The organism is Apibacter sp. B3919, assembly GCF_026537405.1.
Taxonomy (GTDB): Bacteria; Bacteroidota; Bacteroidia; order Flavobacteriales; family Weeksellaceae; genus Apibacter.
The window spans coordinates 1-57,671 of record NZ_JAFNMG010000001.1 but is presented as its reverse complement, the minus strand read 5'-3'; the positions used below and the strand labels follow the sequence as shown (position 1 = coordinate 57,671).

At 30.0% G+C, this 57,671-nt stretch carries 50 protein-coding genes (1 of these 50 running past the window's edge); 18 read left to right on the top strand and 32 right to left on the bottom strand.

Translation table 11 applies throughout. The features are described 5' to 3' along the window. From J3U20_RS00250 to J3U20_RS00185, 14 genes are all read right to left on the bottom strand, one after another. A protein-coding gene (locus tag J3U20_RS00250; RefSeq protein ID WP_221410896.1) for a glycosyltransferase family 4 protein crosses the window boundary here: on the bottom strand, positions 1–916 show its 5' portion. Its footprint begins 179 nt before the window's first position; 916 of the gene's 1,095 nt are visible here — the first part of the coding sequence; it begins with the start codon at positions 914–916; its stop codon lies beyond the left edge, outside the window. Further along, the gene (locus J3U20_RS00245; RefSeq protein WP_160543164.1) at positions 897–1,742 is read right to left on the bottom strand and encodes an O-antigen ligase family protein; all 846 of its coding nucleotides are present in this window, start codon (positions 1,740–1,742) and stop codon (positions 897–899) included. The genes J3U20_RS00250 and J3U20_RS00245 overlap by 20 nt, the downstream gene beginning before the upstream one ends. Before the next feature lie 389 nt (positions 1,743–2,131). Further along, on the bottom strand, positions 2,132–3,316 hold the full coding sequence (locus tag J3U20_RS00240; RefSeq protein WP_160543165.1) for a glycosyltransferase family 4 protein: 1,185 nt from the start codon (positions 3,314–3,316) through the stop codon (positions 2,132–2,134). After that, on the bottom strand, positions 3,294–4,178 hold the full coding sequence (locus J3U20_RS00235; RefSeq protein WP_160543166.1) for a beta-1,6-N-acetylglucosaminyltransferase: 885 nt from the start codon (positions 4,176–4,178) through the stop codon (positions 3,294–3,296). Before J3U20_RS00235 ends, J3U20_RS00240 begins: the two co-directional genes overlap by 23 nt. A gap of 2 nt (positions 4,179–4,180) precedes the next feature. Beyond that, a complete protein-coding gene (locus tag J3U20_RS00230; RefSeq protein WP_160543167.1) occupies positions 4,181–5,074 on the bottom strand; it encodes a glycosyltransferase family 2 protein in 894 nt (297 codons plus the stop codon). Continuing rightward, positions 5,071–6,066 (bottom strand): glycosyltransferase family 2 protein, encoded by a 996-nt coding sequence (locus J3U20_RS00225; protein WP_160543168.1) that lies wholly within the window; start codon positions 6,064–6,066, stop codon positions 5,071–5,073. Before J3U20_RS00225 ends, J3U20_RS00230 begins: the two co-directional genes overlap by 4 nt. Further along, positions 6,063–7,001 carry a glycosyltransferase family 2 protein gene (locus J3U20_RS00220; protein WP_160543169.1) on the bottom strand — a complete coding sequence of 313 codons (939 nt, stop codon included), beginning with the start codon at positions 6,999–7,001 and terminating at the stop codon, positions 6,063–6,065. The genes J3U20_RS00225 and J3U20_RS00220 overlap by 4 nt, the downstream gene beginning before the upstream one ends. Then, positions 6,988–7,722, bottom strand: a complete 735-nt coding sequence (locus J3U20_RS00215; RefSeq protein WP_160543170.1) for a glycosyltransferase family 32 protein — start codon at positions 7,720–7,722, stop codon at positions 6,988–6,990. Before J3U20_RS00215 ends, J3U20_RS00220 begins: the two co-directional genes overlap by 14 nt. A 311-nt stretch (positions 7,723–8,033) precedes the next feature. Then, a complete protein-coding gene (locus J3U20_RS00210) occupies positions 8,034–9,575 on the bottom strand; it encodes a lipopolysaccharide biosynthesis protein (RefSeq protein ID WP_160543171.1) in 1,542 nt (513 codons plus the stop codon). A 55-nt stretch (positions 9,576–9,630) separates the two neighbouring features. Then, a complete protein-coding gene (locus tag J3U20_RS00205) occupies positions 9,631–12,033 on the bottom strand; it encodes a GumC family protein (protein ID WP_160543172.1) in 2,403 nt (800 codons plus the stop codon). A 13-nt stretch (positions 12,034–12,046) separates the two neighbouring features. After that, on the bottom strand, positions 12,047–12,832 hold the full coding sequence (locus J3U20_RS00200) for a polysaccharide biosynthesis/export family protein (RefSeq protein ID WP_160543173.1): 786 nt from the start codon (positions 12,830–12,832) through the stop codon (positions 12,047–12,049). A 481-nt stretch (positions 12,833–13,313) separates the two neighbouring features. Further along, a complete protein-coding gene (locus J3U20_RS00195; RefSeq protein WP_324124760.1) occupies positions 13,314–14,210 on the bottom strand; it encodes an exopolyphosphatase in 897 nt (298 codons plus the stop codon). Beyond that, positions 14,210–16,267 carry a polyphosphate kinase 1 gene (gene ppk1 / locus J3U20_RS00190; RefSeq protein ID WP_160543175.1) on the bottom strand — a complete coding sequence of 686 codons (2,058 nt, stop codon included), beginning with the start codon at positions 16,265–16,267 and terminating at the stop codon, positions 14,210–14,212. The genes J3U20_RS00195 and ppk1 overlap by 1 nt, the downstream gene beginning before the upstream one ends. A 105-nt stretch (positions 16,268–16,372) precedes the next feature. Then, a complete protein-coding gene (locus J3U20_RS00185; protein WP_160543176.1) occupies positions 16,373–18,517 on the bottom strand; it encodes a carboxy terminal-processing peptidase in 2,145 nt (714 codons plus the stop codon). A gap of 108 nt (positions 18,518–18,625) precedes the next feature. Here J3U20_RS00185 and surE point away from each other — a divergent pair, with 108 nt between their 5' ends. Further along, entirely contained in the window at positions 18,626–19,402 is a 777-nt protein-coding gene (gene surE, locus J3U20_RS00180) for a 5'/3'-nucleotidase SurE (protein ID WP_160543177.1), read from the top strand. Positions 19,403–19,567: 165 nt separating this feature from the next. Here surE and J3U20_RS00175 read toward each other — a convergent pair whose 3' ends face one another. Then, entirely contained in the window at positions 19,568–19,990 is a 423-nt protein-coding gene (locus tag J3U20_RS00175) for a DUF4359 domain-containing protein (RefSeq protein WP_160543178.1), read from the bottom strand. A 154-nt stretch (positions 19,991–20,144) separates the two neighbouring features. On the opposite strand from J3U20_RS00175, the gene J3U20_RS00170 reads away from it, so the two are divergent. Together J3U20_RS00170 and J3U20_RS00165 are read left to right on the top strand one after the other, a co-directional pair. Beyond that, positions 20,145–21,320, top strand: a complete 1,176-nt coding sequence (locus J3U20_RS00170; RefSeq protein WP_160543179.1) for a MalY/PatB family protein — start codon at positions 20,145–20,147, stop codon at positions 21,318–21,320. A 179-nt stretch (positions 21,321–21,499) separates the two neighbouring features. Continuing rightward, positions 21,500–23,035 carry an anaerobic C4-dicarboxylate transporter gene (locus J3U20_RS00165; RefSeq protein ID WP_160543180.1) on the top strand — a complete coding sequence of 512 codons (1,536 nt, stop codon included), beginning with the start codon at positions 21,500–21,502 and terminating at the stop codon, positions 23,033–23,035. A 9-nt stretch (positions 23,036–23,044) separates the two neighbouring features. On the opposite strand, the gene J3U20_RS00160 is transcribed toward J3U20_RS00165, so the two are convergent. Together J3U20_RS00160 and J3U20_RS00155 are read right to left on the bottom strand one after the other, a co-directional pair. After that, positions 23,045–24,037 carry an ABC transporter ATP-binding protein gene (locus J3U20_RS00160; protein WP_160543181.1) on the bottom strand — a complete coding sequence of 331 codons (993 nt, stop codon included), beginning with the start codon at positions 24,035–24,037 and terminating at the stop codon, positions 23,045–23,047. A 4-nt stretch (positions 24,038–24,041) separates the two neighbouring features. Continuing rightward, positions 24,042–25,094 carry a FecCD family ABC transporter permease gene (locus J3U20_RS00155; protein ID WP_221411253.1) on the bottom strand — a complete coding sequence of 351 codons (1,053 nt, stop codon included), beginning with the start codon at positions 25,092–25,094 and terminating at the stop codon, positions 24,042–24,044. Between the two features lie 30 nt (positions 25,095–25,124). Here J3U20_RS00155 and J3U20_RS00150 point away from each other — a divergent pair, with 30 nt between their 5' ends. From J3U20_RS00150 to J3U20_RS00120, 7 genes are all read left to right on the top strand, one after another. After that, complete coding sequence (locus J3U20_RS00150) at positions 25,125–26,513, top strand: FAD-binding oxidoreductase (RefSeq protein ID WP_160543183.1); 1,389 nt, start codon at positions 25,125–25,127, stop codon at positions 26,511–26,513. Between the two features lie 68 nt (positions 26,514–26,581). Beyond that, complete coding sequence (locus J3U20_RS00145) at positions 26,582–27,082, top strand: RNA polymerase sigma factor (RefSeq protein ID WP_160543184.1); 501 nt, start codon at positions 26,582–26,584, stop codon at positions 27,080–27,082. Further along, complete coding sequence (locus tag J3U20_RS00140; RefSeq protein ID WP_160543185.1) at positions 27,072–27,764, top strand: hypothetical protein; 693 nt, start codon at positions 27,072–27,074, stop codon at positions 27,762–27,764. The genes J3U20_RS00145 and J3U20_RS00140 overlap by 11 nt, the downstream gene beginning before the upstream one ends. A gap of 130 nt (positions 27,765–27,894) precedes the next feature. Next, positions 27,895–29,733 carry a DNA topoisomerase IV subunit B gene (locus J3U20_RS00135; protein WP_160543186.1) on the top strand — a complete coding sequence of 613 codons (1,839 nt, stop codon included), beginning with the start codon at positions 27,895–27,897 and terminating at the stop codon, positions 29,731–29,733. A 49-nt stretch (positions 29,734–29,782) separates the two neighbouring features. Next, on the top strand, positions 29,783–30,268 hold the full coding sequence (locus J3U20_RS00130; RefSeq protein ID WP_160543187.1) for a hypothetical protein: 486 nt from the start codon (positions 29,783–29,785) through the stop codon (positions 30,266–30,268). 39 nt (positions 30,269–30,307) lie between these two features. Then, positions 30,308–32,905: a DNA gyrase/topoisomerase IV subunit A gene (locus J3U20_RS00125; RefSeq protein ID WP_160543188.1), complete on the top strand. Its 2,598-nt coding sequence runs from the start codon at positions 30,308–30,310 to the stop codon at positions 32,903–32,905. A gap of 168 nt (positions 32,906–33,073) precedes the next feature. Beyond that, the gene (locus J3U20_RS00120) at positions 33,074–33,676 is read left to right on the top strand and encodes a superoxide dismutase (protein ID WP_160543189.1); all 603 of its coding nucleotides are present in this window, start codon (positions 33,074–33,076) and stop codon (positions 33,674–33,676) included. A 46-nt stretch (positions 33,677–33,722) separates the two neighbouring features. On the opposite strand, the gene J3U20_RS00115 is transcribed toward J3U20_RS00120, so the two are convergent. After that, the gene (locus tag J3U20_RS00115; protein WP_160543190.1) at positions 33,723–33,962 is read right to left on the bottom strand and encodes a GlsB/YeaQ/YmgE family stress response membrane protein; all 240 of its coding nucleotides are present in this window, start codon (positions 33,960–33,962) and stop codon (positions 33,723–33,725) included. Between the two features lie 11 nt (positions 33,963–33,973). After that, positions 33,974–34,591: a nicotinamide riboside transporter PnuC gene (gene pnuC, locus J3U20_RS00110; protein WP_160543191.1), complete on the bottom strand. Its 618-nt coding sequence runs from the start codon at positions 34,589–34,591 to the stop codon at positions 33,974–33,976. Between the two features lie 293 nt (positions 34,592–34,884). Between pnuC and J3U20_RS00105 the strand changes: the two genes are divergently transcribed. Beyond that, on the top strand, positions 34,885–35,883 hold the full coding sequence (locus tag J3U20_RS00105; protein ID WP_160543192.1) for a tyrosine-protein phosphatase: 999 nt from the start codon (positions 34,885–34,887) through the stop codon (positions 35,881–35,883). Positions 35,884–36,021: 138 nt separating this feature from the next. On the opposite strand, the gene J3U20_RS00100 is transcribed toward J3U20_RS00105, so the two are convergent. Continuing rightward, positions 36,022–38,007 carry a heavy metal translocating P-type ATPase gene (locus tag J3U20_RS00100; RefSeq protein WP_160543193.1) on the bottom strand — a complete coding sequence of 662 codons (1,986 nt, stop codon included), beginning with the start codon at positions 38,005–38,007 and terminating at the stop codon, positions 36,022–36,024. A gap of 163 nt (positions 38,008–38,170) precedes the next feature. Between J3U20_RS00100 and J3U20_RS00095 the strand changes: the two genes are divergently transcribed. Beyond that, entirely contained in the window at positions 38,171–38,608 is a 438-nt protein-coding gene (locus tag J3U20_RS00095; RefSeq protein WP_160543194.1) for a hotdog fold thioesterase, read from the top strand. After that, on the top strand, positions 38,608–39,615 hold the full coding sequence (locus J3U20_RS00090) for a chorismate-binding protein (protein WP_160543195.1): 1,008 nt from the start codon (positions 38,608–38,610) through the stop codon (positions 39,613–39,615). The genes J3U20_RS00095 and J3U20_RS00090 overlap by 1 nt, the downstream gene beginning before the upstream one ends. Before the next feature lie 14 nt (positions 39,616–39,629). Here the strand turns inward: J3U20_RS00090 and J3U20_RS00085 are convergent, their stop codons facing one another. Continuing rightward, a complete protein-coding gene (locus J3U20_RS00085; RefSeq protein WP_160543196.1) occupies positions 39,630–40,886 on the bottom strand; it encodes a DUF763 domain-containing protein in 1,257 nt (418 codons plus the stop codon). 86 nt (positions 40,887–40,972) lie between these two features. Further along, positions 40,973–41,638 (bottom strand): metal-dependent transcriptional regulator, encoded by a 666-nt coding sequence (locus J3U20_RS00080; RefSeq protein WP_105297856.1) that lies wholly within the window; start codon positions 41,636–41,638, stop codon positions 40,973–40,975. Positions 41,639–41,763: 125 nt separating this feature from the next. On the opposite strand from J3U20_RS00080, the gene J3U20_RS00075 reads away from it, so the two are divergent. From J3U20_RS00075 to J3U20_RS00065, 3 genes are all read left to right on the top strand, one after another. Beyond that, positions 41,764–43,803: a TonB-dependent receptor plug domain-containing protein gene (locus tag J3U20_RS00075; RefSeq protein ID WP_160543197.1), complete on the top strand. Its 2,040-nt coding sequence runs from the start codon at positions 41,764–41,766 to the stop codon at positions 43,801–43,803. 120 nt (positions 43,804–43,923) lie between these two features. Then, positions 43,924–44,523 (top strand): WbqC family protein, encoded by a 600-nt coding sequence (locus tag J3U20_RS00070; protein WP_160543198.1) that lies wholly within the window; start codon positions 43,924–43,926, stop codon positions 44,521–44,523. Positions 44,524–44,537: 14 nt separating this feature from the next. Beyond that, entirely contained in the window at positions 44,538–46,232 is a 1,695-nt protein-coding gene (locus J3U20_RS00065) for a S8 family peptidase (protein WP_160543199.1), read from the top strand. Positions 46,233–46,303: 71 nt separating this feature from the next. Here the strand turns inward: J3U20_RS00065 and J3U20_RS00060 are convergent, their stop codons facing one another. Continuing rightward, complete coding sequence (locus tag J3U20_RS00060) at positions 46,304–46,696, bottom strand: SRPBCC family protein (protein ID WP_160543200.1); 393 nt, start codon at positions 46,694–46,696, stop codon at positions 46,304–46,306. A gap of 29 nt (positions 46,697–46,725) precedes the next feature. On the opposite strand from J3U20_RS00060, the gene J3U20_RS00055 reads away from it, so the two are divergent. Further along, positions 46,726–47,340 carry an NUDIX hydrolase gene (locus J3U20_RS00055; protein WP_160543201.1) on the top strand — a complete coding sequence of 205 codons (615 nt, stop codon included), beginning with the start codon at positions 46,726–46,728 and terminating at the stop codon, positions 47,338–47,340. Positions 47,341–47,411: 71 nt separating this feature from the next. Here J3U20_RS00055 and J3U20_RS00050 read toward each other — a convergent pair whose 3' ends face one another. From J3U20_RS00050 to greA, 4 genes are all read right to left on the bottom strand, one after another. After that, positions 47,412–50,315: a DUF5686 family protein gene (locus tag J3U20_RS00050; protein ID WP_160543202.1), complete on the bottom strand. Its 2,904-nt coding sequence runs from the start codon at positions 50,313–50,315 to the stop codon at positions 47,412–47,414. A gap of 109 nt (positions 50,316–50,424) precedes the next feature. Further along, positions 50,425–51,084, bottom strand: coding sequence for an ATP-dependent Clp endopeptidase proteolytic subunit ClpP (gene clpP, locus J3U20_RS00045; protein ID WP_105297863.1), 660 nt, complete (start codon positions 51,082–51,084; stop codon positions 50,425–50,427). 67 nt (positions 51,085–51,151) lie between these two features. Next, positions 51,152–51,541, bottom strand: a complete 390-nt coding sequence (locus J3U20_RS00040; RefSeq protein WP_105297864.1) for an HIT family protein — start codon at positions 51,539–51,541, stop codon at positions 51,152–51,154. Between the two features lie 19 nt (positions 51,542–51,560). Next, on the bottom strand, positions 51,561–52,031 hold the full coding sequence (greA, locus tag J3U20_RS00035) for a transcription elongation factor GreA (RefSeq protein WP_105297865.1): 471 nt from the start codon (positions 52,029–52,031) through the stop codon (positions 51,561–51,563). Between the two features lie 102 nt (positions 52,032–52,133). Between greA and J3U20_RS00030 the strand changes: the two genes are divergently transcribed. Further along, positions 52,134–52,574 carry a hypothetical protein gene (locus tag J3U20_RS00030; RefSeq protein ID WP_160543203.1) on the top strand — a complete coding sequence of 147 codons (441 nt, stop codon included), beginning with the start codon at positions 52,134–52,136 and terminating at the stop codon, positions 52,572–52,574. Positions 52,575–53,040: 466 nt separating this feature from the next. Here J3U20_RS00030 and J3U20_RS00025 read toward each other — a convergent pair whose 3' ends face one another. The 5 genes from J3U20_RS00025 to J3U20_RS00005 all read right to left on the bottom strand — a co-directional run. Continuing rightward, the gene (locus J3U20_RS00025) at positions 53,041–53,634 is read right to left on the bottom strand and encodes a hypothetical protein (protein ID WP_160543204.1); all 594 of its coding nucleotides are present in this window, start codon (positions 53,632–53,634) and stop codon (positions 53,041–53,043) included. Positions 53,635–53,788: 154 nt separating this feature from the next. Then, positions 53,789–53,923 carry a hypothetical protein gene (locus tag J3U20_RS00020; protein WP_255450173.1) on the bottom strand — a complete coding sequence of 45 codons (135 nt, stop codon included), beginning with the start codon at positions 53,921–53,923 and terminating at the stop codon, positions 53,789–53,791. Between the two features lie 573 nt (positions 53,924–54,496). Beyond that, complete coding sequence (locus J3U20_RS00015; protein WP_160543205.1) at positions 54,497–55,351, bottom strand: hypothetical protein; 855 nt, start codon at positions 55,349–55,351, stop codon at positions 54,497–54,499. Next, positions 55,348–56,817 carry a polymorphic toxin-type HINT domain-containing protein gene (locus J3U20_RS00010; protein WP_160543206.1) on the bottom strand — a complete coding sequence of 490 codons (1,470 nt, stop codon included), beginning with the start codon at positions 56,815–56,817 and terminating at the stop codon, positions 55,348–55,350. The genes J3U20_RS00015 and J3U20_RS00010 overlap by 4 nt, the downstream gene beginning before the upstream one ends. 15 nt (positions 56,818–56,832) lie before the next feature. After that, on the bottom strand, positions 56,833–57,671 hold an 839-nt coding region (locus J3U20_RS00005; RefSeq protein ID WP_267433708.1), incomplete at its 5' end, for a phage baseplate assembly protein V.

The following is a 57,671-nucleotide window of genomic DNA, read 5'->3' as shown; positions in this document are numbered from 1 at the left end:
CTCCGCAAATTTCTTTGACAGGTGGAATATTGGATGCTAATACCGGACAATTCGCTCTCATTGCTTCTAAGAGAGGTAAACCAAATCCTTCATATTTAGATGGAAAAATAAAAGCTAAAGCTTCAGAATATAATTTATTTAATTCTATATCCGAAACAAAGCCTGTAAAAACAACAAATTCATTTAAAACAGGATTATTATCTAGTATTTTTTTTAATCGATCTTGACTTCCGTTTATAAATCCGTCTCGTTTTCCGACTATTTTAAATAATGGCTTATTAGTAATTTCAGAATGTTTTTTTAAAAAAAGAGCATATGCCTCAAGGGCATTTTCCAAATTTTTATGAGGCTTTATATTTCCTACATATAAAATATAAGGATTAGGATTTATACTCACATTCTTATTATATTCATCTGATTTCTTATCTGAAATACCATTATATATTACTTCAATTTTATCTTTATATATTGAATGAGTATACTGCAATAGCTCTTTCTTAGAAAAATTAGATACTGTGATGATTTTATCTGATATTTTTAATGCTTTATTAATTATTGCTTTAGCATATATTTTTTGTACTAGTGTCAGCTTATCATAATAAGCTAAATGATAGGCATCATGAACGGTTGTAATTCTTTTTTCGGAATTTATGGGCAATATGGGGATATTAAAATGTGGAGACCAAAATATTTTTGATCGAGGAATAATTCTTCTATAACTCAATTGTTCTTGTATGGAATAAATTGGAGCATCAAATGGGATGATTTCAGCATCATATTGTTTAAGCTCTTTTTTTCTACCTAATAGCACAACATTATCTCTTAGTTCATCAATTATATAGGGTATTAACGTAGAAATATATCTACCTATTCCTGACATTGAAATCATTCGGCAATCAATGACTATTTTTTTCATTCTTTAATTCTGATTGATTTTTAATACCTAAATAAAAACACAAACCTAAACCAAACCATATATATTGAAAGTACAACTGAACTCCAAAAATTTGAGCAAGAAAAAAAAGTACAATCCCGTGTCTAATAATTTTACTATTGTATTTCCTCCATAAATAGATAAAGGGTATTAATAAAATTAATAATCCTACAAAACCAGACTCAATAACCGTATTAAAGACCCCACCAAGCCCCGATAAATCCCATCCTACAACCCGCGGCAGGCCTTGTAAATAGTTAAGATTATTTCTTACTAAAGAATAATTTCCCATACCTACTCCTAATATTGGATTATCTTTAATAATATTGGGTGCAATGTGCATAGCTGCAATCCTTCCCATTACTAACGAGGGATCATCATCTCCACGTAAAGAAATATAATATTTTATATTATTATATTCTGTCCAATAAGATAAAATTCTTTGATTAAAATTATAATAATAGTTTATAAATAAGTAAAATATGCTTCCCATCATTAATAAAATAAATATGTTATAGATTTTTAATTTACCTTCAATTAGTAAATAAATAACATAAAAAAATAACATAAATATTATGGCAGCTTTTGACTCTGAGAAAATAATTAAAATAAGAAATAAAATTGTATATCTATCGAACTTTTCAAAAACTAAGTATCGTAAAATTAGATAATAACCAATAAATAATCCAAAAGGCCCCCCTTCAACATAACCTCCTCTCAATCTATGTCCGGAATATATAAATGGTGATTCTATCCCTACCCAACTTAATAAAAATATTAATGCAAAAAAGAATGATATTACTATCATTAATTTATCAATATATGTAAATATTTTTATATCTGAATTTTTTATGCTCGAACTAAAAAATTTAAAAACATAAAATGAAAAGCATACACAACCCGTATATTGCAGATATCTGGATATACTCAAAATTACCGGCTTTTTTAAAAAATTTATATTTGGAGGCAAATAAAATTTAATGTATAACGCAGATATTAAAGAAAAAAGAAATAAAAGAAAAAAAACTAATATTAATTGAAAATAAAATTTTGGTAATTTAGTGTGGGTAATTAAAATAATAAACACAAAAACACAATATAAAGACAATACATCACCAAATTTTATATCTAAAATTTTATAATCTGTTAATTGCATTGCTGCAACTATAAGTATCGATACTATATATTTATACAACTTCATAAATTTACAATAATAGATTCATATTTATCTAACATTTTATCTACATTTAAAAAAGTTTCAACACTATTTCTACCTTGTTGTGATAATTTTTTAAATAATTTTTTATCATTATATAATTTTAAAATTGCTTTCCCCAAAGAGTCTTCCTGTTCTGGATCTATTAATAAACCATTTACCATATCTATTATTATTTCCGGTATACCTCCACGCAATGAAGCTATTACGGGTATGTTATTTGCAGAGGCTTCATAAGCTACTCCCGGTAGGTTGTCTTCACATATTGAAGGTAGACAAATTATATGTACATTTTTGTAAAATTCCGATGAGTCAGTATATCCTAAGAATTCAATTTTATCATTGGAAAGTTGCTTAAGATATTTTTCGTAATTCAATTCTCCTTTTCCTGCAATTAATAATTTTGCATTAATATTTAATTTGTTAAATTGAGTAATTAACCATTCTATACCTTTTGATTGAGTTAAAGATCCTATATATCCTATTTTAAAAATATCCTTTCCCTCCCATATTTTTACTTTATCTACATAGTTAATATTTTGGGCATTATAAATTATGTGTTTTCTAACCGTAGTAAAATAATTATAATTGGACATTTTTTGTATTACGAATTTACTAACCCCAACTAAAACATCAACCTTTTCTGATTTATACTTATGAATTCTTCTTAATGTCCTACAAATAGTGCATTGCTTTTTACAAGTATGCTCTTTTCTAAACATAGTACTATTTGCACATAATAAATACAAATCATGTAATACTTGAATTACTTTTACATTTCTTTTTTTTATTTCGTCCCAAATCGATATTGAAAACCCGGCTAGATTATGGCATATAATAAGATCCGGATTTTCCATATCTATAATGACATTAATATATTTTTTCATTTCTATATTATACGAATCTCTCAAATGCCAAAGAAGTTTAATCAATTTATTATTGGATTTGTTATTTCCATAATGCCAATAAAAATTTTTTATACCAGCTCTATATATTTTAATTCCATTTATATATTCTTTAATTAAATTTTCATTTTTTCCGGTTGTCAATACAGCTACATCATATCCTCTTTTTTTTAAACCTTCAACCTGTTGTTGAAAAATTATTTCTGCACCACCACCAATATATGGGTAATATAAAGTATTAATTAATAAAATTTTTTTCATATTTTATTATTTCATTTAGTTTATTAATTAAAACTTGCGAATTCTCATTAAACTTTCTAGCAAATATTTTATTCGAAGTAATCAATTTATTATAATCGCTCATATCTAAAAAAGCAGGTCTGCTACCTCCCCTATAGGTCCAATCTATATATCTTAAATTATCATTAATAATATTTTTTAAATAGGGTGAATTGACTAAAATTGTTTGAAAATATATTTCATCCGGTATAAGGGTATAGTTTAATCTATTTATTAGAAAAGTATTATTTTCGCTCTCATGAATAACATAAAGTAAAACTTCTCTTGTTAAACTCCACCACATACTACCTCCATATAATTGAGGTAAATGTTCTTCATAAGATCTCTTTATTTTCAATGTTTTTTGAAGGTGAATTAACAGTTTTAATAATTTTCCGCGTCCAAATTTCCGTGCATTGAAGAAATCATTAAAATGATAATAATGTATACGATCAAGTCCCCCATTTCCATCCCAAACTTTTTTAGGCAATTTTTCGAACACTAAATAGTTTTTATTTTCTTTAGCTAAATCATAAAAATAACTTAATGGTTTAATTGGAAAATCTTGTTCACTGATCAAATGAAAATATTTATTACTATCATTCTCTAATGCTTTTTTAACTAAAAATAAGGCAACATTCATAATGGAAATCCCTCCCCAATTCACTACATATTTTCTGTAAATATTTAGTGATTTATTTTTGATGGTATAAAGTCGTGATAAATCGGCTTTACTTTTTTTATCTATATGTATATAAAATTCAAAGCAATCATCAAAATAATGTATTATTCTAATTATATTATTAATATCTTGATAACCTAATATTAATATTGCTTGTTTCATAGTTAGTTTTTAAAATTAAATTTTTTTAAAAATCTTTTTATTAATGATTTGCTAATACTAAAAATAATTTTATTATTATTTTTTTTTGCTTGAGTTATTGCATTGAAAAATTTATTAAATCCGTAATTCATTGAAATAACTATGTCTTCTCCTAATGGTATTTTATATTTGTTTTGTTGTATATTATGTAAATAATTATTAATTCTAATTTTAGCATTGAATCTTTCATCAAATCTTGTTTCACTGGTAATTGTATAGGTCAGACTATTTGGGCTATAGGTAACACAATAAATAGGATATTTATCTACAGCAATTTTTTTGGCGTTTATTCCCGATTCTAAAACAAATAAAGCATCATTACCTACTTTAACTTCTTCAAATAATAAATTCTTTTGTTTTATATATTTATGATTAAACATCTTACTCCAAGGTGTCCAATTCTTAAAAATTAAATCTTCAAAAGTTTTATACTTTTCTTTATTAAAATTATTTATTACTTTAACTATGTTTTTATTTCTATTTGCCTTTGCACCTGAATTATTATCTATACTTGTTGCTGAAAAGTAAATTATTTCATAATCTGAGTTCACATATTTTTCAATGACATTGTAAAATCCATCATTAAAATAATCATCTGCATCAGCAAATAACAGCCATTTACCTTTTGCATGAGATAATCCGATATTTCTTGCATATCCGGCTCCTTTACCTTCTTTAGTAAAATATACTTCTGTATTTTTTTTATTTAATCCCGGAAAATTATTTATTTCAACAGCATCGCTATTATCGTCAACAATAATAATTTGTATATCATTTTTATCCGGAATAGAATCTAAACATCTTTGTAGATATTTAATGGAGTTTTTATGTGGAATTATTATAGTATAGTTAATCATTTATCGTTAAAACTAAATAAGTTGCAGAATTTTATTAATTTAAATAACAATTTATCTATGTTTACCAGTAACATACGATTATTTACTATTGGTTTATAAAATAAAATATATCTTACCTTATATAAAATATTTACATTTTCACATAAGCTTTTGGCATTATATTCCGAAAATTTCAACTTAGCATATTCAATTAATTCTTGATCATTCTTTTGGTATGATTGACGCCAAATATCTAATAGATATTGTAAAACAAATAACCTAAGCTGTTTTGAGAAAGGATCTAAATTTATCAATCGATCCATTGAATATATTCTATCTTTTAAATTTTTGATGCTGCCTCCGGTCATAGTTGAATTATTTCTATATCTTCTGTGATATCCATAGTAGTCTACATAAGTTATTTTGTTAGTAGATATGATACATCTTAACCAGAATTCAACATCCTCACCATAGATACCTTCAGGAAAATCAATATTATTGTTTTGAATAAAATTTTTAGAATATAATTTTGACCAGGGAGAAATCCAAGGAGCTAAATATTTAATTTGATTCCCTATCTTTATTTCCTTCTTTAGATCTTCTTCATTTATTTTGAAATATTTAGAGGATACAATTTTACCTGATTGGTGTATAAAAGAAACAGCATTAAATATACAAATGTGATTCTTAGAAATTGAATTTACTAAAATTTCTATAGTTTGAGCTTCAATAAAGTCATCTGAATCTAAAAAATAGATATATTCTCCTAAAGAATTATTGATACCGATATTTCTTGCTTTACCTTGTCCACTGTTACTAATTGAAAAAACCTTTATCCTATTATCTTTCTTTTTATATTTGTCTATTATGTCTACACTGCGATCGGTAGATCCATCATTAATAATTATAATTTCAACGTTAGAATACGTTTGTTTAATTACTGAATTCAAACATTCATCCAAATACTCTTCTACATTATAAACCGGAATAATAATTGATACTAATGAATTCATTTTTTTAATTTTAATAAATTAGTACAGTAGAATATAGCAACCTTTAATTTATCTTTTAAACTAAAATGAATCCATGATTTTTTTATCTCCGATTGTATGGATGGAGTAAGTTTTTCATAAGGTATTAGTTGATAAATATTGTTTAATCTTCTATATCGAAGTTTTAACGTATCATTATATAGCTTTTGCAGATTATTTTTTTTGCTAAATTGTAATCTTAAATTATTTGAGTCTAGAATATCAATAAATTTTTCTAAATAATTATTATTGCTCATTATACTCCCTTCCCTTTGAAGGTAATAGTACATTTTTAAATCAACTTTAGCTATTTTTTGTGATAAAAAAAATATTTCATGACATATAAATTCATCTTCATGAAATCTTCCTATCGGAAATCTTAAAGAATTCCATATTTCTTTTTTGTAAAGTTTATTCCATACTATTACATTTTCAACGAAATTTGATTTGTTATAAAAATCATCAAAAATTTTATTATTTTGAAAAATATCTATAGTATAATTATTTAAATCAATTTTTTTTAATTCATCATAATTATAAAAGCGTTGAAAGCTACAAAATGATAAATCACTATTTGATTCTGCTAATATTTTGAACAATATTTCATAATATTCTAATGCTATAAAATCATCACTATCCAAAAAACCTATAAAATCACCTTTCGAAATATCTAAACCTGCATTTCTTGCGCTGGATAACCCACCATTTTTTTTATGAATTACTTTGATTCTTTCATCCTGCTGAGCATAATTATCACAGATTTCACCACTCGCATCTGTTGATCCATCATTTACCAATAGTATTTCTAAATTTTTATATGTTTGATTTATCACACTGGTAATACACCTATCAAGATAATTCTCAACATTATAAACAGGAATTATTACAGATATAAGATTCTGATTAATTCTTGACATAAAAAATTTTTTTGATTAACTTTTTTATCTTGTTCCGTAATAAATTTTTATTTGAAATGTTAAGTTTAGATTTATCTTTTTTCCAAGATCCGTAAAAATGATGAATTGTATAAGTATTACACGTTAAATTCAAAACAGATGGATCATCCCATTTCTTGGGACTAAAATATTCTAACGGTAAAATATAAACGTTTTCCTGATTATTATCTATTTTGTCAATACTTGGAATTGAAATTAAATTAAAATTAGCTCGTATTACCTTATTCATTATGGAAGGTAATGGTTCAATATCATAAACTCCTGACTCTTTAATAAAATTTCTATGATCATAATAATCCAAACATTTTTTTATCCACACACATCCTTTTTCTACACCTAATATTGCTGATTCAATTCCATATTTTGTGTTTTCTTTTCCAATAAAATAAGGCAAATGAAGTAAATCATTAAATGTTTTTAAAACCTCAACATCTGTATCTAGATATATTCCTCCATAATTATATAATGCATATAATCGCATGTAATCTGTCGCAAAAGCATACATTTTTGAATCACATGCTTGTTTTACCCATAATGATTTTTCAATATCAAATTTTTCTAAATCCCATAAGATAATTTCATATTCCGGCAAATATTTTTTCCAGGAATTAATATATATTTCTAAATTCTCCGGCAATGGTTTTTTACCTAACCAACAGTAATGTATAATTTTTGGTATCATAGTAGAAATAATTTTAATTACTATATTTAACTAAAGTTATTTCAAATTATTATTTAATTTTAATTATAAAGCTATTATTAAAATCAAAATAATTATAAACAACTAATTAAATTATCATAATGATATAAATTTAAATATATTTAAAATATATAAATTATAATATTTTACCATTAATTCATTAATAATTATATTCATTTTAAATCTTATAAATTAATTTATTTTATATTTAAATGTTTTATATTATTTATATTTTATTTTATTAAAATCCTGAAACTGCCTTTTAATACTTGAAAATTAAAAAATTAATAATTTTATTTAAATTTAATGATCAAATTCCTTATAATACTTTTAAATTGCTTTTTTTGATTATTAGTTAACATAACTAAACTCATAATTAATAATACTATAATGGATATAATGATTGAATAAAAAGTTAAAGTACCCCATCCATCAATCTTAATAAAATAATATTTAATGATTAAAAATAGTATTAATAAGCATAGAGAAATTGCTAAATTTTTACATATTATCGGATAAAATGTATTCCATTTTAATTTTAAACATTTTGCTCCATAAATTGGTAAAAAAGTCAATGAACGTAGACCTCCCCATACCAGTCTTGAAATTACAATTGCTAATAGTTTATCATAATCATCTTTTAAAAAATTAACACTTATAAAAATTGTAATAAAAATGAGAATACTAAAAAACAAAAGACTTAAAGATGAAATTTTTATCTTATCCGTTATAGTAAATATATTCCAAAGGCTTTCTTGTGGCATTGCAATCATTAATGAAAAAAGGGAAATACAAGAAAGCTGATATAATTTTTGATGATCTTGATTGGGTAACCATAATTGAAAAAAATCTTCACCAAGAATAATAAATACTAGTATAGGTAAAATTGAAATAATACCCATTATTCTAATATTTTTGTGAATCTCGTTTTGTAAATCAAGAATTTTATCTTTAGCATAATATTCGGTTAATTTTGGAGCAAAAATAATAGCTACAGAAGCACACAATGATAAAATAATTGTAGGTATAGTTTTACTTATAGATAATGTTCCCATAGCTAAGGTGCTAATAAAAACATTGGCTAATAATAAATCCATTCCTGTTGAAAGTATATCGCTCAATTTATTCAATAAATTCCACCAACCGGATAATAGTATCTTTTTTACTAACTTAAATTCATATAAATTTTTGTTATTTTTAAAATCCGGAAATATTTTTACAGCTATTTTTTTATTACACAAACCTATAAATAAAGTACTAATTAAGGCAGATATTGAATAATACCATAAATGTGGCTTAAATAATGAAAAAGGAACTACTACAAATATAATCCTTAATATATTTGAAATAATATTAAGTACAGATGATATATCTGTTCTATTTTTTATAAAAAGAGGAACAAAATAAATATTAAACATTAATGAAATGGCAGAATTTAAAAAGGTAAGTCCAAATAATAATTTCACTTCCCATTGCTGCTGTATATCTATTTTAATTAAGTTATCTAAGTAAAAAACAACTAAAAACGCTACACATAGTATTATTATAGCTAAAAAAATATTTGAATAATAAACTGAAGAATAATATTTTTTTGCTAAAATTAAATTTCCTTTATGATAACTTACGGTAATAAAACGAGTTGCCATTGAATTTAAAGCTACCGAAATTAGCGATGTATACGATACAAAATTATTTGCTAATCCTATATAACCGTATACATCTGCACCCAATTTTTTAATTACAAAAGGTGTTAAAAAAAAACTAATTACAAAACCAACTATAAATGAACTTAATTGTGCTGCTAAATTTACCAATAAGCGTTTTTTTTCTTCCATGATTAGCAATAAATTTTCAATTTGTAGTTAGTTACCTTTAATTAGTATTTTATTTTCAACGGTGAAAAATTTTACTTCGATTTATTGTGAAATATTTATACCATGCTTTTTTTTCTTGATTATATCCATATGGATTATAACGTTCATATCCGTAACCACCTTTTAAATCCACATTGTTAATCAATATGGCTGTTTTATGTTTATCAAATTTTCCTTCTTCTTGCAACTGAACCAAAATATCTAACATATTCTTTTGTAAGTAGTTGACTCTTATTAGATATATAACCAAATCAGCATACTCATTTATCAAAAGTGTATCTGTAACTACGCCTACCGGAGCTGTATCTATGATAACATAATCATAAAAATCCTTACCATATTTAATTATTTCCTTAAATTTTCCATTCATTAATAATTCTGAAGGATTGGGAGCTATTCTACCCGAAGGAAGTATATCTATATTTAAAGAATGTTCGGATTTTTTATTATTAGAATAAGAATTTGAAAATATTATTTTAGATAAATCCGAAACATTCCCGGATAAATATTCTGTAATACCCTCTAAATTATTATTTATACCTAAATTTTCTCTAACTTTAGGTTTGCGAATATCTGCCTCAACCAACAATACTCTTTTATTAGCCAATGCTAAAGTATAAGCTAAATTTAGGGATGTATAAGTTTTTCCTTCTCCACTTATTGTTGAGGTAACATAAATACATTTATTTTTATATACCGATTCAGACAATAAAAAATTTACATTGGTTCGTAATATTCTAAATGCCTCAGCTGAAGAGGAATTAGTACTTTGGATATCAACCATATCATTTTCTGCTTTTGGAATGTAACCTAAAAATGGAAAATTTGATATAACATTTTCTATCTCTTTTTTAGATTTTACTTTATCATCAAAAAAGAAATTTACATATAAAATCCCCATTGGAATTATTAATCCCATTATGGCTGATATAAATAAAATAATATAGGGCTTAGGATAAACCGGTTGATTGGAATAATATGCTGTATCCACCACTTTAACTACGTTAGGGGTTGAAGAGGTAGCAATTTCTGTTTCTTCTCTTTTTTGAAGTAATAATAAAAATAAAGATTCTATAGTCTGCTGTTTTCTAAAAATATCTTTAAATCCTCTTTCTTTTGCCGGAAGATCTGATATTTTATTTGAAACTTGCCCCATTTGCTTTTGCAAATTACCAATAGCAATGCTAGTTGAATTTTTATAATTTTTTAAACTTTTTCTTAAATTATTATTATAATCACGAATTTGAATATCTAAATTTTTAACAATAGGATTTTCCGGGGTTGAACTTTTTAGTAAATTATCTCTTTCAAGTATTAATTTATTAAATTCTTGTGTAGTAGATACTATAGACGCATCATTAAGTCCAATATTTGAAGGTAATAAAGAATTATTATTAGAACCAATAAAGTTTTCCATATAATCGATTAAGCTCAACTGTATAGAATATTGTTTAAGCTGTTCTTCTATTCTTGAAGATTCTTGTACTTGCTTTCTTCCTTCCGTTTCAACATCAATGATTTTTTTACTCGATTTAAACTTCTCCATATGATCATCTGCATTGCTTAAATCTTTAGATATCAATGATAATCTATCATTTATAAATGATATTGTATTTTGGCCTATTTTGTATTTATCATCAATAATATCCTCTTGAAGTTGTAAAACTAAAAGATCTATAACTTTATTTGCATTTTCTGGTAAAATGCTTTGTAAACCTAAGTTGATAATATTTCCGTTTTTAGAAACATTTTCAATTTCAAGAGAATTAATATATTCTAATGTTACATCTATTATGGGATTAAGGGATATAAATAATTGATCTCCAGATTCTGATTTTGGATTACGAACGAAAAGTATATCTCCAAAAGGAAATTTCACCGGTTCATTAAATTTCCCATTAAATACACTGTCTTTTTTTAAATCTTTACATGTAAATTTCTCATTATCATCAATAATGACTTCTAAATTAATGGGTTTATCAATTAAATATTTAGATTTTTCATCAATAAATTTTATCGAAACACCGGCATCTTTTTTATAAATTTGTTTGGTTATAAACCCGTTTTTCTCACTATATTGAACGTTTAAATCTAATTTATCAATTACTTTAGATAATAATCGACGTGATTTTAACATTTCTATCCAATCATCTATATTATTCCTAGTTAAATCCGTAAATTCAGTTATTTCCATCATTCCGGATAAAGCCAAATTATCGTGATTACCCGTATTGATAAGAATTTTTGATTCTGATAAATATTTTTTAGGAGTAACATACAAATATAAAAACCCTAAAGAAATTGTGATTATTATAGAAAAGATAATCCATTTCCAATATAATAAATAACGATAAGCCAAATCTTTTATATCTAGATCATCTTCTTCTTTGGAATAAAAATTTTTATTATAATTTTTCATTATATATAATTATTTAACGGGTAATAATTGAAATCACAGATAATATAATACCTGCCAAAGATATAAAGACAGAATTTGTAGCACTATAGGCCGATGAGTTGGTTTTTGCTCCATTCGGATGAACATAAATCACATCATTTTGAGATAAATAGTATACCGGAGATCTAAAAATTTCATTTGATGTTAAATCAACATGTGTAAAAGTTTTATTTCCATCCTTATCACGAATCACTATTATATCTTTCCTTTTTCCATAAATTGTTAAATCACCTGCTAAACCTAAGGCTTCTAAAATCGTAATTTTTTCATTGGATAGTGTATAGGTTCCCGGTTTAGATACTTCTCCTAATACTGTAATTCTAAAATTAGATATATGAATATTTACAGAAGGGTCTTTGATATAAACTCTTAGTTTTTCTCTCATAAAATCCATCGCCTGAGATCGAGTTAATCCACCTAATTTTAATTTCCCTAAAACAGGAAAATCTATTTCTCCATTTTCATCTATCAAATAGGTTTTCAATCTTGGGTTGGTAGACGTGATGCTTTCAGAGCCTGCTGCATTAGCATTATAAGGACTCTGTTGATTAAATGGAAGTGTTGATTCCAAATCTAAAGCAGAAATAGTTATAATTAATAAATCATCCGGTTTTAGTGTTGGCACATATTTATACACTTCTTTTAATATAGTTTCATTACCTTGAAAATAATATAGTTTTTTTTTTGAAGCGCAAGATGAAAGGCAAATAAGGAATAATACTACTATTATTGAAACAATATAAGAACTAGTTTTTTTCATTAGTTTATTCATTAGTTTTATACTTAAAAATTTATTTAAAATCTTTTAAATTATAATAATACTATACTATATAATCTTATAATTTAACTAAAAACAACCTTTATATATTAATAATAAATCCTAATTTAGAAATATAAAAAGATCGTCTTTTAGGTTGTATAAAATTTTTCTCTTAATTTTTATTTTAATTCACAAAAATAAACTATTTTACTTTTAATTTCAAAATATAAATTTAATTTAAAATTTAGGTTTAGTTTTATCTTTAAATTAGCTAAAAACTATATAATTAATCAATAAATAACTTTGAGGAATTGTTAATATTTAAGAGCTAAATTTTATCATTAATTAACAAAAAAACAGATTGTAAAATGTTTATATAATAAATTATCCAAAAATTATATACTTTTTAATGGTAAAATTTATAATTATAAATATAATTAATAAATAATTTATATCAATAAAAATAAGGATAACTATTAATCTACCTTAATTTATTATTTATTTTCTTATACATTAAATTAATCATTCCATCAGCAGCACCAATTTTTGGAACATGAATTCGTGTGGAATGTGCAAATTTCATTACCGAATTATATATTAATAATGCCGGAACAATTACATCTGCCCTATCCGGTTTCATATTAAATTTTTCAATTCTTTCCTCATAAGAAATGCCTTTATATAGTTCGTACTGATGATGTATATAAGAAGCCGAAAGAAATTTACCTTCTTTTTTTCCTGAATTTTTAAATACAAAATTTATATTTCCTCCTGATCCTATTAAATCCACGGATTTACCTTTTGTTATTTTAGTCACCCAGGGTTTAATGACATTTGTTAGATAATTTTCATCTACCTTTTTATCTAATAATCTAACGGTTCCTATAGGAAATGATTGACTATGATGAACTTTACCTTTATTTAAAAGGGATATTTCCGTACTGCCCCCTCCAACATCTACGAATAAATAATAATTATCGGAATACAGAAAATTTTTAAGTTCCGAACTAAAAATGATCTTTGCTTCTTCTTCTCCGGAGATAATATCTATTTTAATTCCGCTTTTGTCTTTTATATAATTGATAACATCTTTGGAATTTGAAGCTTCTCGCATAGCAGAGGTTGCAAATGCCCTATACTCATCCACATTATAAACTTTCATCAATAAGCTATAAGCTGTCATTGCATCATTTAACCGCACCATAGTTTTTTTAGATATCTTCTTATCTGTAAAAACATCCTGTCCCAGTCTTATAGGTACACGAACTAAGCTGGTCTTATTAAACGTTACAGTTTCTTTAGTTTCATAAATGGTATTTATTAGTAGTCGTACTGCATTAGAACCAATATCTATAGCAGCATAGGTTAATATATTCATCATTTATTTAACTCTTTAATATATTGGTATATAGTTTCTTGAGAACGGTTTTTCTTTTTTCTGTTTTTCTGGTAGGGTTCCTCAAATCCTTCTTGTATCAAACGTCCTTTGACATTATCGTTAAAACCTAAATCGAAAATTTTCATAATCTCCTGTTTATTTTTTGCGCTGATAATAGGACATGCTACTTCTACTCTATGATCAAGATTTCTTGCCATAATATCCGCCGATGAAATATAAATGAGGTCATCACCTCCATTTTTAAACCAATACACTCGCGGATGCTCTAAAAATTTATCTACAACACTAATTATTTTAATATGATCACTTAAACCGGGAACTTGAGGGATAATAGAACAAATGCCCCGTACGACCATTCGAACTTCCACTCCCATTTTACTGGCTTCATATAAATAATCAATGATTTCTTTATCACATATACTATTAACTTTAATATTAATTTGCGCGGGTAATCCGTTTTTTTTATTGTTTATTTCCCGTTCAATACCTTGTATAATTTTTCGACGTATTCCCCAAGGGCTTACTGCTATATCTTTATAATGTTTAACTAAATAATTGGCATTAAAAAAATCAAATACTTGGTCCACTTGTTTTACTATAGCTTCATTAGCTGTAAAAAGAGTAAAATCCGTGTACAATCGTGCGGTACCTTCATGAAAATTTCCTGTTGAAATAAATGCATATTTAGTAGCTGCACCTCGTTGTGGTTCTCTTTCGACAATACCAATTTTTGAATGGACTTTTAATCCGGGAACTCCAAAAATTACCTTGACTCCTTCATCTTGTAATTGTTTAGACCATTTAATATTATGAGCTTCATCAAATCTTGCCCTTAATTCTAAAACTGCCGTTACTTCTTTTCCATTCCTTGCAGCATTGAGTATGGCACTTAGAACTTGGGAGTCACTGGCAACCCTGTATATGGTTATTTTTATTTTTTTTACTTTTGGATCGATGGCCGCTCCTCTTAAAAATTTCAAAAAAACAGAATAATCATAATACGGGGCATAAAGTAAAGTATCTTCTTTGGCAAAAGCCTTAAAATAGTTTTTTTCTCCTTTTAAAATTTTAGGAATAACCGGTTCTATTTTTTTATATTCCAGATCTTGCCGTCCTAAGGTAGGAAATTTCATAAAATCTTTTTTATTATGATATTTTCCTCCGGGCGCTAAACTATCGTATTCATCAAGATCAAACATTTTCTTTAAGAACCTGAGCGTTTTAGGATCAATAGTTTTATCGTATACTAAGCGGACCGGTAATCCTTTTAATCTTTCTTTTAAGGCAACGGCTATGCTATCTACATAACTGACTTGCACATCGTTATCAATGGACAGATCCGCATCTTTCGTTAATTTTATGGATTTACCCTCGATGGTCTCGAATTTAAAAAATTGAAAGATATCTTTTAAATGATATCTAATAATATCTTCAAGAAATATTACATAATGTTTATCATTAATATCAGGTAAGACTAAAAAACGCGAAAATCTGTCCGAAGGAACTTCAATAAGTGCATATTGTTGATTTCCATTTTTTTTAGTCATGGTTACTATTAAATAAAAAACATTATCTCTAAGGTTGATTGTTTTATCTCCCTCTTTCCAATATAATATAGTTAAATTATGACTTAATTTATTTTCAAAAAAATCTTGAACGAAAGGTTTCAAACTCTCGGGTAAGGTCTTATCATCAACTAATAAGGTTTTTTCTTTAGCCAGCTCCTTAATAATTTGTTCATACAATTTATCATATTTTTCTTGCTGATGAGCAACCGTCATATTAATCTCTTCCAATAAATTTACATCTTCTTGACTCTCAACAATATTATTATATTTTCTGTTGAATTGAACCATTCGAGCTATATAAGCATACCTTACTTTATAAAATTCATCTAAATTGTTAGAATATATTCCTAAAAAACGAAGTCTTTCCAATAAAGGATTTTTTTTATCCATTGCCTCTTGAAGTACTCGAGAGTTGAATTTAAGCCAACTTATTTCCCTATTGATATATCGAAAATTAGATCTATCCATGACTAAAATTTATTATAATTAAATCTAAAAAAATTTATTCTATTTTCAAATGGGTTAAAAAAAAACAATCCATAAAATTTATGGATTGTTTTTACTATTGTTCAATTATTTTTTATTAATAATATCATTTAAAACATTGACAGATTCTCTAAGGTTAAAATCTTTTTTCATTCCTTTATACCAATCTTCACGTTTTGCTTTAAGTACAGTATCTTCTTTAAACTTGACTAACTCGTAAGCCGGAGCCTCTACTTTTATTTTTGCATCAAAATTAGTTTCCTTTTCATATACTTTACTTTGATCACTTCTTTTATTCATTTCCTGCATGAACTTATCATACTTTAGCGGAATTTTAGTAATCTTTTCCAATTCTTTTGTCCATTTACCTGCTTTCTCAATTGACGAAACATAGGTACTTCCTTTTAATCTTTCTGCACTTCTTGCTTTAAGATATTCATAATCTATTTTAGGAGTACCATTCCAGGTAGAATAATTTGTTGGAGATATCTGATCCCACGGTAAAGCATATTCTTGAGACTTTTCAAAGATATCAGAATAGGAAAAAATACCGGGAATAACTATATCGGAATTTACCCCTTTCAACTGAGTTGAACTTCCGTTTATCCTATAAAATTTTTGAATAGTTACCTTTAAGGCCCCGAACTTATCGTCTTTCATACCAAATCGATCCAAAGGAAAGATGGTTTGTACCGTTCCTTTACCATATGTTTGAGAAGGTCCGACAACCACAGCCCTATGATAATCTTGCATAGCTCCGGCCAGTATTTCTGACGCAGACGCTGAAAGTTCATTGGTCATAAGAATTAAAGGCCCATCCCAAACAATATCTTTTTCTTTGCTGTCTAATACTTTTATTTTTCCGCTGGAATCTTTCACTTGAACTACGGGCCCCTTTCCTACAAATAATCCGGTTATATCAACCACTTCAGACAATGATCCTCCCCCGTTGTTTCTTACGTCCATAATCAAACCGGTAATTCCTTGCTTTTTTAATTCATTAATTTCTCTTTTGATATCATCGGAACAATCTCTGCCTTTACTGTTACTCTCTAGATTCACATAAAATTCTGGCAAATACAATATACCGAATTTATTACCTTTTTCATCCGTTATAATCGCACTTCTAACAAAGGTTTCCTGAATTTCAATTTCTTCTCTTACCAAAGTTACCGTTTTAGTACTTCCGTCCTTTTTCTCTAAAGTTAATACTACCGTAGTTTTTTCTTCACCTCTTATTAATCGGATGGCATCATCTAATAACATTCCTACTACACTTACCGGATTACCATTTTTACCTTGTTGTACTTTAATTATTTTATCTCCTGCCTCAATTTCTTTAGATTTCCAAGCCGGACCACCAATTACTAGTTCCCTGATCGTAGGATACCCTTTAACATCTTGTAATGTTGCACCAATTCCTATAATTTTACCACTTATAGAGCTGTTAAAATTTTCTTTATCTTTAGGTGAAAAGTAGGTAGTGTGAATGTCAAAAACTTCCGTATATGCATTGACAAATATGGAAAATAGATCAGATTTTTTTCTTAATTTTATTTGTCTAAAGTATTCTGACAAGTTTTCTTTAACTTTTTTTACGGCATCTGCTTCTATTTCTTCTTTTGTTTTAGGCTTTTCGATTTTTTTAGTAACTTTTTTACTGATCGAATCCGTTTTTATGGAATCACTAGTATTTATGCTATCTTTTACGTTTTGAGTATTAAATATTTCCTGTAGTATTCTATATTTAATGTAAGATTTCCAATACTGTTTTGCCTGATCTTTATTTTTTGGGAATTTTCTTTTTTTATCATCAGAATAAAAATAATCATCATTAGAGAAGGTAATTGGCTGACTGAAAATATCATTAACATATTGTTCCGTTTCATCAATTCTTTTATACAACCTATCGATAGTTAAATGATAAAATGAAACATCATTATTAATAAACATATCACTCATTTTATCTCTGTATTCAGAAAACTCATCCATATCAGAATCCAGAAAATATCTTTTAAACGGATCTAAGTCTTCCATATATTTTTTAAAAACATCCCTTGAATAAGACACATCTAAATTTTTAGGCGCATAGCTTGTAAAAAGTAGTGTTTCTCTAACTCTTTTAATTATCTCTCTTTCATTGTCGGCATGAGAAGAAGCGTTAAAACAAAACACTAACAGGCTCATGGAACATAGCGATAAAAATATCCAGGTCTTTTTTAAATTAAGCATCGGTTTACGTATATTATTTGTAATTTTAAAAAATAAATTCAAAGATACTATATTTTTACAAGGAAAAATCTTAGTTTTGTTATAAATTTTAAATTTCATTGAAATCCTATGGAAAAGCCTTTAATCTTAGTTACCAATGACGACGGAATCAATGCTCCGGGAATACGTGAGTTGATTGATATTATGAATGAAATCGGTGAAGTATATGTTGTTGCTCCGGATAAGCCTCAAAGTGGAATGGGACATGCAGTAACCATTCATTCCACTATTCGTGCAGAAAAAATGTATATTGAAAATGATTCCCGCAGAGAATGGGCTTGTAGCGGTACTCCTGTGGATTGTGTGAAATTAGCCATTGATCAATTATTACCCCGAAAACCGGATATTTGTGTCTCCGGAATTAATCACGGTTCCAATTCCTCAATTAATGTAATTTACTCCGGAACGATGTCTGCTGCCATTGAAGGAGGTATTGAAGGAATTCCTTCCGTTGGTTTCTCTCTTTGCGATTTTTCTTATACTGCAAATTTCAAAGCAGCCAGAAAACATATAAAATCAATATGTGAAAATATTTTAAAGTATGGATTACCGGAAGGGGTCGTTCTCAACGTAAATATTCCTAAAGCCGAAGAAAAAGATATTCAAGGAATTAAAATTTGCAGACAGGCAAATGCTCATTGGGATGAAGAGTTTGACCGTCGAATTGATCCTAAAGGCAAAACTTATTATTGGATGACGGGTAACTGGTGTAACTCAGATAAGGGAGATGACACGGACGAATGGGCGTTAGAGAATAATTTTATAAGTATAGTTCCCGTTCAATTTGATTTAACTGCTTACCATTTTATGGAAAAAATTAAACAATGGAATTTTGAAATAAAATAATATGATTTTAAATAAACTTTAAATAAGAAATATTTCAAATGTTGGTTGTTATTGGTATATGTATTTTTGCAATTTTGGGGATAATTCTTTTTGCTATATTGAATAATAAAAAATAGATTCTACATTAATTTTTTCTCTTCTAAACAATTTAAAATCATATTGATATTAACGATTATTTTGCAATAGTTTATTAAATTCTTTCTTAAAATCTACTTTTTGAATTTCTTCCTCTACTTTAGGAAATAAGAACATTTTATCAAATATTCCTAATCCAATAGTTTTCCATTGATCATGATATAAGATTTGAATGGTAGAAAACAGATAATAATTTTCTCTTCGTATATGAGTATCCATCATGTAAGTAACGATCTTATCACTGATGACAGGAATAATATTCTTACTAAATTCAGCTAAAAATTTAAGATTGGGATCTTTGTTTTCATTTAGTTCATCCCCCATTTTCTGATCCATAATGGACGTTAATTTATCTTTAATAAATGCTTGGTGCATTTCTTTGTCCGGATTAGTAAAAAAAAGACTACCATTCAGTAGTATAATAACAAAAATAAATAAATACCTTAATTTCATAATTCTTCAAATTAGCAGTTGCAAAGGTAAGCTAAAAATTATATAAAACTATTTTATTGTTCTGAATAACAAATAAGTAATATAAAATTTTATACAAAAAATCAACTTCTTCATTTAAATAAAACTCATATTTTTGTGTAAATATTATTCGGAAATGGGCAATTATAATTTTGATCAAATCATAGATAGAAAAAATACAGATTCACTTAAATTTGGAGTACTTAAAGAAAGATTTGGAAGAGATGATCTTATCCCTCTTTGGGTTGCAGATATGGATTTTCAATCTCCAAAGGAACTTGTTGATGCTATGGTTGAAAGGTCAAAAAACGGAATTTTTGGATATCCTTATGTTTCCAATGAATACTATCAATCAATCTGTAATTGGCAATGGAAACAACATCAATGGAAAGTAAGCAAAGAAGAGATTAGTTATTTACCCGGAGTAGTCAAAGGAATTGCTTTTGCTATAGATGTCTTTTCAGAAAAAGGAGACCAAATTATAATTCAACCGCCCGTTTATCATCCTTTTCGCATTATAACCCAATTACATGACAGAGAAGTGGTAACCAACCCCTTACTTTTAGAAGGAGATCAATACAGAATGGATTTTGAGGGTTTGGAAAAATTAATGACTACCAAATGTAAAATTTTATTACTCTCGAATCCCCACAATCCCGGAGGCAGAGTTTGGAGTCGAGATGAGTTGAAAAAACTTGCTGAAATTTGCTATAAAAATAAAGTTCTGGTTATCTCAGATGAGATACACTCTGACTTGGTTTTATTTGGAAATAAGCATGTTCCTTTTGCAACAGTTTCAGAAGAAGCAGAACTAAACAGCATTACCCTTAGTGCACCTTCCAAAACGTTCAATATAGCCGGTTTGGTTACCTCCTACTCCATTATTAAAAACAAAAATTTAAGAGAGCGTTATCATAAATATTTGGTTAGCAATGAATTGAATCAAGGAAGTATATTTGCCTATCTTGCCATACAAATTGCGTATGAAAAAGGGGAAGAATGGATGAATCAATTAAAAAAGTACATTGAAGAAAATACTAAATATGTAGACCAATTCCTAAAATCAAACTGTTCAAAAATCAAAGTAATCATACCGGAAGCATCTTTTCTTATATGGCTGGATTGTAGAGAATTAAAATTATCTCAAAAAGAATTGAATTCGTTTTTTATAGAGAAAGCTCGTTTAGCATTAAATGATGGAGCTATGTTTGGTAAGGAAGGTACGGGATTTATGAGGATGAACGTCGGATGTCCTCGATCTGTACTTGAAGTTGCTTTAAAACAATTATCAGATGCTGTCAGTCAATTATAATTAGGTTTATTATTTTAACTAATCATTAACTTATTTATAATTAAAATAAATTAATAGTTAACTTTTTACTTTTCGATCACATTATCAGCATGTTAGATTATATTATATATATACATGTTAAAAATCATATAAATAAAAAATGATAAATTATCTAGTTTTATCCTTGAAAAAGGAGTTATATGAAAAACATTTATATTATATTGATAACTTTCATCTTATTCACGCCGATTTTTATTACATCTCAGAATGTAAGTTTACTTGCAACTGCCTCAACAGCTCAGGTAAATCAAAAAGCTTCTGCAAATTCTAATGAAATAAAATCAGAGGAAACTAAAAAAGAAACCATTTCTAATTCGAATGCAACGAATGAAAATAACGCCCCTCTAAAATTTATCACACAATTAGGGCTATTATTAATCGTTATTTATTTTGGTATAAAAAAAGGTGGAGTTTCCTTAGGTTTATTAGGGGGATTTGGAGTGGCCATATTAGTTTTATTATTCAGGGATTCTCCCGGATTACCTCCCATTGATGTAATGCTTATAATACTTGCCGTAGTTACTGCTTCCTCAACCTTAGAGGCCACCGGTGCACTTGGTATGTTGGTGAGTTTTGCGGAAAGAATTTTACGTAAAAATCCAAAATATATTGTCTATTTAGCTCCTTTATCCACTTTCTTTTTAACCATGCTTGTAGGAACCGGTCATGCTGTATATCCATTATTACCGGTTATTTACGATGTATCTTTTAAACAAAAAATTAGACCCGAACGACCTATGGCGGTAGCTTCCATAGCTAGTCAAATGGGAATTACAGCCAGTCCTATAGCAGCAGCAACAGCTGCTATGATCGGTGTAGCCTATAAAGCCGGAGTTACCATAAACTTAATTGACATTTTATTAGTTACCGCTCCTTCTTGTTTTTTGGGGGTGATGTTAGCTGCAACTTGGAGTTTAAATAGAGGAAAAGATCTCGATAAAGATCCTGCATTTTTAAAGAAAATGGAAGATCCTGATATGAAAGCCTATATAGTAGGCGATTTAGAAAGATCTGAAAGTACTAAACCTTCAAAAGATGCTAAAATATCACTAAGCTTATTCTTTATTGGCATCCTATTTATCATCTTAATTGCTTTATTCCCGGATTCAATTTTACCAAAAAATAACGGTAAAACTATTCCAATGACCAGCGTATTGCAATTTATCATGTTAGGAGTCGGTGCTATTATAGTCTTAATAACGGGAGTTAAAGCTAAATCTATATCGGATACTAAGGTTTTTAATGCGGGAATGATTGCTGTAATTATGATTTTTGGAATAGCTTGGATGAGTGAAACCGTAATAAAAAATAATGAATCTTATTTATTATCTTTAATAAGTGATATGGTGAAAGAACGTCCCTGGACATTTGCTATAGCCATGTTCTGTGTGTCTATGTTTTTAAAAAGTCAAGCAGCCACAATATTAGTTATGATGCCCATTGGATTTATGCTACATATACCTGTATCCATTTTAATCGGATGTATCCCTGCATCTTATGCTTATTTCTTTTTTGCTTTTTATCCATCAGATTTAGCGACCATAAATTTTGATAGAACAGGAACAACCCATATCGGAAAATATATTCTTAACCATAGTTTTATGATACCGGGTTTAATCGGTGTAATTTCAGCTACAGCTATTGCTTTATTTTTATCCTATTATGTGGTTAATTAAATTAATTGCTTAACTTTTTTTTAATTTCAGGAAATTGATAAGATTTTCTATGGATGTAAAACTATATTCATTTTGATTCTTATCAAGAAGATAAAATACGGAATCTTTTTCTAAAATCTGGATGGATGCTTGATCGGAAATAACAAAATTATTTTTTACCAAAGCTTTTTTTAACCAGTATGCAGATTGTGAATTGGAATCTACTCGTACCGTTTTAGAAGTATCAGATTTGAAAAAATTATATTCATTGGCTTGATAATCAAAACGTATCGTATCGTTTACAAAATAATCATATAAGTTATATCTGTTAGCAATATCTTCTGTAAAACCTGTATGTAACAAATCATCTTGTATAAACCATAATCGGTCTGCTACAGCAAGGCCTAAAGATAAATCATGAGAAGTAAATAAAATAGATTTACCCTGATCGTGGGCGTACATTTTAATTATTTTCATGATTTCTAATTTATTAGCTATATCTAAATGTGAGGTAGGTTCATCTAAAATTAATATTGGACAATTTTGAACTAAAGCTCTGGCAATCATTACCTTTTGAAGATTACCATCCGAAAGTTTAGTTATATTATATTCTCTATATCGGCTAAGATTCAACAGGTGCAGTATATCGTCAATCGCTTCAATTTCTTTTTTTGTAAGACTTTGATACCATTTTTTATAAGGATATCTACCTAAAGCCACTAAATCAAAAACCCGTAGAGAGGGGCTGACAGCGATTTTAGAAAGAACTACCGCAAGATATTTTCCTGTTTCTAGGGGTGAGATTTCAGAAATATTTTTACCCTCAATTTTTATTGAGCCCTCAAGCAAAGGAAGTTCACCATAAATGGATTTTAATAATGTTGTCTTTCCACTTCCGTTTTTTCCAGTCAAAAGTATAATTTCTCCTTTTTTCATGGTAGCATTTATCCCCGAGAGAACTGGCGATTGATAACCTATGGATAGATTATGAAATTCAAGTATAGAATTACTGTTTGTTTCCAAAGGATTAATTTTTAAATCTGTCTTTTAAAATTATAAATAATATTGTTGGTACACCTATCAAAGAGGAAAGTATATTTACAGGCAATTGCGTATAACTCATAATAAGACTTACCAATAACATAAATCCGCTGCCTATTAAAATATTTAAATTAATTTGAGCCCAAAGTGCGGAAGGATTCCAAATTTGTCTGCAAAAATGCGGAATAATAATACCTACAAATACAATCGGTCCAAGCATAGCGGTTGTACTTCCCGTGAGTAAGCAGACGGCTATCAGAATATTAATTTTAAGCTTCGCCATATTCACTCCTAAAACCTTTGCATACTCTTCTCCCATGAGATAACCTATTAATTTTTTTACCGACATAAAAGCCGGAAGTAGTCCCAGTATCGTGCAAATTGTAAAAACTGAAATTTGATTTCCTGATAATCCTTCAAATGAACCAAAAGACCAATATACGTATTGTTTCAGAGATTCAGATTGTGAGTAAAATTGTAAAGTACTGATTAATGACCCACAAAAAGAGGATAAAAGAAAACCAATAATAATAAATGTGGAAATATTCTTAATTTCTTTGGATATAAACAATAACAGGAGTGAAGTAAGCAAGGCACCCGTAAAAGCACTTATGATAAGTAACCAACCTTCTAGCCATTGATATTGAAGAAAGAAAAGTCCTCCACCTAAAAAAATAAGCAATGCTACAGCTAAAGCTGAAGCAGATGTAATTCCTAAGACAGAAGGTTCTGCTAAAGGATTTTTAAAAAGTTCTTGTAGTAAAAATCCGCTAACGGGTAATGATATCCCTGCTAATACTACAGCTACCGTCCTGTTAAATCGATACGATATAATTAATTTTTTAGTTTCTTCTTGAGTAAAAAAAAGATCGTATAAAGAAATATTTTCAAATCCGGTCAATAAATTAATAAGAAATAAGAATATACAACTTAGTAAAAGTAAAATTATAAGAAGTATAAATCTTTTTGAAAACATAAATACAAATATAAAAACTACTCGACCATTTGTAGTGAATAATCTAGTAAATTCTGTTATCAAATTAGTATTTTTGCATTGAATTTTAACTTTATGCCTGAATATATTGATTTTTTTGTTGAATTATTAGGACCTGAACATTGTTTCTACGATGAACAAAGTCTTGAATTTTATTCTTATGATCATACCGAAAATTTAAGTTTTAAACCTTTGTTGGTTGTTAAACCTGAAAATTCGGAAGAAATTTCTCAAATAGTTAAATTCTGCAATGAAAAGACGATACCTATTACAACTAGATCCGGGGGTACCGGACTAATGGGAGGAGCTTTACCTATACATGGAGGAATTGTTTTATCCATGGAAAGACTTAATAAAATTATTAAAATCGATATTCAGAACTACCAGGCTGTTGTTGAAGCAGGAGTTATCAATTATCAACTTCAACAAGCCTTAGAACCATACGGTTTATTTTACGGTCCTGATCCTTCGAGTTGGGGCAGTTCCTATATAGGAGGAAATATTGCTACTAATGCAGGAGGATTACGAGCGGTGAAATACGGAGTCACTTCTGCTTCTGTATTGAATTTAGAAGTAGTTCTCCCCAATGGAGAAATTATATGGACAGGTGCTAATACGCTTAAAAATTCAACGGGGTATAATTTAACCCAATTGTTTATTGGTAGTGAAGGTACATTAGGTATAGTTACCAAAGCCGTTTTAAAAGTTCTTACAAAACCCAAAACTGATATTACTCTGCTTATTCCTTTCCACAATTTAGAGGATTCGGCAAAGGCTGTAACGGAAATTTTTAAAAGCGGTTTACTACCCTGTTCACTTGAACTTATGGAAAGAAATGCTTTGGAACAAACCTTATTGCATTTAGATGAAAATTCTATTATTTTACAGGAAAATGTACAAGCTCATTTATTAATAAATTTCGACGGAAATTCTCAAGAAGAATTATTACCATTACTTGAACAAACCATAGCGGTTGTTGAACCGTTTCCGACAGAAGAAATTTACTTTGCTGACAATGAAACAGATAAAAACCGTTTATGGGAATTAAGAAGAAAAGTTGCTGAAATTGTAAAATCAAACGGGTATACTATTGAAGAAGATACGGTTGTACCAAGAGCTGAATTACCTAATTTGATAAAATTTGCTCATCAATTAGCTGAAAAAAATGAATGTAAAGTAGTTTGTTACGGTCACGCAGGAGATGGAAATCTACATATACGATTCAATCATCCGAAATATAAAAATTCGTATAATAATCCGGTTATCCACGCTATGCTTTTTGAATTATTTGAGTATATCCATTCTCTTGGGGGAACAATTTCAGGAGAACATGGCATTGGATTGCTTCAAAAAACATTCTTGCCTATAGTTTTTTCAAAGGCTAATTTGCAAATCCAAAAAAACATAAAAAAAGCCCTTGACCCTAAAAATATTATGAATCCTGGAAAATTAATCCCCGATTAAAATAATCCAAATTCTATTTATGTAACAAAATTTTTAATGTAATTACTTATAATTTAATAACTAAACCTGTGAAAAAAATCGAATTAGAATTTTCGAAATTAATTGAAAAAAATCAGGGAATCATTCATAAAGTTTGCCGAATTTATACAAACAATGAAGAAGATTCTCAAGATTTATTTCAAGAAATTCTATTACAACTTTGGAAATCCTATAAAAGTTTTCAAGGAAATTCTAAATTCACTACTTGGATGTATAGAGTTGCACTAAATACGGCTATCACTCTTTTTAGAAAATCAACTAAAACCATCAATACCCAAGAAATAGATAACACCTTATATAAAATATCTGAAAATGATGATTTTAGTGAAAAGCAAGAACAAATCAACAGGCTTTATGAGGCTATTAAAAAACTTTCTGAAATAGAACGAGCTTTAGTGTTGCTATATTTAGAAGATTTATCTTACAGAGAAATTTCCGAGACTTTGGGTATTACAGAAGTTAATGCTCGGGTAAAGATGAATCGCGTGAAAACCAAATTAAAAGAAATAATGAACAAAAATGAAGAATGAATTGGATATAGACAGTCTAAAAAAATCTTGGCAAAAGCAAAGTGAGACCAATCAATATTCTCAGGCAGAATTAATATTGATGCTTAATAAAAAATCGCGTAATAATGTAAAATACATTGTAATCATAAGTGTTATTGAATTTATAATTTTAATGACCTCTCTCCTGTTTACAGCAGCGGATATGAACCTTATTATGCCCAATCTGGGAGGAGAAGCTCTAAAAGTTTACATTCGTAACTACCACATTAGCAGATTGCTCATCTATTTTAATCTTATAACTTCCATTGGATTTATATTTTATTTTTACAGATGCTATAAAAAAATCAATCTCCTGTATTCAACCAAAGATTTAATCAATAATATATTAAGATTTAGAAAAAGCGTTAATTGGTTCATTTGTATTAATATTTTGCTGGGTGTATTAATACTTATTTTAACCGGCTTTTATGAATTTATGTATGGAAAAAGATTGGGACGAGGATTCAATTCTACAGATATTTTAAATATTGATCAAATAAGACTTAATTTCTCTTATCCTGAAAATATATTTGTTTTTATTATCATTTGCATAATTTTATTTTTAATAATTATCGCCTACTATTTATTAATTTATGGAATATTACTAAAAAAATTAAAGAAAAATTTAAACGAAATTAAAAAATTGGAAAAAGACAATCTATAATTTATTTTAAAAATACAAGAGGTAGATCAGTGGTCTACCCTATTACAAAATCATATACAATATACAATTTGTGTATGATTTTTTTTATAAATGAAAAATCGTATTTTTGCACATATTTAGTTGGAAGAAGATGAATCAAAGTACTCAATATACCGAGGATAATATAAAAACCCTCGAATGGCAGGAGCATATTCGTATCCGTCCGGGAATGTATATTGGAAAATTAGGTGACGGATCTTCCCCGGATGATGGTATCTATATTCTCTTAAAAGAAATAATCGATAATTCCATCGATGAATATGTTATGGGAGCAGGAAAAAAAATTGATCTTTCCCTTGATAATACCATAATAAAAATACGAGATTACGGAAGAGGTATTCCTTTAGGAAAAATGGTTGATGCCGTTTCTAAAATGAACACGGGAGGAAAATATGATTCCAGAGCCTTTAAAAAATCTGTAGGATTGAATGGAGTGGGTACAAAAGCTGTAAATGCATTATCCTCCTATTTTAAGGTTAAATCCGTACGTGACGGAGTTTCACGATATGCTGAATTTTCAAAAGGTGTACTGACATACGAAAGCCCTGAAACAGAATCCAAAGAAAGAAAAGGTACCGAAATTTCTTTTGAACCTGATTCTTCCATATTCGGAAACTTCAAGTTTAGGAAAGAATATATAGACAAAATGCTTAAAAACTATGTCTATCTTAATCCCGGACTGAAAATTTTCTTTAATGGAGAAGAATACTATTCTGAAAATGGATTGCAAGACTTACTTCAAGATAATATTGAAGGAGAAACGATTTATCCTATCATCCATTTAAAAGATGAAGATATTGAAGTAGCTTTCACTCACAGCGAACGTTCTCAATCAGAAGCTTATTTTTCCTTTGTAAACGGTCAACATACTACACAAGGAGGAACACATCTCAATGCTTTTAAAGAAGCCTTCGTGAAAACCATACGTGAATTTTATAATAAAAACTACGATGCATCTGATATTAGAAAATCCATAATAGCTGCGGTTTCAATTAAAATTATTGAACCGGTTTTTGAATCGCAAACTAAAACTAAATTGGGAAGTAGTGAAATGGGCCCCGATTTACCCACGATTCGAACTTTTATGAATGATTTTCTTAAAAAACATTTAGATAATTTTTTACATAAAAATCCGGAAGTGGCGGATGCTCTTCAAAGAAAAATTATAATATCTGAAAAAGAAAGGAAAGAACTTTCCGGCATTCAAAAACTAGCAAGAGAAAGAGCAAAAAAAGTAAGTTTACACAATAAAAAATTAAGAGATTGTCGTCAACATTACAATGATCAGAAGTCTCAAAGAAAATTAGAATCTACTATATTTATTACGGAAGGTGATTCAGCCTCCGGATCCATAACTAAAAGTAGAGACGTGGAAACCCAAGCGGTATTCAGCCTTCGTGGAAAACCATTGAATAGCTATGGATTAACCAAAAAAATAGTTTATGAGAACGAAGAATTTAATTTACTTCAATCTGCTTTAAATATTGAAATAAGCTTAGAAGATTTACGTTATAATAATGTAGTTATCGCAACTGATGCCGACGTTGACGGAATGCACATCCGTTTGCTTATGATAACTTTTTTCTTACAATTTTTCCCTGATTTAATAAAGAACGGACATTTATATATTCTCCAAACCCCTTTATTCAGGGTTAGAAATAAAAAAGAAACACGGTATTGTTATACTGATGAAGAGCGAATTAAAGCAATTCAAGAATTAGGAAAAAATCCCGAAATAACTCGTTTTAAAGGGTTGGGAGAAATATCTCCTGACGAATTTAAAAATTTTATCGGTAAAGATATAAAATTAGAACCCGTAATGTTAAGTAAAAATACTTCTATTGAAGAACTATTGGACTTTTACATGGGAAAAAATACACAAACCAGGCAAGAATTTATAATTAATAATTTAGTAATAGATACCTTTTAGTGATATAAACAAAATTAAATATGAATAATGACTTAAAAGCTACTATTTTATGAAATTTCAAAATCCAAAAACTAAAAGTAAAATTGCAATTATTAACATTGTAATATTGATCATTTTTTTTACCAGCTTTGTATTTATCTACTTAAATGTGCCTGCATTTGGCAGAGGAGATGAATTTGTTTTATTAATGAGTCTGTTAGTACTTGTTTATTTGGCCTATTTAGGTTGTCCTTTCTTTAGGTATGACAGTGACGGAGAAACATTAATATTTCAAAATGAAAAATCTCTTCCGATTGCTTTTATGGTTAAAGAATCATTATCTGACTTTCCTAAAAGAAAACTTATTAAATTTGTAATTAAAAATAAACCATTATTCAAAAAAGTTTTAGAAATTTACATATCAAGCAAACGAGTAAGTTCCGGACAATCTAAAGTGAATTTTGATATATCTTATCTAGATTCCCGACAGATTAGAGATATACGAATTTCTCTCAATAAAGTAATTAGCGAAAATAAAAAGGAAATATATCAATAAAATTTTACACAAGCATAAAAAAACACTTTTAAACTAATAATGAACGAAGACAATCAAGAAAACGTAAATAAAAATAATCAAAACACTGAAACTATTCAAAAAATATCTGGTATGTACCAGAATTGGTTTTTAGATTATGCTTCTTATGTCATTCTTGAAAGGGCTATTCCATCCATCTTCGACGGTTTAAAACCGGTTCAAAAAAGAATCCTTCACTCAATGAGGGAATTGGAAGATGGCCGGTATAATAAAGTTGCCAATGTGGTGGGTAATACCATGAAATACCACCCCCATGGAGACGCTGCTATTACTGATGCTATCGTTCAAATAGGACAAAAAGAACTATTAATTGATACCCAAGGAAACTGGGGTAATATATATACAGGAGACGGAGCAGCTGCTGCCCGTTATATTGAATCCAGATTAACTCCTTTTGCTTTGGAAGTTGTCTTTAATCCTAAAACTACGGTTTGGAAACCATCTTATGATGGACGGAATAAAGAGCCTGAAAACCTTCCTATAAAATTTCCTTTACTTTTATCTCAAGGAGTGGAAGGTATTGCCGTGGGTTTATCTACTAAGATCTTACCACATAATTTTTTAGAATTAATCGATGCATCTATTGCGATTTTAAAAGGAAAACCATTTACCTTATATCCTGATTTCCAAACAGGCGGTTTAATTGACGTTGCGAATTATAATGACGGAGAACGCGGAGGAAAAATAAGAGCTCGAGCCAGAATTTCAAATCCGGAAAAAGGACTTCTTTTAATAAATGAAATTCCGTATGGAACTAATACAGGTTCTCTTATAGACAGTATTCTTAAAGCCAATGAGAAGGGAAAAATTAAAATAAAAAAAGTTGAAGATAATACCGCTTCTGAAGTTGAAATTTTAATACACTTACCTAACGATGTCTCTCCGGACAAGATGATTGATGCTTTATATGCATTCACAGATTGCGAAATTTCAATTTCTCCGAATGCATGTGTCATCAATGTAGACAAACCGGAATTTTTAAGTGTTTCTGAAATATTAAGAAGAAATACCAATCATACTGTAAATCTTCTTAAACAAGAATTAGAGATTGAACTCGGCGAATTGCAGGAACAATGGCATTTTGCTTCGTTAGAAAAAATATTTATCGAAAACAGGATCTACCATCAAATTGAAGAACTTGATAAGTGGGAAGATGTGATTTCTACTATTGATGACGGATTAAAACCTTTTACCGGCCATTTGATTAGAGAAGTTTCCGAAGACGATATTAATAAGTTAACTGAAATACGCATTAAAAGAATTACCCGATTTGACCTGGATAAAGCAGAGGAAAATATTGCAGCATTAGATGGAAAAATAAAAGAAGTAAAACACCATTTAGATCATTTAATCCAATATGCAATTGAATACTTTACCAATATAAAGAAAAAATACGGAAAAAATAAAGAACGAAAAACCGAAATTCGAACATTTGATACAATCGACGCAGCAAAAGTTGCAGTTGCAAATATTAAATTCTATGTCAATCGCGAAGAAGGATTTATTGGATATTCCCTTAAAAAGGATGAATACCTTTTTGACTGTTCGGATATAGATGATATAATTGTGTTTAGAAAAGACGGGGTAATGCTGGTTACTAAAGCAGATGCTAAAACTTTTGTAGGAAAAAACATCATTCATGTAGGAATTTGGAAGAAAAATGATACCCGTACTATTTACAACATGATCTATCGTGAAGGTAAACTAGGTCCTTGGTATATGAAAAGATTTCCGGTTACTTCCATAACCAGAGATAAAGAATATAATTTAGCCTCTACAGCTAAAGGTTCAGAAGTCCAATATTTTACTGCGAATCCCAATGGTGAAGCGGAATCAGTTACCATTTTCCTTAAACCCAGCCAAAGACTTAAAAAATTAAAGTTTGACATTGATTTTTCAGAATTAGCCATTAAAGGAAGAAGCTCTAAAGGAAATTTGGTATCAAAAAATTATATAAAGAAAATTGAATTAAAAGAATCAGGTATTTCTACTTTAGCCCCTAGAAAAATTTGGTTTGATGAATCGGTACAACGTTTAAACGTTGAAGGCCGCGGCAAATATTTAGGTGCTTTTAAAGGAGCCGATAAAATAGTTACCCTCTCTTCTACCGGAATTGCAAAACTTCATACTTTTGATCTCCTAAATCATTTTGATGATGAATTTTTAGTACTTGAAAAATGGAATCCGGAAAAACCGGTATGTTGTATATATTACGACGGAGATAAATCCATTTATTATATTAAACGCTTCTTATTAGATGATACCTTGAATCCGCAAGTATTTTTTATCTCAGAAAATCCAAGATCTTTTATAGAATGGGTTGGAACCGGATGGAAATTAATTGCTGAAATCAATTTTGGAAAAGATAAAAGTCCGGAAACCATTAATTTAGAAGACTTTATAGCTATTAAAGGAATTAAGGCACAAGGAAATCAAATTTCCAAAGAAAAAATAAAAAAGATAACCATTACAGAAGAACCTTCCGAAGAGGAAAATGAAGCAAATGCCAATGCTGAAACTGAAGACGCCCCAACTGAACCTAAAGATTCTCAAGATGGAAACTCCGGTACAGATGGTGAACAGATAAATCTTTTCTAATAATCTGAATATTTTTTATTTCAATAAAACAATAAATATTTGTTTACATATTAATTTCAAATATCTTTATTAAATAATTTAATGCCTTTACCGCATACTTACTCTTAAATTCACTAGATTTGTTTAATAAATTTAAGTTAAGTTTAATTTTTAATTAAAAAAAAGAATATGGCATTTGAATTACCAAAATTACCGTATGCATACAATGCGCTAGAGCCTTATATCGATGCAAAAACCATGGAAATCCATTATACGAAACATCATGGTACTTATACTACAAATTTAAATAATGCAATCGCCGGTACAGAACTTGAAAATTTACCTATAGAACAAATTATAATTAAAGGTTTTGATAAAACCCCTATAAGAAATAATGGCGGTGGTTATTTGAACCATTGTTTATTTTGGGAATGGTTAACCCCTAATGGTAAAGGTAAACCGGAAGGAAATTTAGCTGCAGCAATCAACGAATCTTTTGGATCTTTTGATGCTTTCAAAGAGGAATTTTCAAAAGCAGCAGCCGGAAGATTCGGATCCGGATGGGCTTGGTTGTTATCCAATAATGGAAAATTAAGTATTGGCTCAACGGCAAATCAAGACAATCCTTTAATGCCGGGAGTAGGTGCATCAGGAACTCCTATTCTAGGGTTAGATGTTTGGGAGCATGCTTACTATCTTAACTATCAAAACAGAAGAGCAGACTACATTAGTGCTTTCTTTAACGTGGTAAACTGGGATAAGGTTTCAGAATTATTTGAATCTAGTAAATAAATCAGTATAAAGATTTAATAAAAAGCCGTCTAATTTAGATGGCTTTTTATCTTTTAGTAAAGATTGACACCAATGCTAAAAGGAAAATAGCGCCAAGAGTGGACATAGCCAACATAAGAGTTTTATCATTTTCATTAACCGGTATTTGAAGATGTTTAAATAGCCAATTTCCTAAAAAACTACCTAAAATACCAACCATTAAATTTCCAAAACATCCAAAACCTCGACCTTTAATTAAAGTCCCTGCTAAAAAACCGGATGAAATCCCTATAAGTAATGTCCACATTATTTTATGTTCTAATTTTTTAACTTTTGTGAATTAATAATTTTTTTCCAATCTAAATATCCAAAAATTGCGATGATAAATAAAAATATAGTTAAAAGAGAATATAATAAAAGTCCTTTATGAAGTAATAACGGAACGGCTATAAAATTACTAATATTTAAACAAATCCAATTATCCAGTTTTCTTTTTGCTAATAGCCACATACCGGCCCAAGCAAATGCGCTCACCAATGAGTCCCATATAGGAACATCTGAATTAGTATAATTCGTTAAGAAAAAATATAAAAGAAACCATGAAAATATCACGATGCAACATGCGATTAATCTATCGTTTACAGTACATAAACTTACCGTACTACTATTCTTAGTTTTACTTGTCCATAAAAACCATCCGTATATACTCATTACAAAATAATATACTTGCAATAAAATTTCCGCGTATAAACGAAAATCCCAATAAACATACATGGTTATGAGTATATTAAGTATTCCGCAAGGATACAACCAAACCTTATTATATTTGGCGAATAAAGCTTCCGCTATACCAAAAGCAACTCCTATGGCTTCTAAAAAAGAAATTTGATAAAATTGTTGTTTAAAAATTGTCCACCATTCATGTATTGAAACCATAGTTATACCTTTATTATTTTTTAGTACTTAAACATACATTATATATAGATATTTTATTTTCTTAGAAAGTCATGATTTTAAAATAAATTTTAAAATCAATCCGATAAATTAAAACGTAGTATTCCTGAATTCGTATAGTAAATTATTATTTTACCTGCAAAGATATTAAAAAGACCTACTTTAATTAGTATTCTTTTACAAATAATTAAAATATAGATTATTTCAATAATTTTTATGGCAATAAATTTGATGTGATTTAAGTTTTTAATAAGTAATATAATCCAAAAATTAGTATGATTGCAGGTATGACTAAAGAAAAAGAAAATTCAGATAACCCTATTGACATTCTAAAAAGATGTAAAATTATACGAGAAAAGCATACAAAATCAGCTTATTTAAATATAAATATTTCGGGAGAATGGAAATTATATTCAGGCGATTCAGTTCAAACTATTGATACTAAAAAACCGATCGCGCAAGGTAAAGATTACGGAACTTATCCCTTATATATATTACCATCCAAAAGAAGTTATTTTAAATTAGAGACTTCGGAAGGATCGGCTATACTTGCGGAAACACACCTTCCGATGGAAGGAGGATATAATTTTAGGGATTTAGGAGGTTTAGAATCTAAAGACGGAAAACGAATTAAATGGGGGAAATTATTTAGAACAGACGATTTATATAATCTAACTCATAATGATTTACTATATTTATCCAGTATTCCTATAATTACTTTAGTTGATTTCAGATGCGAAGAAGAATATAAGGCCTTACCCGACAAAATTCCTGCAGAAGTTAAAAATCATTACTATTTGTGTATTGAACCCGGTCGTTTAAAAGCATATGCTAAAAGTATTCATACGAGCAAAAATGATGTAATAAATGCTATGAAGCATTTATACAAACTTTTAGTTACAGAAGATAAATATTTAAACGCATACGAAGAATTTTTTACCTATATACTAGATCAAGAAAAATTACCGCTCCTTTTTCATTGTTCAGCAGGGAAAGATCGCACCGGATTGGCTACCGCATTGTTGCTATATGCTCTAGATATTCCTAAAGATATTATTTTAAAAGATTATTTAGCATCCAATGATTATCTGGCGGATAAATACCATCCGTTGATTGAACAAAATCCATCCAACAAATATTTGTATACAGTCATACCGGATTATTTAGAAAGCGCATTAAACGAAATAGAAAATGAGTATGGATCCATTCAAAATTTTTTGATTAACCGAATGCATTTAAATATTGATAAATTGAAAAATAATTTATTGTATTAATATATGTTTAAACATTAGAATCAAAAATTAATCGGCAATCAACATATATCGAATTTTAAACAGATAAGTACCTAGTTTACTTACCTGTTTTAATAAAGCATGTATTAAAATTTATTCGTACAAATGGTAGAGAAAATTCTATTTATTTAGGTTGGCTTTTTGTAGACGAACGGCATTTAATATAGCTAAAAGGGCTACACCCACATCGGCAAATACAGCTTCCAATAGATGGATATCACCAAAAATTCCTAAAATCATTACAATAATTTTAATACCAAAAGCTAATATCACATTTTGCCACACAACATGTTTGGTGGCTTTTCCTATTTTAACGGCTAAAGGAATTTTAGAGGTCTGATCGTCTTGAATTATGACATCAGCTACTTCAATCGTCGCATCACTGCCTAAACCTCCCATGGCTATACCAACATCACTTAAAGCGATCACCGGTGCATCATTAAATCCATCACCTACAAAAGCTACTTTACCAATCACTGTTGATTTTATTTCCTTCATTTTACTTACCTTATCTTCCGGTAAAAGTTCACCATAGGCATGATCTATACCTAATTCCCGGGCAACTTTTTGTACGATTGTATTTTTATCACCGCTAAGAATAGTTGCCCCGATGCCTAAATCATGTATTTTTTTAATATCTTGTTGAGCTCCTGATTTAATTTGATCTGCAATTTCCAAATATCCGGCGAACTTATTATTTACTGCAATTAAAACTACAGTATTTATGATTTCTTTACAAGTTTCCGGATAAGAAATAGAATAGGCATCCATTAATTTAAAATTACCTACTAACAATTCATTATCTTCTATTTCCACTTTAATCCCTTTTCCCGGAATATCTTCCATGGAAGTAATTTTTGTTACCTCAGGTTTATGATTAACATAAGCTTGAATTGCGGCGGCAATCGGATGATTACTATGAGATTCGGCTATATTAACCCATTGTAATAATTGAGTCCGATCAAAACCTTGCTCAACATGTACATTTTGAACAGAAAAATTTCCTAGAGTTAAAGTTCCTGTTTTATCAAATACAATTTGTTTGACTTCAGCCAAGATATCCAAAAAGTTGGAACCTTTAACCAAAATACCGTTTCTTGAAGCTAAACCTATGCCACCGAAATATCCTAAAGGTATTGAGATTACCAAAGCACAAGGACAGGATATAACTAAAAATATTAAGGATCGATACAACCAGGTTTCATATTCATAGTTTGTAACAAAAAAATAAGGTAATATAAACACCAGCAAGGCAATAAAGAAAACCGCCGGAGTATAAATCTTCGCAAATTTTCTGATAAACAATTCTGTTTTCGCTTTTTGACCGGTAGCGTTTTGAACTAAATCCAATATTTTAGATAGTTTACTGTCTGAGTAAGGAGTAGTAACTTTTACAAGTGATGAAGTGTTAAGATTTATCATTCCTGCTAAAATGGTCTCCCCTTTTTCTTTACTTTGCGGAGTACTTTCCCCGGTTAACGCAGAGGTATTGAACGTAGCCGTTGAAGAAAGCAATTCTCCATCCAATGCTACTTTATCTCCCGGTTTCAATTGTATAATTTCGCCTACTTGAACCTCTTTAGCTTTTACGACTTTAGTAGTTTGATTTTCAATAATTGTTGCTTCATCGGGTCTTTGATCCAATAAAGCATTAATATTTCTTTTAGCTTTAGCTACTGCCAACGATTGGAAGTTCTCTCCAATGGAATAAAATAACATAACTGCAACCGCTTCCGGATATTCTCCTATATAAAAAGCACCTACCGAAGCTAAAAACATTAACGATAGCTCATTGAAAAAATCCTTATGCTTAAATTCTTCCAACATTTCTTTAAATACAGGAAACCCTACAGGCAAATAAGCTAGAATATATACTCCCAATCTAATCCAAGAATTGAAAAATGAAGTTTTAGAATAATCTAAAATGAGAGCGAGAGCTAAAAGGATAGAACTTATGATGGCCGGTAAAAATAATTGAAAAATATTTATGTTGAAATCTAGTTCGTGATCATGGGTATGCCCATGAGAAGATTCATGATCTCCTTGATTAGTAATATTTTTTCTATCGTTGTCATTACAGGCGCAACCGGGTTTATAAGAAGACATAACTATCTGTATTTTTTAATTATATAACAAAAATAATTCCCCTATGTTGCAATTAGATTGCAAAGAAAGAAATAGTAAAAAAATTAGAATCGGTATTCTTTCCTCTAGCCCAATCCTTGAGTTTAATTTTTTATAAATTTGCATGAAACTTAAATAGTAAAAAATGGATAAGGCAGAACTTTTGGCCAAGCTAAATGAATCTTCACCAAATACATTAATGGATACCTTAGGGATCGTATACACTGATTTTACAGGAGATACACTAACTGCAGAAATGGAAGTAAATTCCCGGGTACACCAACCGATAGGATTTTTACATGGTGGAGCCTCATTAGCTCTTGCTGAAACTGTTGGTTCGGTTTTATCTATTACCTCAGTTGATCCTTCAAATTATTATGTTTTAGGAACGCAAGTAAACGGCTATCATTTAAAATCTGTTAAAAACGGAAAAATTTCAGCTACAGCCCAATTTATTAACAAAGGTAACACATCCCATGTAGTTGAAATTAATATTTTTTGTACGGATGATGAGGGAAATACTTTTAAAAATTGTTATGTTACCATGACTAACCGCATTGTTCCTAAAAATAATTTTGAATAATGGTACTTTCTGAAACAGTTAAAGATTGCATTAAAAAAAATATTCCTTTTGCTTTTATTCGACTTCCTAAAGACAAAAAAATATTTTTAATCAAAAAGGAAGAGGGCGGCTTATATGAATATTCTTTTCAATCTTTTGATAATTCAAAGAAATATACTTTCCATTTTTCAACATTTACTGAGGTAAAAGATTTATTACCATCGAATGATCATATATTTCCTCTACCTAACAATGAAAATACAAAGGTTATTTCAGAACAAGAATATTTAAATCTTCTTCAACGGACCATTCATTATATTCAACAAAAACAAACAGATAAAATTGTAATTTCTCGCGAAAAATGGATCGATAAGGATAATATCAACCCTTTCAAATCGTTTTTGTTTTTATGTGAAAAATATCCATCCTCCTTTTGCCAAGTAAGCTATTGGAATCAAAATGAAATTTGGATGGGGGCTACTCCTGAAATCTTAGGATCTTTTGAAAATTCTTTATTTACAACGATGGCGCTTGCCGGAACGTTACCGGATATTGATTCTGTTCAGTGGGAAAGCAAAGAAATAGAAGAGCAAAAATATGTCACAGATTATATTTGTGAAAAAATTAAAGCCTATACTTCGAATTTAACGGTAAAAGGTCCTGAAACACTTCATTTAGGACATGTTAAACATTTAGTAACCTATCTTTCTGCAAAATTAAATACTTCTTATCAACTACCTCAATTGATAGCAGATTTGCATCCTACACCTGCCGTTTGTGGAATTCCGTTAAATAAAAGTAGAAGTTATATTTTGGAGAATGAAGGATATAATCGTGATTTTTATGCAGGATATATAGGATTGGAAACTCAGAAATTTAAAAAGTATTTCGTTAATTTACGATGTGCTAAACTATATGCTAATGGAGCTTTACTTTATGTAGGTGGTGGTATTACAGCGCAAAGTAATCCGCAAAAAGAATGGACGGAAACAGAATTAAAGTCTAAATTTATTGGTGAAAGTCTTTAAATACCTTCTTATGCTTAATCAAACAGGGTGAGTTGGTTTTTATCTATTTTTTTATTTACAGATTTATCAGTTTTCTTGCCGGTTTTTTTTATAAGACTGCTGTTTTCAACGGCATCTCCATAGATGGTTTTACCACCGTATTTCCAGGAATTTTTCCGTTCATTTTCAATCCATTCATGAAAATTGTCACTGGGTTTAAAATTCTTTTCAATTTCCATAGATACTTTGGAAAGATTTTTCAATGCTTCCAATTTATCGGTATCTCCTAATTTAGATCGTTGCAATGCTTTATCAAAAATTTCAATGGTTTCATCATATACTCGAGTGGGTACAGGAAAAGGATGTCCGTCTTTTCCTCCGTGTGCAAAAGAAAATCGGGCGGGATCTGAAAATCTGGAAGGAGTGCCATGTATTACCTCACTAACTAAGGTCAACGATTGAAGCGTTCTGGGTCCTACTCCATTCAAAAGCAACAGAGACTCCACATCTTGAACATCTGTTTCATGAGCAAGTACCAAAGCAGCGCCCAATCTCTTCAAATTGACGTCTTTTTCGCGTACCTCATGATGAGAAGGCAGTATAAGGGATATTTCTTTCATTAAACGATCCGGATTTTCCTTAGTTAGTTCCAAAATTCCCTGTTTGGTAGTAGAAGCATCTTTATCGGTCAGATTAAGGATTTCTCCTTTGTTTTTACCATAAATAAAAGTATGGGGAGTTTCCGTAAAGGATTGAACTGAGGAAGAGAGCCAATGATACCTTCTTGCCAATTTATCGTTGATATTCATTCCTTGCTGCACAACTGTCCAATCACCATCTTTAGTAACTACAAAAGAATGTAAATATATTTGGAAACCATCTTGAACCGCACAATTATCAACTTTAGCTACCAATCTGCTCTTAGTAATGAGTTCATTTGCATCTAAACCGGTTTTATCGGCAATATGAAGTAATTCCGTTGGAGTATTTCGTGAAGATTTCCCCCTGCCCCCGCATACATAAATACCAAGTTCCGAGGATCTTTGATTTATTGCTTTTTTCAAAGCATTCATAACGGAAGTGGTTATTCCTGAAGAATGCCAATCCATTCCTAAAACACATCCTAAAGATTGAAACCAAAACGGGTCGCTTAATTTTTGTAAGAAAGTTTTTCTTCCGTATTCTTGAACTATAGCCTCTACAATCGCTCCACCTAATAAAGCCATTCTTTTAGCTAACCAGGCGGGAACTATTCCATAGTGTAAAGGTAAATCTGCATATCCCTTCTTCATATAGTAAATATAGTAAAAATTAAATTAATTAACTCATTTACTGCACTTTTACCTTATAATTAAATGATAGTAATTGAGCGGTAACTTTAATTTAAACAATTTTTGACTAAAAGTTTTTCAGCAATCATATTACTTAAAACTTCTGTTCTATTTTGACCTACAATTTGAACGGTTACACTTCCGTCGAACTCTTCGACTGATTCAATCTGAAATTTAATTCCTAAATTGAAATTTTTAGAATTTAAATATTTTAAAAATTCTTTAGAACTGTGAATGATAGCGGATAATTCCACGATTTCTCCAATCTGGTATTCGTTTAACTTTTTAAAGCGTCCCCCTTCAATATTTCCTTGTTTATCCGGTATAGGTGAACCGTGAGGATCGAACTTAGGATAATCTAACAATTCGTCCATTTTATTGAAAAATTTTTCTGAATGTATATGTTCGATTTGTTCGGCTACTTCATGAACATCTTCCCAACTAAATCCCATTTTTTCAACCAAATACATTTCAGTTAGACGGTGTTTCCTAAGAATTAAAGCGGCTTCTTTTTTACCTTTTTCTGTCAGTTTTAACGGTTTATAGCTCTGATAGTAGACCAATCCTTTTTTCAAGAATTTTTTCATCATGCTGTTCACAGTAGGCATTTTGATATCTAAGGATTGGCTTAACGCCAAAGTAGATACTTCTCCCTTTTCGTCAGACAGATTATATAAGGCTTTTAGATAATTTTCTTCTATAGATGAGAACATTTACAAATATATTTAAAATATTAATTTTTCAAGACCAAATAATTTATTTTTCCAAAATACAATCGTAAAATAAATTTGTTAGACTAATCTAATTTTTTATATTTGCGAGTCTAAAATTAATAATTATGAAAAGAGGATTGACTGTACTTTTTGCATTATCCCTTTGCACACTATATTCCCAAGAAGTTAAAGATTCAATTAAAAACTCTAAAGAAAAATCGATTGACGATGTTGTCGTGACTGGAACCTTGAAGGAAGTTAGAAAATCTGACAGCCCGGTGCCTGTTGAAATTATTACACCAAAACTATTCAAAAAAAATCCTACTCCCAGTCTTTTCGATGCCGTAGGAATGATTAACGGAGTTAAACCTCAAATAAATTGCAGCGTTTGTAATACGGGAGATATTCACATAAACGGTATGGAAGGTCCTTATACCATGATATTAATTGACGGGATGCCTATCGTTAGCGGATTAGCTACTGTTTATGGTTTAAGTGGGATTCCCAATAGTTTGGTAGAAAGAATTGAGGTAGTTAAAGGTCCCGCCTCTTCTTTATACGGCTCAGAAGCTATGGGGGGAATTATAAACGTAATAACTAAAAACCCACAAAAAGCACCCAAATTTGCAGCGGATATTTTCAGTACAAGCTGGGGAGAACTAAGTACGGATTTATCCTTTAAATTTAATGCCGGTAAAAAAGTAACCAGTTTACTGGGTATCAATCATTTTTATTATGATAATCCTATCGATGCCAATCACGACGGATTTACCGATTTAACTTTACAAAACAGAATATCGGTTTTTAATAAATGGAGTTTTAAACGAAACGAAAACAGAGTTGCCAGTTTAGGGCTGCGATGGGTCAATGAAGATCGCTGGGGTGGAGAAATGAACTGGAGTAAAAAATATCGAGGAAGTGACGAGGTTTACGGAGAAAGTATATATACGAAACGTGCCGAAGTGATCGGACTTTACCAATTACCTCTACATGAAAAAATATACACCCAATTTTCATATAATTGGCATGATCAAAACTCATGGTATGGGAATACTCCGTATATGGCAACTCAACAAGTAGCTTTTATCCAAAGTTATTGGGATAAAACCATAAAAAATCATAACTTTTTAGCAGGAGCTTCTTTTAGATATACTTACTACGATGACAATACACCTGCGACCGCTTCTCCTGACGGCTCAAAAAACAGACCTTCAGAAACACCGTTACCGGGATTATTTTTACAAGATGAATGGTCTATAAATACTAAAAATAAACTTTTACTTGGGTATAGATACGATAACGATAAACATCATGGAAATGTACATTCTCCAAGAATTGCCTATAAGTTTTCACCCAATTATACGAATACCTTCCGAGCCAGTTTTGGAACCGGTTTTAGAGTTGTAAATATCTTTACGGAAGATCATTCTGCTCTTACGGGAGCCAGAGATGTAGTTATCTTGAATTCTTTAAAGCCTGAACGTTCATATAACGGAAATTTGAACTATGTTAAAAAAATGATGTTCGATGATCTGAATGTAAATCTGGATATCACCGGTTTTTATTCTTATTTTACTAATAAAATTATTGGTGACTTCGATTCCGATCCTACTAAAATCATTTATGATAACTTAGACGGACATGCTGTTTCGCAAGGTATATCTTTAAATACGGAATGGTCTTTTTTAATTCCTTTTAAAATTATGGCGGGTGTTACTTATATGGATGTTTACACCAAAGAAAAAGATTACAAGGGTTCTTATCTTAGAACAGATCAGCTTTATGCACCTAAATGGTCCGGAACATTTGTTATGACTTACACATTTCCTAAAAATTATATATTGGACTTTTCAGGACAATGGAACGGAAAAATGAGGTTGCCTATCGAACCTAATGATTTTAGAAGTGAATATTCCCCGTGGTATTGCATCGCAAATATACAAGTCACCAAGAAATTCCATAATGGAATGGAAATTTACGGAGGAATTAAAAACCTATTTAATTTTACGCCCAAAAACCCGATCATGCGTCCTTTTGACCCTTTCAATAAAGAGGTTGATAATCCGATTACCAATCCTAACGGGTACACTTTTGATACTTCTTATAATTATGCGTCCTTGCAAAAATTAAGAGGATTTTTGGGTATACGATATAATTTTTTCTAATTAATTTTAAAGACAGAAAAAAAGTAAATTTCATATAAAATAGATCGCATACATATTTTGTTAAAATAAGAAGATCATATTTATTTTTATGGTAAATTAGCACTTTCATAAAAAATAACTATGATCGTCTTACCTTGTTTTTATTTTCCTCCTGTTTCTTATTTTGAAAAATGGATCCATTCGGAAAAGATCTATTTGGAACAGTGGGAAAATTTTCCTAAACAAACTTATCGTAATCGTTGCATTGTTCAAGGAGCTAATGGAAAATTGCCTCTTATTGTTCCTATTGAACATTCAGGAGCCAGAATTATAAAAGATATTAAGATTTCCTATGCGTCTTCATGGCAAAAATTACACATTAAATCGTTACAATCAGCGTATCAAAGTTCTCCTTACTTTGAATATTACGAAGATAAGCTAATCCAATTATTGGAAAAAAAAGAAACCTTTTTATTAGATTTAAATCTAAACACAATAGAATGGGCATGTTCTATCCTAAAGTTGGAATGTTCGTACGAACTCACGGATGAATATGTAAAAAATCCTCCGTTTACCGATGCGCGAGAAGCATTCAATGCAAAAAAAGAAAGTCCCTATAAAAATAAAAAATATATTCAGGTATTTTCAGACCGTTTCGAGTTTATGAATGATCTTTCCATACTAGATCTTATATGCAATCTTGGCCCGAAATCTGCTACTTACCTTACTAATGTCGAATAAATAAATAATTTTAAATGAAGATAAAACTATTAAGCCTAAGCTTCGCTTTTGCATTCTTTACTGCCAATGCATTTGCTCAAAATAACGTTCCGGCAGTTGATTCCCTTGCTTTAAAAAACTGGTATCATCAAAGTTATGAAAAAACCGGTATTTATGGTGTAGGGACTACTGATGCTATTGAATTTCTAAATTCTAAAGGACTCAAGCCCTCTCCTATTATCGTTGGAGTAATTGATAGTGGTGTACAAATTGATCATCCGGATTTGAAAAATAATATTTGGAATAATCCAAAAGAAATCGCTAATAACGGTAAAGATGACGACGGTAATGGATATGCTGACGATGTTCATGGATGGGATTTTATCGGTGGAAAAGACGGAAAAGATGTAGACCACGATACTATGGAATCAACCCGTATAGTTTCTTTATATGAAAAACTGTTCGAAACCGGTGATCTGAAAACTAATGAAAAAAATCGGGAAAAGTATCCGAACGAATTCAAAGAATATCAAAGAGCTAAATTTATATATGATAAAGATTTAGGTGAAGCTAAAGATGCCCTATCTAATATTGATGAGCAAAAAGCTTTGATAAGACAAATGACCACTGAATTACAAAATGCTCTGGGTGACAAACCTTTGACTCTTGAAAATGTAAATGAGGCAACTTTTACTGTTCCTCAATATAAACAAGCTTTCCTTCAGATGATTGCAAATAATAGCGATTTGGAAGGAAAAAATGCAACTCAAATCAATATGTTGGCGGATAGTGAAATGGGTGAAGCAGTTAAGTATTATTCCGGAAAAGTAGATTACATGCTTAATAAAAGTTATGATCCTCGCTACATTGTAGGTGATGATTATACAGATATTAAGGAAAAACATTACGGTAACAATGAAGTGGAAGGCCCGGATGCATTACATGGAACTCATGTTTCCGGTATAATTGCAGCAGTTAGAAATAATAATATAGGAATGGACGGTATTGCCGGTGATGTTGCAAAAATCTTAGTAGTTCGAGCCGTTCCGGATGGTGATGAAAGAGATAAAGATATTGCCAATGCCATATATTATGCCGTTGATAATGGCGCTAAAGTGATCAATATGAGTTTTGGTAAGCCTTTTTCTCCTAATAAAGAGAGAGTATGGGAAGCTATGAAATACGCGGAAAAAAAGGGCGTATTAATGGTTCATGCTGCCGGTAATGATAATAAAAATGTAGATACTGAGTATAATTATCCAACCAATTTTAAGGATAATGAGCATAAATCTTTTGTAAACAATTGGATTACCGTAGGAGCCAGTACTCGATATAATAATGCATTGAAAGCATCTTTTTCTAACTACGGAAAAGAAAAAGTTGATATTTTTGCACCCGGATTAGAAATTTACTCTACCGTTACTAAAGGAAAATATAAATTTTTACAAGGTACCAGTATGGCTTCTCCGGTTGTTGCGGGATGTGCTGCCCTTTTATGGTCTTATTTTCCTCAGTTAACTGCTGAACAAGTGAAAAATATATTATTCATAACAGCAAATAAATCTACTATAGAAGTAACGGCAGGTGGCGAGAGTGAAAACAGTCCTATGATTAAAACAACTTTTGATCAACTTTCAGCGACCGGAGGTGTTGTAGATGTTTTTAGAGCCGTGAAATATGCGTATGATAATTTCAACCCTGAAAAAGGAAGTAAAAAAGGAAAAAAATAAGTTGAATATTCTTTATATAAAAAAAAGCTATTTTTAAATAAAATAGCTTTTTTTATGTTTCAAATTTAACATTATGAAATTTTAGTAACTCCTTCCGTTAAAGCTTTAATTAAATTTTTTAAAGGTTTTTCAACCATGGCAGATATAAACATATTAAATTTACCATCGAAAGTAAATTGAACTTCACTTGAACTATCTGTAACCTGATCTATTAATAAACTTAAGTCAAAATTCAAAGTTTCTTTAGCCGAACTTAATACAATTTTTGAATAAGGAATTCTTTCTTTCATTTTCAAGGCAATTTCAGGCATTCCTTTTAATGCAAAAACAAATCCATCTTCATCTGCCTCAAACTTATCAATGGTTTCAGGCATGAACTTTTTAAATTCAGAAGGCTGAGATGCTAACGTGTAAATATCTTCTGCCGATTTATTAACCAGTATTTTTTCTCCTTTAATATTCATTTTTGTAATTTTGGTAAAAACAAACACAAATGTACAAAATTTCTGTAAACGAAAGATTTCTTACCCTTGGTAAAAATAAGAGAAAAGGTGCCATTAACCTTCCATACGAAAATTCGAAAACTTTGGTATACGCTCTGGATATTTTGTACCATACGAAAGTAAATTCCATTCATGTTTACTCATCTGAAACCAAAAAAGTTTGGAAAAAATTACAAAAAATAGCTACACCCGTGTATGCAGCGGGAGGATTAGTTAATAATAGTAAAGACAATTATTTATTTATTAAAAGAAACGGTTATTGGGATTTACCGAAAGGTCATGTGGAAGAAAATGAAACTTTTAAAAAAGCTGCCAAAAGGGAAGTAGAAGAAGAATGTTCTATTTCTAATCTAAAATTAAAAAAATACCTAACGACAACTTATCATGTGTATCAATCTGAAAAAAAATACTTTTTAAAAATAGTTCAGTGGTTTGAAATGAAGTATGATGGAAATGAAAAACCTAAACCTCAAAAAAATGAAGGAATTGATAAAGCCCAATGGATTAGAAAAAAGGATATCCCTAAACTTATGAAGAAAACCTATGTAAATATCAGGGAATTAGTCGGCACTTATGTTTTAACTAATTCTCGAATTAAAAAATAATTAATATAAAATTCAATAAAAAAAGGAGTACTATAATTACTCCTTTTTTTTCTTTTTAAATCGTATGATTTTTAGAATGTAAATTGCATTCCAAATTTAACTCCGAATTTATTAACATCTGGCATATGTAAGTAATTCCCTCTCCAGTTAAAATCTACTCTAAAGATTCTTAAATTTCCAAACCCTATATTTTCGATACCAAATCCATATTCATAATAGATATCTTTATTAGGCGCTACATATCTGATATTAGAAGCATTCATATTCTTGGAGCCTTCGGATATATCTCCCCAAACACCTCTGAAAATCGCTACTTCTCTTAATTGTAATTTTTTCAATAAAGGAATATAGGAAAATATCCTTCCGTTGAAGTGATGTTCAACATGCAATGCCGTATAAATATCTGTTACGAAATCATAGTAATCCAGCAATGCAAAGGTATTATTTATGATACCGTAAGACTGGTTACCCGGTATGATTCCTAACAAGGATAAGGGCAATTTATTAAACGATTTTCCGAATTCAAAAGTAACATTCGATTTACCAATCGGTCCCCAAAGGATCGGATGATTGTATAAAAATTGTATTTTATCATAGTTAAAATCACCATCCAATACTCCATTGAATCCTTTTATATATTTTAAAATTAAGGTTGGAGATAAAGTCGTATGTTCATATCTGTCTAATCCAAAACGAGAATATTTAGCTCCCGGTCTCGCTTGAATACTAAATGTTAAATGAGAATCATACAAATCGTTTTTAATATCACCTTTTTTGTTGTAATAACCGATATTAAATTTGAACGGATTCGCCGATTTTATGTATTGATAAGTTCCATCTAATCGCAATTGTACATTTTTCCACGGTTCAATAGATAAAAATGCATTGGTTTGATTGACAGAACTCAAATATTCATTACTTCCTCGGGATATGATGGAAGATGACGCAAAAGAACGGGTCATAATTCCCTCATTTTCTGTAAGCGAAGTCCCTAACTGAGTTATATCCCTTTTTGTTCCCGCACCTATCGTAAAACGATTGTATTTGTTTAACATCAAGCGCCCTTCAAAACCATATTTAAATTGATCATCTTTAAATCCGTATGCCGTATATCCTTCCACTCTCCACATATCATTGGGAGAGAAAAACGTCCTGGCTCCTAAACGAATTCTGGTTCCTTCAACATCGTTATATCCTAGTGTTTGATACAGATTTCCAATATCAATGGCATTACCCACATTGACATAGCCTGAGGAAAGAATTTGTACGGCATCTACAATATTTCTAAATAATCGGGTTTTAGATACCTTGTCTACCATTTCATATGCCTTTTTATCATCTTCATTGAGACGATCCGGACGATTGTCGGCCCAAAAATCATCTTTCCTGTTATAAGCTCCTTCAGAAATAGGTTCCCATTGTTGATCTAAAAGTTTTTCTACAGTGCCTTGCGGCTCATCGAATTTATAATCATTATAAGTTATGGTACGTTTTGCAAACATACCTTTTCCTCCTTCTTTTTTAGTTATAAGAGACATATCCAAAACCGTGTAATTTCGTAATGGAATAAAGATTGAATCATTGACATTGTCATAATTCAATTCCATATATATGTCTTTAACGAAGTTTACATTAATACCCGAAGTGGATTGTAAGGTAACTTGCTTTACTGCATAAGTATCTTTAGTAATATATAAATCTCCTTTAAAAGTAAGCTCATTTTCTCTTCGAGGCCTGTATTTAATATAATAACAATCAACTCCATCTACGGAAACCGTATCAGCTAATAAATAATCGTATACGGAAAATCCAATAGTAGCTACCGGACTGGTGAATCCTTTATTAAAAAAGTTTAACACATTATCGTATATGTTAACATCTTTATACAAATTTTTAACCGTATTGGCTACAATATCATTATTAGGAATTCCGGAAGCTTTATTTCCTCTTAAAAAGGATTTTTCCCTTTTGGAAGGCGTATTTTGTCCAACTATATCGGAAAGGGATTCGTTAAGAAAAACGGGAATGTACGTTTTTCCTGAGATATCTAATGTATCTATGTCTTTGGCTGAAATGTTTAATTTTTTAAAGATTTTTTTACTTATAAAAGCACTATCAACATTATTTAAATCAAATTCGATTTTCTCATATTCTTTATATTGATAATTCTTAAAATTAGTCAAACCGTTGGTTCTTCTTCTCTTCCATAATTCACGCAATATGCGGTATGCCGGATTTTCTTTTTTAGGTAAACGTTTTTTCGGAAAGCCGGTAACTACTACCTCGTCTATTTCCTTTTCTTTGCTTACGGTTCCTTTATCGGTTGATTGGCTACTATTTTTGTTTTTTAATTTGAGATTTACAATTAAGCCTAGATTATCTCCCCTTTGTAAAGGTATATATTTTGTCGGGTATTTATCTGTAATAATTTGTAACGTGTCAATGAATTTATTGGATTGTAATTCAAAATTTCCGTCACTGTCTGTAGTGGCGTAAACCTGAGTATTTTTAAGAAAAATATCAGCATCCGGAATTGGCTTTTCTGTATCTTCATCTAACAATTGACCGGAAACTCTAACGTAATTAACTTGCTGGTTAGAAGATGGTGATATACTATCCGTATCAATTTTAGTTTGATTGGTAATTGATGGAGGAATTGAGGATGTACCAATCTTATCTTTTTCAGAGAATTTAATAATTAAATTTAAGTTTTGTTTTTTATTGACAGGAAATGACTTTTTCTTATAATTCACAATCTGAACAACGATAGAATCAAAGTTATTTTTAGATTCGAGTGAAAAATATCCAATATTATTTGAAAGGGTTGAAATCTCGGGAGCTTCAGGAAAAGATATTTTTGCTCCTTCAATAGGACGCTGGGTATCTTGATTTATAATTACCCCCGTAATTTTGATTTGTGCATTATAAGATAAACTAAATAAAAATGCAAACAAAAAAAGTAATTTATTACTCATTGAACGTTATTTAAAAAAACAAAAAACTTTCGTTTGTAGATATCGAACAAACGAAAGTCTTAGTATAAATATTATATTATATGTATGTGGTTCTCAACAAAACAAAGCTTTACCGTTTTTCAAGAACTTCATCAATAAGTCCATATTCTTTAGCTTCTGAAGCAATCATCCAATAGTCCCTATCTGAATCCTTCTCAATTTTTTCAAAAGGTTGACCGGAATGCTCTGCCAAAATTTCATATAATTCTTTTTTCAGCTTTAAGATCTCCTTTAATGTAATTTCCATATCGGAGGCTTGCCCTTGAGCTCCTCCCAATGGTTGATGAATCATAATTCGGGAATGTTTCAATGCTGATCTTTTTCCGGCAGCACCTGCGGTCAATAATACGGCTCCCATAGAAGCAGCCATACCGGTACAAATAGTAGCCACATCAGGCTTAATAATTTGCATGGTATCATATATACCTAGTCCGGCATAAACTCCTCCTCCGGGAGAATTAATATATATTTGAATATCTTTATTGGCATCTGTACTTTCCAAGAACAATAATTGAGCGGTTACAATATTGGCTATTTGATCGTCTATACCTGTTCCCAGGAATATAATTCTATCCATCATCAACCGAGAGAACACATCCATTTGTGCTACATTTAATTTTCGTTCTTCAGTAATATATGGAGTCATTGAATTTACGTATTGATCTACCGCCAGACTATTAATTCCCTGGTGTTTTACTGCATATTTATGGAACTCTTTTCCTAAATCCATTTTTATTAATCTTTTTCTAAAATTTTTTACTTAATTTTCTCACTAAAACTATACCAAACAAGAGTCCCTATAGATAAGACTTTATTTTGTCAGCAATTTCAGTAAATTCTTCCGAACTCAGTGTCAATTTGTTACCAAAATTCATGTCTCCGATAGCGTTTAATGGGATCAGATGAACATGAACATGGGGAACTTCCAATCCTTGTACAGACATTCCTACCCGTAAACATGGAATAGCTTTCCCTACTGCCTGAGCAACCCTATAGGTAAAATCCATTAATTCATCATATTCTTCTTTGGGTAAATCAAACAGTTTATCGGTTTCTTTTTTAGGAATTACTAATACATGTCCTATTACTATTGGAAATGCATCTAAAAAAGCAAGGTGTTTTTCGCTTTCTGCAACTTTATAACAGGGAATTTCTCCTGCTACGATTTTTGAAAATATACTTGCCATAGGTTGTAAATTTAGCTTATTAATCTAATGAAATTTCTAAAATCTCAAAATTAATTCGATTACCGTTCGGTAAATTGATTTCGGCAGTTTCTCCAACTTCCTTTCCTAAAAGTCCTTTAGCAATGGGTGTATTAACAGAGATTTTTCCGGTTTTTAAATCGGTTTCCGTATCCGGAACCAAGGTATACTTCATCTCCTGTCCATTGGCAGTATTCTTTATTTTAACAGAACATAATATAGCTACTTTAGAAGTATCAACTTGCGATTGATCTATTATTTTAGAATTAGAAATTATATCTTTAAGCTTAGATATTCGCATTTCAAGCAGACCTTGTGCTTCTTTAGCCGCATCGTATTCCGCATTTTCAGATAAATCACCCTTATCCCTAGCTTCAGCAATTTGCTGTGTGATTTTAGGTCTTTCAACTTGTTCCAATTGATCAAGTTCCTTACGTAATTTATCTAGACCTTCTTTCGTTACATAATTCATGATACTATTTTTTGTAATTTTGCGTTGTAATTTATAAACATAAAAAAAATAACCCGACTCTTCACGGTCGGATTATCCGTATGCAAATTTAGCAAATTTATTATGATTAAAAAATTAATTCTTTATATATTATTAATTTCACAGTTATTCTTCTTCATCCAATGCGAAAATGGAAATAAAACGATTAGTTGTTTTCCTAATTCTTCTATAAGTTATTCAGCCGATCTCAATTTACCTCAATTCCAAAAATTATCCGGGATAAATAATTATGTTTATATTGAAGAGGGTCCTTTAACCGGTACTAAGGGCTTAATATTGGTTAGAATAGAGGCTAATAAGTTTTTAGCCTACGACAGAAATGCACCGCATATTTGCCCGGGATCTAATACCCGATTGGAAGTAAAAGACGATTTTTATATCTATTGTCCTGAAGATGGAGCAAAATGGTCTCTAACCTCCGGTCAACCGTTAGAAATAGCTGACCGAGCACCTAAAATTTATCCTGCACAATTGGTTGGAAATACGGTTATAATATCGTATTAATTTTATATAATATTTTTAATACTTATTAGTTATAATAATATACTTGTATAGTATACAAAAATTAATGCATTGCCTGAGCAGCTGTGAATTGTTTTCAAATTTATTTAACTACTTATTCACGCCTTTTTTTCAATTATACTAATAATGCAAGGATACTGAAGGTATAAATTATAAATAAATTTAAGATAATGATTCTTATATTCTGATAATATATTAATTAATATAAATTTTATTTTCTGATAGTAATCAGAAGCTTGTTGTGAATTGTTTTCAAATTTTATAAATTATAAATTAATTATTTCTATTTGAAATCTCAATTTTATTGATTATAAGCAGATGAGATTAATTAATTTAAAGATATTACCTTTTATGATTTATAAGATTTAGTTTTTGAAGATTTAATATATTAATTTGATAAATTAATAATATTTTTTTGATAGTTAAACATTTTATTTTCTTAAGTTATCTATTTCATATCTTTTTCATCTAAAAAAAATCCTTCCCCTTTTTTCTTAATTTCTTTTTTACAGTCAGTATTTCCATTACCCAAATTATTTTTTTGAACATAATTTTCGTATAGCTTTTGTTCCATATTTTCCCATTCTTCTTTAGTATAATTTTTTCCTTTATAGGTTTTATAAATTTGGGTATTAATTAATTTTTTTTTAGTTTCTAATGTATCTGAAATAACAGTAGTATTTATCTGTTCATTAAAAATTTCTGATTTAGTAACCTTTCTGTCTTTTTTGAAATATTCTAAAGGGTTTTCAGTTAAATCTTTAAATTTTTCTTCATCTTCAAAAAATAAAGTTATGCATTTAAGCCCAAATCCTTTTTTCTCCAAAATAGATTTATCATGCTCTTCTATGTAAAAGGTGATTCTATAATAATCATCATAGGTTATTTGAAATTTTAATTTAATAGTATTTTTTTTTAACTCAAAGGTAGTTCCTGAATAATCGGGTAATGATTCAAATTGAATAATTAAAGTTTCTAAATCATCTATTTCAAAATATTCTCTTTTTTTTTGCTTTGAATCGTATTTTATACAACTAATCATATATAAATTTCTTAAATATCATTCAATACAGGACGTTCAAGTTGAAATATGCCTTGGTGTTGGCCAAATTCAGGATATTTTTCGTATAAGTCTAAAAGTCCAGTTTTTGATAACCTTCGTAATTTTCATATTTCCTCTTAAAATCGATATATTTTCAGGCAGCATAGTTTCCATCCTGATCAAATGCAAAATGCATACAATATTCTTGGTAATTACTGCTGTTTCCTGGGATAAATTGATAAAACCAAACTTTTTGTAATATTAGGGTGCGGTCTTGTTTAAACTTCATTATAAGATAAGATAGATAATTACACCCTTCATTATCGATTATATCAACGCCAATATATTTGTTTCAAGGCACTATAGAAACTAAACAATCAGGGTAAAGTGATTTTTCAGACCGTAATACGAAAAACTCATATTCCAATAAATGCTCGTAGTTGTATTCGCAACTGCTTCGGAAGTGAACTTAGCTTTTTTTACTTTTTCTCAAATTTAATATTATTCCATGTTTCCCAACAACTAACTGCAAGATATTCTTCTCTTACTTTTTTTCGGAAGTAATCTGTATATTTTGTCATAATTTGCTTCTTTTAATTTAATCTGTTTCCGTTTATATCTCTTATTGTAACTTTTTTATTTGCCGCGTACTCTAAAACTTCTTTGGAAATTTTTTCCGTTTGTCTAGGTACTTCTAAAATCATCTCTCCTTTCAATTTGTCTCCTCCTCTTGCAATGACTTCCGCATTACGCTTGGTGTTTTTAATAACCGTTCCGGGGGCGTATTTGCTGGTGATTTCATCAATATATTTTTTTGCTGTTCTTCCTGTTACTTTCCCTAACTGTGTAAATTTTCGGCTTACTATTTCTTTACTGGGTAATAATCTAGTCCTTTTATATTATTATTTTTTAAAAGTTGATATAGCTTTTGCGATACAAAGACTTCTTTATAATTGGCATGACCGGAACCAAAATTTTCTTGAGATACAAAAAAATCAAAATTTCCAGGATGATTTTCAAAAGACGGAAAAAATCCTTTATTGTTTAAATGAAACCTAGTCATTTCCCACTCTGGGATATGTGTTTTCTCATCTATATTATTATCATTTATATTTAATTTAGATGAGGATATTCCTTGTGGTAACAATTGAACTACTGTAACTAGAGGTTTTTGATTACCATACCCAATTACACTTTTGCTTTGTATATTTAGTGGTTTAAATATATTTTCATAAATTGAAGGTGTAGTAAAAAATGTATCTTCAAGCCAATATATTGTTCCTATACCTTTTTTATTCCATTTAGGTTCGCTTAATAATGAGATACTTCCAATTTGCTTTCCTCTAATAATTCCAAAATTTTCACTTCTTTTTGTTATTTCAAATACGTTCTTTAAATAAGGAAAAACATTAAAAGGAAATTTTTCCAATTCATCATTTCCATCTAAGTCTTCTGGTTGAGGATATCCCAATATTTTACTAGCCTCAATTGATAAATAATCGGCATTAATTCTTTCTTTTTCTGAAAATTCTGTTTTGACAACAGAAACATAGTATTTATAGTTGCTTCCGAATATGGATTGAAGTTGCTCGTTCATTTCGTCATTTTCATAGAATGTAAAAGCATCACATCCCACATCGACATAAATATTTATATTTTTTAATTTAGAAACTTCTTTTAAGGAAAAATTTTTAAAAAATCGATATTTTATTTTCATAATTTTAATACTTTTAATATTTCTGGATAGTCTTTATATATTTCTTTTGCTACTTTGGTTATAAATTCTTTAGTAGGTTTAGTTCTGTATGGTATAACTTTTCTCCATTCATTAGTGAAGATTTGATGTTCTTCTTTTGTTAACACAATTGATAGCATTTCTCTCTTATTTACACCTAATATACTTGCAAATCTTTTTTCAATAAGATGATGAACTTGAAGACCTTTTCCTTTAACTAATGCCTTTAATTCCTTGTAAGGTTTTATTCCATATCTTTCTATGGATTTGAATATTCCGCTCAAGCAAGGCTTAGCATTATGCACCAGCCAAGCGAGTTTGCCGACAAAGTAGGTGTGCCAATCTTCAACTTCAAAATTATAGACTTTTTTCTTAGTATAAAGAAAATTTTGTCCTTTTACACGATACCATTTTTTATTTTTGGTTTGTATGTGGTCTTGTTCGGTAAGGTCGGCGGCATCTTTCCAGCCTTCTTGTGTGTAGAAAGGGTGTTCGGCAGTGGTTTCAATGGTTTCGCCTTCCAGTTCTATTTGTACGGTAGTATCTATCTCTTTACGGATAGTGGCGATTACTTTTTTTAGGCTTATTTGTCCACTTGTTTCGTGCTCCGACCAAACCAGATCGCCCTCGCGAATTTGTTCTATTTTTCTAATGCCCTGCTGCGTGTGAATAGGCGTCCCCGCAGGAAAGCATGCAAATACGCATACTTTTCCGTATTTTATGGCTATGTCGTCGGCTTTTTTGGCAAGGGCTTTGGCTGCTGCTTTAGCACTTGCTTTGGTTAACAGTTTTCCTCCTGCGGTTAGGGCTGCTTTACTTATTTTTGATGTTACCTTGACTACTTTACTGCCTGCATTTGCTAGTTTTGTCGTTTTTACTGCTGCTGAAGCGGCATTTCCAGCGCCTAACGAAATTAAACCTCCAATATCTAGTGCAAAAGAGGCTGTGCTCAATCCAAATCCTACCCATTCTCCCTTAATTCCTGAACGTACCATACCGACTACGCCACCAACAAAGGGGACTAATTCTACTGCATCCCACCAGCTTAAGCCGTCGTCATCTTCTTCTGGTGGTTCTTCTGCATTCTCTTCAACCATTTTATCCAAGTCTTCCCTAGTTATGGGTGCTTGTCCGGAAGTAACAAATTCTATTTTACCGCCCAATCCGCACGGTAAAGAGCTTTTAAAGAGTAGGGTTTGGTTGCCTTTTACCTTTACTTTGTAGGTGTCTTTCCATTTTAACGGAACCGGTATGCAAGGTTGTTGCGTTTTTTGACATATACCAAATGAGGGTATATTGGTTATTGGGATTTTATCGGCGATTGTGCAGACTTTACATCCGTTTATTTTTACATTGGCATTATGCGTGCCGTTAAAATAATCGGGTTTTATTCCCTCATCACATAGCATAACCGCTTGATCAACTATATATTCTAATTCATGTGGCATAATCCTGCGTTTTGGCTAGGTTAAATCTGTGTCAGGAGAATCTATTCTTATATTACCTATGCCACTCATCATTATTTCTTGTCCTTTTATGGTATTTGTAGTTGAAGACTTTATCATAATTTCACTGGATATACTTTCCATTGAAATTGCTCCCACGTTTGCAATAGTTTCAATTTTTCCTAAACCTGCTTTGGTGATTATGGAATCTTCAGTTAAAGTAATTGAATTTTCTCCTACTTTAAGAGTAATTTTAGTTTTTCCTTCTAGACTGATATTACCATCCTTGTCCATTTTCAATAAAGATTGACCGTTTGGAGCTTCTCCACTAGCTCCAATTGTAATGACTTGAGTAGAGGATGCTCCTATGGAAGAATTTCCACTACCATCAAATTTCATACTTACAGAACCGGGAGTATCGGTCAATAAAGTACTTCCATCTTTATCATTCAATAATACTTTATTTCCTTTTACTGTTTGCAAACCTTTCATATAATTACCTGCTCCCCCGTGTCCCGATTTACCTCCTCCATTAAACATAGCCCCTAAGCTTACCGGCTTTTCCGCATTTCCGTTCTCAAAACTTACGATTACTTCTTCCCCTATCTCCGGCACAATATGCATCCCTTTTCCTTTTCCTGCATACGGGGTAATTGAACGAATCCAGGGAGTCGTACCGTTAAAAGGCTTTTGCCAAGGAAACTGTACCCGAATTCGAGACATTCCTTCCGGATCGTTATTATCCGTAACCGTAGCCGATTGCTCTTCACATAAAGGAATTGCATCTTCATCCATATATTCGGGAACCATATTGTCCATAGGTACGCCCACCAATTCATTATAATATCCTTCGGTAA

Coding starts and splice junctions, on each gene's coding strand:
- J3U20_RS00170 (WP_160543179.1), top strand. CDS start 20,145: ATGGGCAATTATAATTTTGATCAAATCATAGATAGAAAAAATACAGAT.
- J3U20_RS00215 (WP_160543170.1), bottom strand. CDS start 7,722: ATGATACCAAAAATTATACATTACTGTTGGTTAGGTAAAAAACCATTG.
- J3U20_RS00010 (WP_160543206.1), bottom strand. CDS start 56,817: ATGCCACATGAATTAGAATATATAGTTGATCAAGCGGTTATGCTATGT.
- J3U20_RS00230 (WP_160543167.1), bottom strand. CDS start 5,074: ATGATTAACTATACTATAATAATTCCACATAAAAACTCCATTAAATAT.
- J3U20_RS00235 (WP_160543166.1), bottom strand. CDS start 4,178: ATGAAACAAGCAATATTAATATTAGGTTATCAAGATATTAATAATATA.
- J3U20_RS00075 (WP_160543197.1), top strand. CDS start 41,764: ATGAAAAGAGGATTGACTGTACTTTTTGCATTATCCCTTTGCACACTA.
- ppk1 (WP_160543175.1), bottom strand. CDS start 16,267: ATGGATAGATCTAATTTTCGATATATCAATAGGGAAATAAGTTGGCTT.
- J3U20_RS00195 (WP_324124760.1), bottom strand. CDS start 14,210: ATGAATATATTAACCTATGCTGCTATAGATATTGGTTCTAATGCAGTA.
- J3U20_RS00060 (WP_160543200.1), bottom strand. CDS start 46,696: ATGAATATTAAAGGAGAAAAAATACTGGTTAATAAATCGGCAGAAGAT.
- J3U20_RS00220 (WP_160543169.1), bottom strand. CDS start 7,001: ATGTCAAGAATTAATCAGAATCTTATATCTGTAATAATTCCTGTTTAT.
- J3U20_RS00050 (WP_160543202.1), bottom strand. CDS start 50,315: ATGAGTAATAAATTACTTTTTTTGTTTGCATTTTTATTTAGTTTATCT.
- J3U20_RS00085 (WP_160543196.1), bottom strand. CDS start 40,886: ATGAAGAAGGGATATGCAGATTTACCTTTACACTATGGAATAGTTCCC.
- J3U20_RS00210 (WP_160543171.1), bottom strand. CDS start 9,575: ATGGAAGAAAAAAAACGCTTATTGGTAAATTTAGCAGCACAATTAAGT.
- J3U20_RS00125 (WP_160543188.1), top strand. CDS start 30,308: ATGAACGAAGACAATCAAGAAAACGTAAATAAAAATAATCAAAACACT.
- J3U20_RS00225 (WP_160543168.1), bottom strand. CDS start 6,066: ATGAATTCATTAGTATCAATTATTATTCCGGTTTATAATGTAGAAGAG.
- J3U20_RS00080 (WP_105297856.1), bottom strand. CDS start 41,638: ATGTTCTCATCTATAGAAGAAAATTATCTAAAAGCCTTATATAATCTG.
- J3U20_RS00140 (WP_160543185.1), top strand. CDS start 27,072: ATGAAGAATGAATTGGATATAGACAGTCTAAAAAAATCTTGGCAAAAG.
- J3U20_RS00115 (WP_160543190.1), bottom strand. CDS start 33,962: ATGTGGACATTACTTATAGGGATTTCATCCGGTTTTTTAGCAGGGACT.
- surE (WP_160543177.1), top strand. CDS start 18,626: ATGGAAAAGCCTTTAATCTTAGTTACCAATGACGACGGAATCAATGCT.
- J3U20_RS00015 (WP_160543205.1), bottom strand. CDS start 55,351: ATGAAAATAAAATATCGATTTTTTAAAAATTTTTCCTTAAAAGAAGTT.
- greA (WP_105297865.1), bottom strand. CDS start 52,031: ATGAATTATGTAACGAAAGAAGGTCTAGATAAATTACGTAAGGAACTT.
- J3U20_RS00205 (WP_160543172.1), bottom strand. CDS start 12,033: ATGAAAAATTATAATAAAAATTTTTATTCCAAAGAAGAAGATGATCTA.
- J3U20_RS00025 (WP_160543204.1), bottom strand. CDS start 53,634: ATGATTAGTTGTATAAAATACGATTCAAAGCAAAAAAAAAGAGAATAT.
- J3U20_RS00095 (WP_160543194.1), top strand. CDS start 38,171: ATGGATAAGGCAGAACTTTTGGCCAAGCTAAATGAATCTTCACCAAAT.
- J3U20_RS00020 (WP_255450173.1), bottom strand. CDS start 53,923: ATGAAGTTTAAACAAGACCGCACCCTAATATTACAAAAAGTTTGGTTT.
- J3U20_RS00030 (WP_160543203.1), top strand. CDS start 52,134: ATGATTAAAAAATTAATTCTTTATATATTATTAATTTCACAGTTATTC.
- J3U20_RS00150 (WP_160543183.1), top strand. CDS start 25,125: ATGCCTGAATATATTGATTTTTTTGTTGAATTATTAGGACCTGAACAT.
- J3U20_RS00200 (WP_160543173.1), bottom strand. CDS start 12,832: ATGAAAAAAACTAGTTCTTATATTGTTTCAATAATAGTAGTATTATTC.
- J3U20_RS00240 (WP_160543165.1), bottom strand. CDS start 3,316: ATGAAAAAAATTTTATTAATTAATACTTTATATTACCCATATATTGGT.
- J3U20_RS00100 (WP_160543193.1), bottom strand. CDS start 38,007: ATGTCTTCTTATAAACCCGGTTGCGCCTGTAATGACAACGATAGAAAA.
- J3U20_RS00065 (WP_160543199.1), top strand. CDS start 44,538: ATGAAGATAAAACTATTAAGCCTAAGCTTCGCTTTTGCATTCTTTACT.
- J3U20_RS00070 (WP_160543198.1), top strand. CDS start 43,924: ATGATCGTCTTACCTTGTTTTTATTTTCCTCCTGTTTCTTATTTTGAA.
- J3U20_RS00245 (WP_160543164.1), bottom strand. CDS start 1,742: ATGATAGTAATATCATTCTTTTTTGCATTAATATTTTTATTAAGTTGG.
- J3U20_RS00120 (WP_160543189.1), top strand. CDS start 33,074: ATGGCATTTGAATTACCAAAATTACCGTATGCATACAATGCGCTAGAG.
- clpP (WP_105297863.1), bottom strand. CDS start 51,084: ATGGATTTAGGAAAAGAGTTCCATAAATATGCAGTAAAACACCAGGGA.
- J3U20_RS00165 (WP_160543180.1), top strand. CDS start 21,500: ATGAAAAACATTTATATTATATTGATAACTTTCATCTTATTCACGCCG.
- J3U20_RS00135 (WP_160543186.1), top strand. CDS start 27,895: ATGAATCAAAGTACTCAATATACCGAGGATAATATAAAAACCCTCGAA.
- J3U20_RS00040 (WP_105297864.1), bottom strand. CDS start 51,541: ATGGCAAGTATATTTTCAAAAATCGTAGCAGGAGAAATTCCCTGTTAT.
- pnuC (WP_160543191.1), bottom strand. CDS start 34,591: ATGGTTTCAATACATGAATGGTGGACAATTTTTAAACAACAATTTTAT.
- J3U20_RS00105 (WP_160543192.1), top strand. CDS start 34,885: ATGATTGCAGGTATGACTAAAGAAAAAGAAAATTCAGATAACCCTATT.
- J3U20_RS00055 (WP_160543201.1), top strand. CDS start 46,726: ATGTACAAAATTTCTGTAAACGAAAGATTTCTTACCCTTGGTAAAAAT.
- J3U20_RS00090 (WP_160543195.1), top strand. CDS start 38,608: ATGGTACTTTCTGAAACAGTTAAAGATTGCATTAAAAAAAATATTCCT.
- J3U20_RS00185 (WP_160543176.1), bottom strand. CDS start 18,517: ATGCTTAATTTAAAAAAGACCTGGATATTTTTATCGCTATGTTCCATG.
- J3U20_RS00175 (WP_160543178.1), bottom strand. CDS start 19,990: ATGAAATTAAGGTATTTATTTATTTTTGTTATTATACTACTGAATGGT.
- J3U20_RS00130 (WP_160543187.1), top strand. CDS start 29,783: ATGAAATTTCAAAATCCAAAAACTAAAAGTAAAATTGCAATTATTAAC.